The 57478-nt window shown below is 60.0% G+C and carries 49 protein-coding genes (2 of these 49 cut by a window edge); 34 read left to right on the top strand and 15 right to left on the bottom strand.

The features are described from left to right. The 15 genes from pspC to OKC31_RS16915 form a co-directional block, all read left to right on the top strand. Positions 1–256, top strand: partial view of an envelope stress response membrane protein PspC gene (gene pspC / locus OKC31_RS16985; RefSeq protein ID WP_005333670.1) — the 3' portion only. It extends 149 nt beyond the left edge of the window; 256 of the gene's 405 nt are visible here — the last part of the coding sequence; its start codon lies beyond the left edge, outside the window; the stop codon is at positions 254–256. Between the two features lie 101 nt (positions 257–357). Beyond that, the gene (locus OKC31_RS16980; RefSeq protein WP_270657301.1) at positions 358–1764 is read left to right on the top strand and encodes a YcjX family protein; all 1407 of its coding nucleotides are present in this window, start codon (positions 358–360) and stop codon (positions 1762–1764) included. 53 nt (positions 1765–1817) lie between these two features. Beyond that, positions 1818–2849: a YcjF family protein gene (locus tag OKC31_RS16975; protein ID WP_270657299.1), complete on the top strand. Its 1032-nt coding sequence runs from the start codon at positions 1818–1820 to the stop codon at positions 2847–2849. A 190-nt stretch (positions 2850–3039) separates the two neighbouring features. After that, the gene (locus OKC31_RS16970) at positions 3040–3963 is read left to right on the top strand and encodes a LysR family transcriptional regulator (RefSeq protein ID WP_019444923.1); all 924 of its coding nucleotides are present in this window, start codon (positions 3040–3042) and stop codon (positions 3961–3963) included. Between the two features lie 197 nt (positions 3964–4160). Beyond that, positions 4161–5306 (top strand): ABC transporter substrate-binding protein, encoded by a 1146-nt coding sequence (locus OKC31_RS16965; protein ID WP_019444922.1) that lies wholly within the window; start codon positions 4161–4163, stop codon positions 5304–5306. A 90-nt stretch (positions 5307–5396) separates the two neighbouring features. Next, a complete protein-coding gene (locus OKC31_RS16960; RefSeq protein ID WP_005361169.1) occupies positions 5397–6410 on the top strand; it encodes an ABC transporter ATP-binding protein in 1014 nt (337 codons plus the stop codon). Beyond that, positions 6407–7375, top strand: a complete 969-nt coding sequence (locus tag OKC31_RS16955; RefSeq protein ID WP_005346227.1) for an ABC transporter permease — start codon at positions 6407–6409, stop codon at positions 7373–7375. The genes OKC31_RS16960 and OKC31_RS16955 overlap by 4 nt, the downstream gene beginning before the upstream one ends. Before the next feature lie 35 nt (positions 7376–7410). Next, complete coding sequence (locus OKC31_RS16950) at positions 7411–8238, top strand: ABC transporter permease (protein WP_270657298.1); 828 nt, start codon at positions 7411–7413, stop codon at positions 8236–8238. Positions 8239–8267: 29 nt separating this feature from the next. Beyond that, entirely contained in the window at positions 8268–9698 is a 1431-nt protein-coding gene (locus OKC31_RS16945; RefSeq protein ID WP_040069353.1) for a gamma-aminobutyraldehyde dehydrogenase, read from the top strand. Positions 9699–9850: 152 nt separating this feature from the next. Then, the gene (gene phhA / locus OKC31_RS16940; protein WP_236357939.1) at positions 9851–10645 is read left to right on the top strand and encodes a phenylalanine 4-monooxygenase; all 795 of its coding nucleotides are present in this window, start codon (positions 9851–9853) and stop codon (positions 10643–10645) included. Positions 10646–10697: 52 nt separating this feature from the next. Further along, a complete protein-coding gene (locus OKC31_RS16935) occupies positions 10698–11036 on the top strand; it encodes a 4a-hydroxytetrahydrobiopterin dehydratase (RefSeq protein ID WP_042083349.1) in 339 nt (112 codons plus the stop codon). Positions 11037–11184: 148 nt separating this feature from the next. Then, on the top strand, positions 11185–12732 hold the full coding sequence (tyrR, locus tag OKC31_RS16930; RefSeq protein WP_107684923.1) for a transcriptional regulator TyrR: 1548 nt from the start codon (positions 11185–11187) through the stop codon (positions 12730–12732). Positions 12733–12921: 189 nt separating this feature from the next. Further along, complete coding sequence (locus tag OKC31_RS16925) at positions 12922–13479, top strand: YfiR family protein (RefSeq protein ID WP_005333646.1); 558 nt, start codon at positions 12922–12924, stop codon at positions 13477–13479. Beyond that, on the top strand, positions 13476–14705 hold the full coding sequence (locus tag OKC31_RS16920; protein ID WP_270657295.1) for a diguanylate cyclase domain-containing protein: 1230 nt from the start codon (positions 13476–13478) through the stop codon (positions 14703–14705). The genes OKC31_RS16925 and OKC31_RS16920 overlap by 4 nt, the downstream gene beginning before the upstream one ends. Positions 14706–14740: 35 nt before the next feature. Continuing rightward, positions 14741–15229 (top strand): OmpA family protein, encoded by a 489-nt coding sequence (locus tag OKC31_RS16915; protein WP_005333642.1) that lies wholly within the window; start codon positions 14741–14743, stop codon positions 15227–15229. 94 nt (positions 15230–15323) lie between these two features. Here OKC31_RS16915 and OKC31_RS16910 read toward each other — a convergent pair whose 3' ends face one another. Next, a complete protein-coding gene (locus OKC31_RS16910) occupies positions 15324–16061 on the bottom strand; it encodes a TerC family protein (RefSeq protein WP_005333641.1) in 738 nt (245 codons plus the stop codon). A gap of 120 nt (positions 16062–16181) precedes the next feature. Between OKC31_RS16910 and OKC31_RS16905 the strand changes: the two genes are divergently transcribed. The 3 genes from OKC31_RS16905 to OKC31_RS16895 all read left to right on the top strand — a co-directional run bounded on the left by OKC31_RS16905 (position 16182) and on the right by OKC31_RS16895 (position 19438). Next, positions 16182–17297: an ATP-NAD kinase family protein gene (locus OKC31_RS16905; RefSeq protein ID WP_270657294.1), complete on the top strand. Its 1116-nt coding sequence runs from the start codon at positions 16182–16184 to the stop codon at positions 17295–17297. A 99-nt stretch (positions 17298–17396) separates the two neighbouring features. After that, a complete protein-coding gene (locus OKC31_RS16900) occupies positions 17397–17675 on the top strand; it encodes a YfcL family protein (RefSeq protein WP_005333639.1) in 279 nt (92 codons plus the stop codon). Between the two features lie 98 nt (positions 17676–17773). Beyond that, a complete protein-coding gene (locus OKC31_RS16895; RefSeq protein WP_013723648.1) occupies positions 17774–19438 on the top strand; it encodes an AMP-binding protein in 1665 nt (554 codons plus the stop codon). A gap of 112 nt (positions 19439–19550) precedes the next feature. Here OKC31_RS16895 and OKC31_RS16890 read toward each other — a convergent pair whose 3' ends face one another. The 3 genes from OKC31_RS16890 to OKC31_RS16880 all read right to left on the bottom strand — a co-directional run bounded on the left by OKC31_RS16890 (position 19551) and on the right by OKC31_RS16880 (position 22955). Then, the gene (locus OKC31_RS16890) at positions 19551–20714 is read right to left on the bottom strand and encodes a trans-sulfuration enzyme family protein (protein ID WP_270657293.1); all 1164 of its coding nucleotides are present in this window, start codon (positions 20712–20714) and stop codon (positions 19551–19553) included. A gap of 133 nt (positions 20715–20847) precedes the next feature. Then, the gene (locus OKC31_RS16885; RefSeq protein WP_270657292.1) at positions 20848–21891 is read right to left on the bottom strand and encodes an isopenicillin N synthase family dioxygenase; all 1044 of its coding nucleotides are present in this window, start codon (positions 21889–21891) and stop codon (positions 20848–20850) included. Positions 21892–22316: 425 nt separating this feature from the next. Beyond that, positions 22317–22955, bottom strand: coding sequence for an NAD(P)-dependent oxidoreductase (locus OKC31_RS16880; RefSeq protein ID WP_021231373.1), 639 nt, complete (start codon positions 22953–22955; stop codon positions 22317–22319). Positions 22956–23056: 101 nt separating this feature from the next. Between OKC31_RS16880 and OKC31_RS16875 the strand changes: the two genes are divergently transcribed. Beyond that, positions 23057–23947: a LysR family transcriptional regulator gene (locus OKC31_RS16875; protein ID WP_270657290.1), complete on the top strand. Its 891-nt coding sequence runs from the start codon at positions 23057–23059 to the stop codon at positions 23945–23947. Between the two features lie 124 nt (positions 23948–24071). Here OKC31_RS16875 and OKC31_RS16870 read toward each other — a convergent pair whose 3' ends face one another. From OKC31_RS16870 to OKC31_RS16855, 4 genes are read right to left on the bottom strand one after another with little or no spacing between them, the layout of a single operon-like run. Next, positions 24072–24974, bottom strand: a complete 903-nt coding sequence (locus OKC31_RS16870) for a LysR family transcriptional regulator (RefSeq protein ID WP_159163424.1) — start codon at positions 24972–24974, stop codon at positions 24072–24074. Positions 24975–25003: 29 nt separating this feature from the next. Beyond that, positions 25004–26287, bottom strand: a complete 1284-nt coding sequence (locus tag OKC31_RS16865) for an MFS transporter (RefSeq protein WP_270657289.1) — start codon at positions 26285–26287, stop codon at positions 25004–25006. Continuing rightward, positions 26284–27183 (bottom strand): pirin family protein, encoded by a 900-nt coding sequence (locus tag OKC31_RS16860; protein ID WP_270657288.1) that lies wholly within the window; start codon positions 27181–27183, stop codon positions 26284–26286. The genes OKC31_RS16865 and OKC31_RS16860 overlap by 4 nt, the downstream gene beginning before the upstream one ends. A 59-nt stretch (positions 27184–27242) precedes the next feature. Beyond that, positions 27243–27980, bottom strand: coding sequence for an isochorismatase family protein (locus OKC31_RS16855; protein WP_150995813.1), 738 nt, complete (start codon positions 27978–27980; stop codon positions 27243–27245). A gap of 192 nt (positions 27981–28172) precedes the next feature. Here OKC31_RS16855 and OKC31_RS16850 point away from each other — a divergent pair, with 192 nt between their 5' ends. Continuing rightward, positions 28173–29108: a LysR substrate-binding domain-containing protein gene (locus tag OKC31_RS16850; protein WP_270657286.1), complete on the top strand. Its 936-nt coding sequence runs from the start codon at positions 28173–28175 to the stop codon at positions 29106–29108. A 5-nt stretch (positions 29109–29113) separates the two neighbouring features. On the opposite strand, the gene OKC31_RS16845 is transcribed toward OKC31_RS16850, so the two are convergent. After that, positions 29114–30022, bottom strand: coding sequence for a LysR substrate-binding domain-containing protein (locus OKC31_RS16845; protein WP_270657284.1), 909 nt, complete (start codon positions 30020–30022; stop codon positions 29114–29116). Positions 30023–30298: 276 nt separating this feature from the next. Here OKC31_RS16845 and metE point away from each other — a divergent pair, with 276 nt between their 5' ends. Together metE and OKC31_RS16835 are read left to right on the top strand one after the other, a co-directional pair. After that, positions 30299–32563: a 5-methyltetrahydropteroyltriglutamate--homocysteine S-methyltransferase gene (metE, locus tag OKC31_RS16840; protein WP_270657282.1), complete on the top strand. Its 2265-nt coding sequence runs from the start codon at positions 30299–30301 to the stop codon at positions 32561–32563. Between the two features lie 173 nt (positions 32564–32736). Continuing rightward, positions 32737–33486, top strand: a complete 750-nt coding sequence (locus OKC31_RS16835; protein ID WP_270657280.1) for a substrate-binding periplasmic protein — start codon at positions 32737–32739, stop codon at positions 33484–33486. Between the two features lie 36 nt (positions 33487–33522). Here the strand turns inward: OKC31_RS16835 and OKC31_RS16830 are convergent, their stop codons facing one another. Next, a complete protein-coding gene (locus OKC31_RS16830) occupies positions 33523–34386 on the bottom strand; it encodes a LysR family transcriptional regulator (protein ID WP_270657279.1) in 864 nt (287 codons plus the stop codon). Positions 34387–34552: 166 nt separating this feature from the next. Between OKC31_RS16830 and OKC31_RS16825 the strand changes: the two genes are divergently transcribed. The 4 genes from OKC31_RS16825 to pflB all read left to right on the top strand — a co-directional run bounded on the left by OKC31_RS16825 (position 34553) and on the right by pflB (position 41498). Beyond that, positions 34553–35986 (top strand): glycoside hydrolase family 1 protein, encoded by a 1434-nt coding sequence (locus OKC31_RS16825; protein WP_064337774.1) that lies wholly within the window; start codon positions 34553–34555, stop codon positions 35984–35986. A gap of 192 nt (positions 35987–36178) precedes the next feature. After that, positions 36179–37939 carry a 30S ribosomal protein S12 methylthiotransferase accessory factor YcaO gene (gene ycaO / locus OKC31_RS16820; protein ID WP_158113418.1) on the top strand — a complete coding sequence of 587 codons (1761 nt, stop codon included), beginning with the start codon at positions 36179–36181 and terminating at the stop codon, positions 37937–37939. 381 nt (positions 37940–38320) lie between these two features. Then, positions 38321–39169, top strand: a complete 849-nt coding sequence (gene focA / locus OKC31_RS16815) for a formate transporter FocA (protein ID WP_005333620.1) — start codon at positions 38321–38323, stop codon at positions 39167–39169. Between the two features lie 46 nt (positions 39170–39215). Beyond that, the gene (pflB, locus tag OKC31_RS16810; protein WP_005352571.1) at positions 39216–41498 is read left to right on the top strand and encodes a formate C-acetyltransferase; all 2283 of its coding nucleotides are present in this window, start codon (positions 39216–39218) and stop codon (positions 41496–41498) included. 589 nt (positions 41499–42087) lie between these two features. On the opposite strand, the gene OKC31_RS16805 is transcribed toward pflB, so the two are convergent. Both OKC31_RS16805 and OKC31_RS16800 read right to left on the bottom strand, forming a co-directional pair. Then, positions 42088–42522, bottom strand: a complete 435-nt coding sequence (locus OKC31_RS16805; protein ID WP_005361134.1) for a YcgN family cysteine cluster protein — start codon at positions 42520–42522, stop codon at positions 42088–42090. Positions 42523–42934: 412 nt separating this feature from the next. Next, on the bottom strand, positions 42935–43420 hold the full coding sequence (locus OKC31_RS16800) for a cell division inhibitor (RefSeq protein ID WP_005333614.1): 486 nt from the start codon (positions 43418–43420) through the stop codon (positions 42935–42937). Positions 43421–43650: 230 nt separating this feature from the next. On the opposite strand from OKC31_RS16800, the gene OKC31_RS16795 reads away from it, so the two are divergent. Further along, entirely contained in the window at positions 43651–43848 is a 198-nt protein-coding gene (locus OKC31_RS16795) for a DUF4250 domain-containing protein (protein ID WP_127006571.1), read from the top strand. Positions 43849–44223: 375 nt separating this feature from the next. Continuing rightward, positions 44224–46698: a glycogen/starch/alpha-glucan phosphorylase gene (locus OKC31_RS16790; RefSeq protein WP_270657278.1), complete on the top strand. Its 2475-nt coding sequence runs from the start codon at positions 44224–44226 to the stop codon at positions 46696–46698. A gap of 63 nt (positions 46699–46761) precedes the next feature. Here OKC31_RS16790 and OKC31_RS16785 read toward each other — a convergent pair whose 3' ends face one another. After that, on the bottom strand, positions 46762–48144 hold the full coding sequence (locus tag OKC31_RS16785; protein ID WP_005333606.1) for an SLC13 family permease: 1383 nt from the start codon (positions 48142–48144) through the stop codon (positions 46762–46764). Between the two features lie 161 nt (positions 48145–48305). Beyond that, a complete protein-coding gene (trxC, locus tag OKC31_RS16780; protein ID WP_069555989.1) occupies positions 48306–48740 on the bottom strand; it encodes a thioredoxin TrxC in 435 nt (144 codons plus the stop codon). A gap of 187 nt (positions 48741–48927) precedes the next feature. Here trxC and OKC31_RS16775 point away from each other — a divergent pair, with 187 nt between their 5' ends. The 4 genes from OKC31_RS16775 to OKC31_RS16760 all read left to right on the top strand — a co-directional run bounded on the left by OKC31_RS16775 (position 48928) and on the right by OKC31_RS16760 (position 56024). Next, the gene (locus OKC31_RS16775; protein ID WP_270657276.1) at positions 48928–51732 is read left to right on the top strand and encodes a hybrid sensor histidine kinase/response regulator; all 2805 of its coding nucleotides are present in this window, start codon (positions 48928–48930) and stop codon (positions 51730–51732) included. 166 nt (positions 51733–51898) lie between these two features. Next, a complete protein-coding gene (locus OKC31_RS16770; protein ID WP_270657275.1) occupies positions 51899–53635 on the top strand; it encodes an ABC transporter transmembrane domain-containing protein in 1737 nt (578 codons plus the stop codon). Further along, positions 53632–55383 carry an ABC transporter transmembrane domain-containing protein gene (locus tag OKC31_RS16765; protein ID WP_157160664.1) on the top strand — a complete coding sequence of 584 codons (1752 nt, stop codon included), beginning with the start codon at positions 53632–53634 and terminating at the stop codon, positions 55381–55383. The genes OKC31_RS16770 and OKC31_RS16765 overlap by 4 nt, the downstream gene beginning before the upstream one ends. A 167-nt stretch (positions 55384–55550) precedes the next feature. Continuing rightward, positions 55551–56024, top strand: a complete 474-nt coding sequence (locus tag OKC31_RS16760; protein WP_019446113.1) for a DUF4442 domain-containing protein — start codon at positions 55551–55553, stop codon at positions 56022–56024. A 33-nt stretch (positions 56025–56057) separates the two neighbouring features. Here OKC31_RS16760 and ybcJ read toward each other — a convergent pair whose 3' ends face one another. After that, positions 56058–56291 (bottom strand): ribosome-associated protein YbcJ, encoded by a 234-nt coding sequence (ybcJ, locus tag OKC31_RS16755; protein WP_005361116.1) that lies wholly within the window; start codon positions 56289–56291, stop codon positions 56058–56060. A gap of 260 nt (positions 56292–56551) precedes the next feature. Here ybcJ and OKC31_RS16750 point away from each other — a divergent pair, with 260 nt between their 5' ends. Then, positions 56552–57115 (top strand): VC2662 family protein, encoded by a 564-nt coding sequence (locus tag OKC31_RS16750; RefSeq protein ID WP_270657274.1) that lies wholly within the window; start codon positions 56552–56554, stop codon positions 57113–57115. Between the two features lie 84 nt (positions 57116–57199). Continuing rightward, a protein-coding gene (locus tag OKC31_RS16745) for a DUF429 domain-containing protein (RefSeq protein WP_216948736.1) crosses the window boundary here: on the top strand, positions 57200–57478 show its 5' portion. Its footprint extends 498 nt past the window's final position; only the first 279 of its 777 coding nucleotides appear in the window; its start codon is at positions 57200–57202; its stop codon lies beyond the right edge, outside the window.

The following is a 57478-nucleotide window of genomic DNA, read 5'->3' as shown; positions in this document are numbered from 1 at the left end:
TTTCATTACCTTCACCGCCTATATCGCTGCCTGGTTCTTGCTCGACAAAAAGCCGGTCACCCTCTATTCGCAAGAGGATGCCGACTTTGCCGAGGTGCGGATGAAGGCGCGCAGCTGGCAGGCGGGGATCACCCCTCATCAGGCGCTGGGCCGCATCGCGCAGGAACTTGACGCGCTGGAGCCCAGAGTTCAGCGGATCGAGAAGCTGGTGACCTCCAGGGAGTTCACCCTGCAGCGGGAGTTTCGCAAGCTGTAGTTCTTGCTGAAGCCCCCATGTCGATGGCGGCGCCTCCCGTGATGCGCCACCATCGACACCAGCTATCCAGATGCAACCACCAAGGGAGAACGGGTCAAGCCTTGATACTCAATAAACTGGAACAGAAGTTGACTCGCCTGCAACACAAGGCGAACGACGTGGTGAACCGGGTGCGGGATCGCCATATTCGGCTGGCGGTGACCGGCCTCTCTCGCAGCGGCAAAACCGCCTTTATCACGGCGCTGGTCAACCAGCTGGAGCACGCGGCCATCGACGGCCGTTTGCCGTTGTGGGATGCCCTGCGTCAAGGGCGCATCCTCGGCGCCCGCCGGGTGCCGCAGCTCAATGCCCACATCCCCACCTTTGCCTACGAGCGTGGTCTCGACTCCCTGTTTGGCGATCCACCTGCCTGGCCCGAGCCCACCCGCGGCGTGGCCGAGGTGCGCCTCGAAATCCGCTATCGCACCCGTCATCCTCTGCGCAAGCATCTGGGGGAGATCTCCACCCTCTACGTGGATCTGGTGGACTACCCCGGGGAGTGGCTGCTCGACTTGCCGCTCCTTGAGATGAGTTACGAGCAGTGGAGCGAACAGGTGCGCGAGCAGCTTCGTCGCCCAGAGCTGCAGGCACTTGCCGCCAGCTGGCTGACACCCGGGTGGCAGGTCGATCAGCGCTTCGAAGAGCGGCCGGTGGCTGAGCTTGCCGAGCGCTACACCGCCTATCTGCATGCCTGCAAACAGGAGTTGGGATTGCACCTTATTCAACCCGGTCGCTTCGTGTTGCCGGGGGAGTATGCCGGTGCCCCCATGCTGCAATTTGTCCCCTGGGTGTGGGAGATGCCTGACAGCGAGCCCGCTGATGGCACCCTCTACGCCACCCTCAGGCAGCGCTTCGAGCAGTACAAACAGCATCTGGTGCAGGGTTTTTATGAGCAGCACTTTGCCGGCTTTGATCGCCAGATCGTGCTGGTGGATTGCCTGCAGCCTCTCAACGCCGGGGCGGCCAGCTTTGGCGACATGCAGCAGGCCATCGCCCGCATCATGGAGAGCTTTGCCTACGGCAAGAGCAACTGGTGGCGGCGACTCTTCTCGCCCCGTATCGACAAGCTGCTGTTTGTGGCGAGCAAGGCCGATCACGTCACCCCCGAACAGCATGCCCCCATGGTCTCGCTGCTGCAGCATCTGGTGCGCAGCGGCCGTGGTCAGGCCCGTTTTGAGGGGATCACCACCGAGTGTCTGGCGCTCGCCGCCATCAAGGCGACCGAGGTGGGCAAGGGGGTGGCCAATGGCCGCGAGTTCCCCGCCATCCGTGGCACCAGCCTGAACGGTGAGCCGCTGCTGCTATTCCCCGGGGAGGTGCCGCCCCATATTCCGCCTGTGCAGTGGTGGAACAGTCAGGGCTTTGATTTTCAGGCGTTTCGCCCCATGCCCATGAGCGCCCATCAGGCGTTGCCCCATATCCGGCTTGATGCGGCGCTGGAGTTTCTGCTCGGGGATCACCTCGAATAACGGTGTGCGGTCTTGGCACCTGAGCCGAAGGCTGCGCACAGGAGAACAATGCGATGAACGATCAGATAAAAGAGCGGCCACCACTGCAGGGCAAGGTGATCCTTGAGCCTGCCATGACGGTGGCCAGTGACGAGCGACCGCCCGCACCGGCCCAGCGGCTGGAGGAGGCGAGTTTCGAGCGCCTCGACGAGCTGGACGAGTTCACCGAGGTGGAGAGCGCCCTCGTCATCAAACCGCGTCGCCGTCATCGGCTGCTGGCGTGGGGGCTGGGGGCGGTCGGTCTGCTCTCGTTGGGCCAGTATGGCGCCTTTCTTTACGATCAATTCCTCACCACCCCGCTCTGGGGCAGCGCCTGGCTGGCGGCCTCGGCGCTGGTGGCGGCGGGGACAGCCAGCGTGGTGGGGCGCGAGTGGCTGCGGCTGAGCACCCTCAAGCGGCGTCAGGATGTGCGCTCGCGAGCAGAAGATCTGCTTGCTCATCAGGGAGTCGGGCAGGGGCAGGCCTTTTGCGAAGGGTTGGCGGTCAAAAGTGGCGACAAGGGGCGCGAAGGGTATCAAACCTGGCTGGCCCAGCTCGACGAGAGCCACAGCGATCGGGAGGTGCTGACCCTCTATAGCCAGCTGGTGCTCGGCGAGCGCGACAAACTGGCGCAGGCGCGGGTGGCCAAATGGTCGGGGGAGGCCGCGGTGCTGGTGGCGCTAAGCCCGCTCGCCACCGTCGACATGATGCTGATGTTGTGGCGCAACCTGCGGATGATCGAGGATATCGCCGATGTCTATGCCATCGAGCTCGGCTACTGGAGCCGCATACGCCTCATCCGTCAGGTGTTTCGCAACATGCTCTACGCCGGTGCCACCGAGCTGGTGACCGAGGTGGGGATGGACTTGCTGGGCGCCGAGTTCGCCGCCAAGCTCTCTGCCCGCGCGGCGCAAGGGGTGGGGGCCGGGCTGCTCACCGCTCGCCTTGGCCTGCGTACTATAGAGGCGTGCCGCCCGCTGCCCTGGTGTGCGGACGAGAAACCCAAACTCGGCGAGCTGCGCAAGCGGCTGATCGGCCAGCTGGCGGGGTATCTCAACAAATCCTGATAGCCCTGTCTGCACCTTGCTGCGATGACCCATGCCCCTGTCGTGCTCGCCAAGCCGCAGGGGCATGGTTTTAATCGGCAGATCATTGAGTTGGCAGCAGTGCCCGGTTTTGGCGAGACGCCCGTTTACGGTTAAGCTGGCAGTCAATCTTACCAATCGCACCAATAGTACCAATCGGCAAGGATGCCCGATGAACTTTACCTTTCGCCAGATCCGTTATTTTGTGGCCGTGGCCGACAGCTTTTCAGTGAGCCGTGCCGCCGCCGAGCTTCATATCTCTCAGTCGGCGGTTACCAGCGCCATTCGCGAGCTGGAGACCGAGCTCGGCGCACCGCTATTCGAGCGCAATCCGCGCGGCGTCACCCTCACCACCCAGGGCCACCAGTTTTTGCTCCACGCCCGCCGCATTCTCGGCGCCATGACCGAGGCGAGCCACTCCCTCAAAGCAGTAGCCCAGCAGGATCAGGGGCGACTCACCATCGGCGTGACCACCTTGGTGGCGGGTTACTACCTCTCAGAGGCGCTCGGCCGTTTTCGCCGCGCCTTTCCGGCGGTACAGATTGAGGTGAAGGAGGATGAACAGCCTTTTCTGGAGCACCAGATCGTCAACGGCGAGGTGGATGTGGGGATCCTGATGACCAACCGCACCATCCGGCAAGAGGCGTTTGATACCGAATTGCTGACCCGCTCGCCGCTGCGGCTCTGGCTGGCCGCCAACCACCCGCTCTGTGCCGAGTCGACCCTCTCGCTCACCGCGCTGGGGGAGGAGTCGATGATCTCGCTGACCGCCGATCAGCTCGATCAGATCATCGGTGGCGGCCTGCGCCGCTACGGCATCTCCCCCCGTATCGTACTGCGCACCGCGTCGGTGGAGGCGGTGCGCAGTCTGGTGGCGAGCCAGCTCGGGGTCGCCCTGTTGCCCGATTTTGCCTATCGCCCCTGGTCGCTGGAACAGGAGCGGGTCGAGGCGCGCCCCATCAAGGAGCCCATTCCCGCCATCGATATCGGTCTGGTGTGGCGCCGTGGTTCTCGGCTGGATTGGACGGCGCGGGAATTTATCGATATCGCACGGGATCAGAGCCGGTTGCGGGCCCGTCAGGCGCTCCCTCGCTAGCCATCTCTTGCGGGGTAGCCACCAAAAATCAGATTCATCTGCACTCGATATCGATTTAGCTGATACCTGAGCCACCAAAAATTGAAATATTCATCGTATTGCCACTCCCCTAAGCTCATTGCTGGTTAACAGGATGTTAACGCCCATGGTGGCGTTCCTTCACCTGATGCAAGTCAACACAATGCAAGGAGTGCATGATGAAATTGACCCCTCTGATGCTGGCTCTTGTGCCGGCGCTGCTGGCAGGCCAGACCCAGGCTGCCCCGACCGAGCTCGGCAAGGGTGAAGGCCAGCTCAATATCGTGGCCTGGGCTGGCTACGTTGAGCGTGGCGAGACCGACAAGAACTACGACTGGGTGACCGGATTCGAGAAAGAGACCGGCTGCAAGGTGAGCGTCAAGACGGCGGCCACCTCGGACGAGATGGTGGCGTTGATGAACGAGGGGGGCTTCGATCTGGTGACCGCCTCCGGCGATGCCAGTCTGCGTCTGATTGCCGGTGGCAAGGTGCAGGCGCTCAATCTGGCACTCATCCCGAGCTACAGCAAGATTGATCCCCGGCTGCAAAATGCCCCCTGGCACACAGTGGATGGCAAGCACTACGGCGTGCCCTACCAGTGGGGCGGCAATATCCTGATGTACAACACCAAGGTGTTCCCCAAGGCACCGGACTCCTGGAACGTGGTATTCGAGGAGCAGACCCTGGCGGATGGTAAGTCCAACAAGGGGCGGGTGCAGGCCTTTGACGGCCCGATCCACATCGCCGATGCCGCCCTCTATCTAATGACCCATCAGCCCGCGCTGGGCATCAAGGATCCTTACGAGCTGAACGAGGATCAGTACAAGGCCTCCCTCGATCTGCTGCGCAAGCAGCGCCAGCTGGTGGGACGCTACTGGCATGATGCTTTCGTTCAAATCGATGACTTCAAGAACGAAGGGGTGGTCGCGTCAGGCTCCTGGCCGTTCCAGGCCAATGCCCTGATTGCCGACAAGCAACCCATCGCCACCACTGTGCCGAAAGAGGGAGTGACCGGTTGGGCCGATACCAGCATGGTGCACAGCGATGCCAAGAACCTCACCTGCGCTTACAAGTGGCTGGAGCACTCCCTGAGCAACAAGCTGCAGGGGGATCTCGCCGCCTGGTTTGGCTCGGTGCCTGTGGTACCTGCCGCCTGTGAGGGCAATGCCCTGCTGGGCCCGACCGGGTGCAAAACCAACGGTATCGACAACTTCGATCGGGTTCGCTTCTGGCGCACTCCGGTCTCCCAGTGCAAGAGCCAGGGAACTTGCGTGCCCTATTACCGCTGGGTTTCCGACTATATCGCCATTCTGGGTGGTCGCTAAGGCGCTCCGACTCTGCACGACTGCCGAGAGCGGATAATCAAGCGGGCCGGACAGGAGTCCGGCCCATCCCAGTACAGACAAGGATGCCCCATGAACGCCGTACAATTTGACCGGGTCAGCCGCCACTATGGCGAGGTGAAGGCGGTCGACGACATCTCTTTCCAGATCCCCTCCGGGGAATTCTTTACCCTGCTGGGGCCGAGCGGTTCCGGCAAGACCACTTGCCTGCGGATGATCGCGGGCTTCGAGTACCCGAGCGAGGGGGAGATCCGGCTGTTTGGCGAGCCCTGCTCCACCGTGCCGCCCTATGATCGCAACCTCAACACCGTGTTTCAGGACTATGCCCTGTTTCCCAACATGGATGTGCGCGACAACATCGGCTATGGCCTGATGCTCAAGGGGGTCGCCAAGGCGGAGCGTTACCGCAAGGTGGACGAGATGCTGGAGCTGGTGCGACTGCCCGGGGTCGGCAAGCGCCGCCCGAGCCAGCTCTCCGGCGGCCAGCGCCAGCGCATCGCCATCGCCCGGGCGCTTATCAACCAGCCACGCATCCTGCTGCTGGATGAGCCGCTGGGGGCCCTCGATCTCAAACTGCGCGAGCAGATGCAGCTTGAGCTCAAGGCGCTGCAACGCCAGCTGGGCATCACCTTTATCTTCGTCACCCACGATCAGCAGGAGGCGCTCTCCATGAGCGACCGGATCTGCATCTTCAGTCAGGGCAAGATCGAGCAGATCGCTGCGCCCGATACCATCTACGACGCTCCGGCGACGCCGTTTGTGGCCCGCTTCGTTGGCACCGTCAATCTGTTCGAAGGGGAGCAGGCCAGACGGCTGTGCGGTGACGGCAGCCAGATGATGGTGCGCCCGGAGCGGATCCGGCTCGCTGAGGCGGGCACGCCGGGCTGGTCGGGGGAGATCCGCGAGGTGGAGTATCTGGGTCCCTTCGTCCGTTATCGGGTTGATCTCGGGGAGCAGCTCGAGATCATCGTCAACCACCCCAATGAGGGGCAGGCCCGTCTGGCCCGTGGCAGCAGGGTCAGCCTCAGCTGGCCGGAGCAGGCCATCCATCGCCTGAGCGGCGCCCATCAGGGGGCGCAGCCATGAGTGCCCCTCACAGTGCGAGTCTTGCCATGAACCATCAGCCCGAACCTGCCCGTTTCAGGCCGCTGCGGCGCCTCTCGACCCTGCTCTATGGTCGGCCCGGCCTGCTGCTGGCGATCCTGCTGGGGCCGCCGCTGCTGTGGCTCGGCATCATCTATGTCGGCTCCTTGCTGATGCTGCTCTCCAACTCTCTGTTCGGGCTGGACGAGTTCAGCGGTCAGGTGCGCCACGAGCTGGGGCTGCAAAACTTCGTCGCCCTGCTACGGCCGGAGAATCTGGATGTGATCGGCCGCACCGTCGGCATGTCGCTGCTGGTGACCCTGGCCTGCGCCTTGCTCGGTTTTCCGGTTGCCTACTACATGGCACGCTACACCAGTGGCAAGACCCGGGCGCTGTTCTATGTGGGGATCATGCTGCCGCTCTGGTCCAGCTATCTGGTGCGGGTCTACGCCTGGAAGCTGATCTTGGCCAAGGAGGGGGTAGTAAGCTGGCTGGCGGACAGCATGGGGCTGGAGTGGCTGCTCGATGCCATCCTCTCCCTGCCGGTCATCGGGGGGCCGTCGCTCTCTTTTTCGCGGCTCGGCACCTTTATCGTGTTCGTCTATGTCTGGCTGCCCTTCATGATCCTGCCCATTCAGGCGGCGGTGGAGCGTATACCGCGATCCCTCTTGGAGGCGAGCAGCGATCTGGGGGCGACACCCGCCCAGACCTTTCGCAACCTGATCCTGCCGCTGGCGTTGCCCGGTGTGGTGGCGGGCTCCATCTTCACCTTCTCGCTGACCCTCGGTGATTACATCATCCCCGGCATCATTGGCAACTCGACCATGTATATCGGTCAGGTGGTCTACATGCAGCAGGGGACGGCGGGCAACTTGCCCTTTGCCGCCGCCTTCTCGCTGGTGCCGATCCTTATCATCGCCATCTATCTGGCGATTGCGAAACGACTGGGGGCTTTTGATGCGCTTTGACCATCTCGCTCTGAACCGGCAGCAAGGAGGCCGTCATGTCAGCTAGCCCAGTGATCAGTCAGGGACAGCGCCCTTCGGGCCTGCTCAAGTACGCCGCCATCGGCGGGCTCTTGTTCCTGCACTTTCCCATTCTGTTTATCTTCCTCTACGCCTTCACCAGCGAGAGCAAGAGTTACCAGTTTCCGCCCCCCGGACTCACTCTCAAGTGGTTCGAGGTAACCCTCAATCGCCCCGATGTGTGGCGTGCCATCCAGCTGTCACTGGAGGTCGCAGGGCTGGCGACACTGGCGGCCATGATCCTCGGCACCTTGGCAGCAGGGGCCATTGCCCGCAGCCGCTTCTTCGGTCAGGAGGTGGTGTCGCTGTTGCTGGTGCTGCCCATCGCGCTGCCCGGCATTGTCACCGGTATCGCGCTGCGCTCGGCCTACGGCCTGATGGAGATCCCGTTCAGCTTCTGGACCATCGTTATCGGCCACGCCACCTTCTGTGTGGTGGTGGTCTACAACAATGCGCTGGCCCGTTTTCGCCGCACCAACCAGAGCCTCATCGAGGCGTCGATGGATCTCGGGGCAGACGGCTTCCAGACCCTGCGCTACGTGATCCTGCCCAATCTGGCCACGGCGCTGCTGGCGGGGGGCATGCTGGCCTTTGCCCTGAGTTTTGACGAAGTGATCGTCACTACCTTTACGGCGGGCCAGCAGACCACCCTGCCCATCTGGATGTATCAGGAGCTGATCCGCCCCCGAGACAGGCCGGTCACCAACGTGGTGGCCCTCATCATAGTGGCCTTCACCACTATCCCTATTTTGCTTGCCTACTACCTCACTCGCGACACCCATGATGTCGCTGGCAGTGGCAAATGATGACTCAACGCGTGCGCAAGGATGCAACCATGAAACTCTCTACCCAACTCTTGATTGATGGCCAGTTTGTGACCGGCGAGGGGCAGGCCGAACCCATTCTCAACCCGGCCAACGGCGAACAGATCGCCGCCGTGCCCGAAGCCTCGTTCGAACAGGTGAACCGGGCGGTGAACGGTGCCCAGCGCGCCTTCGCCCAGTGGAGCCGCACCACCCCGGCAAGCCGCAGCAACCTGCTGCTGCGTCTGGCGGATCTCGTCGAACGCCACGCCGAGGAGTTTGCGGCGCTCGAATCCCTCAACTGCGGCAAACCCTATCTGGCAGTGCTCAACGACGAGCTGCCCGCGGTGGTGGACTGCTTCCGCTTCTTTGCCGGGGCGGCCCGCTGCCTGCAAGGGCCGCTGGCGGGGGAGTATCTCGAGGGGCACACCAGCATGATCCGCCGCGATCCCATCGGGGTGGTGGGCAGTATCGCCCCCTGGAACTATCCGCTGATGATGGCGGCCTGGAAGATGGCGCCGGTGCTGGCGGCAGGCAATACGGTGGTGCTCAAACCCTCCGAGCAGACCCCGCTCACCGCCTTGCGCCTTGCCGAGCTGGCCAGCGAGATCTTCCCCCGTGGTGTCATCAACGTCATCTGCGGGCGAGGTGAGAGCGTGGGGGCGCCGCTGGTGGAGCACCCGCTGGTGCGGATGGTGTCGCTCACCGGCGATATCGCCACCGGCCAGAAGATCCTGCAGAGTGCCGCCCGCACCATGAAGCGCACCCACCTTGAGCTAGGAGGCAAGGCGCCGGTCATCATCTTCGACGATGCGGATCTGGAGGCGGTGGTGGCAGGCATTCGCACCTTCGGTTTCTACAACGCAGGCCAGGACTGCACCGCCGCCTGCCGTATCTATGCCCAGGGCAAGATCTACGACAAGTTCGTCGCCGCCATGACCGATGCGGTGGCCTCCATCAAGGTGGGAAGCCAGTACGAGGAGGGGGTGGAGATGGGGCCGCTCATCTCGGACAGACAGCGCAACCGGGTCGCCAGCTTTGTCGAGCGGGCCCAGAGCAGCGGTCATGTGGAGGTGACGGCGGGGGGCAAGATCCGCCCAGGCAACGGCTTCTTCTTCGAGCCGACCCTGATTGTCGGGGCCCGGCAGGAGGATGAGATCGTGCGCCGCGAGGTGTTTGGCCCCGTGGTGTCGGTGACCCGTTTCAACGACGCCGAGCAGGTGGTGCAGTGGGCCAACGACTCGGACTATGGCCTCGCCTCGTCGGTCTGGACCAAGGATCTGAGCCTCGCCAGCAAGGTGGCCAGCCACTTGCAATATGGCTGCACCTGGATCAACACCCACTTCATGCTCACCTCCGAGATGCCCCACGGCGGCATGAAGATGTCGGGCTACGGCAAGGATCTCTCCCTCTATGCGCTGGAGGATTACACTGTGCCGCGCCATATCATGGTCAAGCTGTAGTGGGGATTGGTTAGCGGGTTGTCACAATTTATTTACAACTGTTTCAGGCAGCCGACTCATGGGTCGGCTGCTTTTTTTGTTGCCATTTCGTTACATTGAAGCCGTGATGAAACGGCAAGGCGCCTGATGTGGCGCCAGAGGATGGAACCGCTATGGCAACCTTCTACACCGCCCACCAGCCGGATGCTGACGGGGTGATCCACTACAGCAACGAAGAGCATGGCACCTGGCAGATCCTGATCGAACGTCAGTTCGCCGCTCTTGCTGGCAAGGGGTGTAACGAGTATCTGGCCGGTCTCGACAGGCTGGGGCTGCCCCGTGATCGCATCCCCCAGCTGGCCGAGATCAACGCCGTCTTGCAGCCTGCGACCGGCTGGTCGGTGGCGGCAGTACCTGCACTTATCTCGTTCGATCGCTTCTTCGCCCTGCTGGCCAATCGCCAGTTTCCGGTAGCGACCTTTATCCGGCGCAGGGACGAGCTCGACTACCTGCAAGAGCCGGATATCTTTCACGAGATCTTCGGCCACTGCGCCATGTTGACTAATCCGGCCTTTGCCCACTTCACCCACCTCTACGGTCAGTTGGGGCAGCAGGCGAGCAAGGAGCAGCGAGTTTTTCTGGCGCGGCTCTACTGGTTCACCGTGGAGTTTGGCCTCTTGGCGACGCCGGACGGGCTGCGTATCTACGGTGGCGGCATTCTCTCCTCCATTGGCGAGACCGCCTATGCCCTTTCCGGCAAGCCGCTGCTGCAACCCTTCGATCTACTGACTGTGCTGCGCACCCCCTATCGCATCGACATCATGCAGCCCACCTATTTTGTGCTGCCGAGTCTCGATCATCTCTACCAGCTGACCGGGGATGAGATCATGGCTGCTCTGGCCGAGGCCAGTCGGCTTGGCCTCTATCCGCCGCGCTTTGAGGTTCCCGCTGGCAAACAGGCGAGCTGACCAAAAGCAAACAACCCTATTTCATTTTCATTAATTCAAGCAGGAGTAACCCATGTCCGAACTGGCCAGCCAGCAGTGTGAAGCGTGTCGCGCCGATGCCCCCAAGGTGAGCGATGAGGAGCTGCGCGAGTTGATGCAGCTTATTCCCGACTGGCAGCCGCTGGTGGAGGAGGGGGCGCTGCAACTGCGGCGGGAATTTAGGTTTCGCAACTTCAAGGAGGCGCTGGCCTTTACCAACCGCCTGGGGGAGCTGGCGGAAGCGGAGTTCCATCATCCGGCCATCCTGACCGAGTGGGGCAAGGTGACCGTCAGCTGGTGGACCCACAAGATCGGCGGATTACACCGCAACGACTTCATCATGGCTGCGCGCACCGATCAGTTGCTCCGGTAATCGCCCCCCACACCAGCGTCATCGGTTGACCCGGGCCTGCCTGCGAAAGCGGGGCGGGCCCGCATTTTTATGGGCTGGCGCTCGCACTGGGGGGATCGAGACTGTATTATCCGCTCATTCATAGAGTTAGCTAGGAAGTGTGTCCCGAATGCGTCTTGAAGTCAGCTGTGAAGACCGCCTGGGCCTGACCCGGGAACTGCTCGACCGCCTGGTGGAGCACAATATCGATCTGCGCGGCATCGAAATCGATACCTCAGGCATCATCTATCTCAACTTTCCCGAGCTGGAGTTCAGTGATTTTCAGCATTTGATGCCGGAGATCCGCCGCATTCCCGGCGTCTACGACGTCAAGACCATCCCCTACATGCCTTCCGAGCGAGAGCACCACGAGATCGAGGCGCTGCTCAAGGCGCTGCCGGATCTGGTTTTCTCCCTCGACAGCAAGGGCAAGGTGACCCAGGCCAACCAGTCGGCCCTCACCACCCTCGGTTTGCCGGTGGAGGAGGTGCGCGGCGTGGCGCTCGGTTCGCTGGTCAAGGGGTTCTCCTTCACCCGCTGGCTGGAGGCGAGCGAGATCAAGCCGCAGACCTGCAAGCTCAGTTTCAATGGCGAAGAGTATCTGGCGGATCTGATGCCGCTGTTCGTGGCAGAAGCCCGCGGCAAGCAGGCGCTGGCCGGGGCCGTGGTGGTGCTCAAATCTGCCCGTCGGGTCGGCCTGCACTTCAGCGCGCTTCATGCGGTGGAAGTGGGGGGCTTCGAGCATCTGCAGGCCGAGAGCCCCAAGATGAAAGAGGTGCTGTCGCAAGCGCGCAAACTGGCGATGCAGGATGCGCCGCTGCTGATCGTCGGCGAGACCGGCACCGGCAAGGAGCTGCTGGCCCGCGCCTGTCACGGGGCCAGCCTGCGCTCCAGCCACCCCTTTATGGCCCTCAACTGCGCCGCCATGCCCGATAACGTGGCCGAGAGCGAGCTGTTTGGTTATGCCCCCGGCGCCTTTGGCAACAACACCGAGGGCAAGCGCGGCGTGCTGGAGCTGGCGAGCGGCGGCACCCTGATGCTGGACGAGATCGGCGACATGTCTCCCCATCTGCAGACCAAGTTTTTGCGGGTGTTGCAGGATGGGGTATTCCGCCGGGTCGGTGACGAGCAGGAGGTGAAGGTCAACGTGCGTTTCATCTGCACCACCCAGAAGCAGTTGCTGGATCTGGTGCACGAAGGAAGCTTCCGCGAGGATCTCTACTATCGCCTCAACGTGCTGAGTCTGGCGCTGCCCCCCCTGCGCGAGCGCAAGGCAGACATCATGGTGCTGGCCCAGCAGTTTGTCTCCCGCTTTGCCAGCGAGTTGCAGCGACCCCGTCCGCGCTTTACCCGCAACATGGCCGACTACCTGACCGCCTACCGCTGGCCGGGCAACGTGCGTCAGCTGCGCAACTGTCTCTACCGTGCCATGACCCTGCTGGAAGGGGATGAGCTGGGGCCCGAGCAGATCGATCTGCCGGTGGCGGCCGATACCATGCCGCTGATCGACGAGTGGTTTGAGGGGAATCTCGACGATGCGGTGAAGCGCTTCGAGAGCCAGCTGCTGGCCCGGCTCTATCCCGCCTTCCCATCGACGCGCCAGCTGGCCAAACGCCTGGGCGTGTCGCATACCGCCATCGCCAACAAGCTGCGGGAATACGGCATCAGCAAGAAGTGATTTCCGCCTTGCTGCCTGCCACCAGAGAGCCCGTTACCAGACGGGCTCTCCGTTTTCTTTACACGAACTCGGTAGATGATGGCGGGGTGAGACTTGTCAGGCCAGTGTCAGCCAACTTACTATCTGGGTTCATGTACCCGAACCGCAATGCCATAGCAGCGGTATTGTCAAGGCGACTACCTCCCGATCATGCTGTTACTCTTTTCCCCCCGTTTAACTGCCCGTCTGGCGCTCCTGTTGGTTGCGTTTGGCTTGCTGTTGCCCCGCGCGCTGGCGGAAACGGCCGCAGAGAGCCGGGCGACGGCGGTCAGGGAGCTGGTGCTCGATATCATGAGTTACACCCGCTGGCCCACCGAGCCTGCGGTGCTGCGCATGTGCGTGGCGGCGCCGACCGAATATGCCGGCGCCCTCTTTACCATCGATCGTCAGGCCAATGGCCGTACCGTGCAGGTCCATCGTTACGAGGCGAGCGATCCGGCCATCAGCGATCACTGCGATGTACTCTATCTGGGGGTGCTCGACGAGCCGACCCGGATTGCGCTGTTTGCCCGCCTGCAGGGGCACCCAGTGCTCAGCATCAGCGAATACAACCACGACTGTTCCACCAGCTCGGTGTTCTGCCTGCAGACCTCGCCGGACAGCGTGCGAGTGCGGTTTAAAGTGAACCTCGATGCCCTGGCCCTGAGCGGCGTGCGGGTGCATCCCGCCGTGCTCAAGCTGGCCCATGCCGACAAGGGGGTTCCATGAGACGACAGGTGAGCGCGGCTCCCCGCCGTCTGACCCTGCGTCAGAGCCTGGGGCGAACCCATCTGGTGGCCGCCATCACAGCCGTCAGCGTGGCGGGACTCTTTTTTACACTGGTGGCCCTGCTGGTAGTGCGTTTTTACGCCGACCACAATCTGGAGCTGGTAGCCCGCGCCATCAGCTACAGCGCCGAGGCGGCGGTGGTGTTCCATGATGAGGAGGCGGCGAGCGAGGCGCTCAGTGGTATCGTTGCCAAGGAAGAGGTGGCCGAAGCCACTATCGTACTGACCAATGGTCAGCAGCTCGCCAGTTGGGAGCGCCCCAGAAGCAACCCGCTGGTGACGCTCGAAGACTATCTGGCCCAACTGCTGATGCCGGGGCCTGTCAAACTCCCCATGCTGCGGGGTGGTGAGCCGATCGCCACCATCGAGCTGCGCGGCCACGGTGAATATCTGTTGCTGTTTTTGCTCTCGGCGCTGCTGGTGATGGTTGTTTGCCTGATGCTGAGCGCCATGGTGGCTCTCTATGTGGCTGACCGGATGCAGGTCTCCATCACCGCACCGCTGCGCAAACTGGCACTTGTCGCCCACTCGGTACGTCGACAACGCACCCTGGGGATGCGGGCGCCACCGGCCGATATCGTCGAGATTAACGAGCTGGGGGATGACTTCAACTCCCTGCTGGACGAGCTGCAAGCCTGGCAGGCCCAGCAGGCCCGCGAAAATGCCAGCCTGCTCCATCAGGCGACTCACGATGCCCTCACCGGACTGCCCAATCGCGCCCTGTTTGAAGCGCGGCTCGCGCAGGCCATCTCCCTCGGCGAGCAAGAGGGGTTTGCGCTGCTCTATCTCGACTGTGATCGTTTCAAGCAAATTAATGACACGCTGGGGCACAACGCCGGTGACGATGTGCTGATCGCGCTCTCAAGACGGGTGCAACATCAGCTGCGTCCGGATGATCTGGTGTTTCGCCTCGGTGGTGACGAGTTTGCGGTGCTGGTTGGCCCACTCCAGCGACAGCATGAGGTGGAAGAGGTGATTGGCCGCATCCAGCAGGCGATGAGCGAACCGGTGGCGCTGCGTGACGGTCGTCAGCTGGTGGCCGAGGTGAGTGTCGGCTTTGCCGTCTATCAGGCGGGCATGAGTGCCAGCGTGCTGTGTGATCAGGCTGATGCAGCCATGTATCTGGCGAAACGGGCGCGCCGCAGCGAACAGCAAACCATCGCCTGACTGGCAAGAATAACAACATAAACAAGGAGCAAACCATGAAGATCACCCACCTGTTGAAAGTGACCCTGCTGGGGTTGATGTTGTCGCTGCTGGCCGGTTGCCAGAGCGCGCCCAAGGGGTTGACCCCGGAGCAGATCGCCGTGCTCAAGGAGCAGGGCTTTTATCTGACCGATGAGGGGTGGACGCTGGATCTGGCCAACCGGGTGCTGTTTGCCAACAACGTGGGGGCGCTCAATCCCCAGACTCGCCAATCCGTTGAAAAACTGGGTAAAACACTGCTTGGCGTAGGGTTGGACAAGGCGCGGGTGGATGGCCACACCGATAATACCGGCGAGAGCAGCTACAACCAGCAGCTCTCCCTGAAGCGGGCCCAGTCGGTGGCCGATGTGCTGGTCTCGGTCGGCATGAAGCCAGCCAATCTGGAGATCCATGGCCGTGGCGAGACCATGCCGCTGGCGGATAACAAGACCAGAGAGGGCCGGGCCGCCAACCGCCGGGTTGCCATCGTCATCAGCGATCAATAACCCTTTCATCGTTTCGTTACCCATAAAAAAGAGCGCCCGATCGGCGCTCTTTTTGATCGCGACAGCTGGGGTCGCGAGGGCATGTGGGGCAGGGTTACTGCGCGCTATTTTGCCCGTTATTGTCGTGATGGCTGCGCAGGCGGATGTTGATCATCTCCACCACCAGCGAGAAGGCCATGGCGAAGTAGATGTAGCCCTTCGGAATATGCAGATCCATCCCCTCGGCCATCAGGGCGAAACCCACCAGGGTGAGGAAGGAGAGGGCCAGCATCTTGATGGTGGGGTGGCTGTCGACGAAATCACCGATGGATTTGGCGGCAAACATCATGATGAAGACGGCAATCATGATGGCCAGCACCATCACCGGCACGTGATCGGCCATGCCGACCGCGGTGATCACCGAGTCGAGGCTGAACACGATATCGAGGATGGCGATCTGGATCAGGGTGCTGATAAAGCCCGAGGCCGCTTTGCTGACGCTCTCCGGCTCGGCCGCCCCTTCCAGGGTGACGTGGATCTCGTGGGCACTCTTGCCGATGAGGAACAGGCCCCCCAGCAGCAGGATCAGGTCGCGGCCGGAGATGGCTTCACCCAGCACGGTGAAGAGCGGATCGGTGAGGCGCATCACCCAGGCCAGCGAGAGCAGCAGCAGGATCCGGGTACCCATGGCGAGCCCCAGACCCAGAATGCGCGCTTTTTGACGCTGCGCCTCCGGCAGGCGACCTACCAGGATGGAGATAAAGATGATGTTGTCGATGCCCAGCACGATCTCGAGCAGGGTAAGGGTGGCGAGTGCGACCCAGGCAGAGGGATCAAGAACCCATTCCAGCATGATTGAACCTTGGTTGAAAATTGGTTGGAAAATTGAAGCAGCGCATTCTAGCAGGGGCGCCACTGCTTGTCCCAGAGGGGGGAAAAGATAAAAATGGTGGCCATCGCAAGGGAGGCAGGCATGTTTCGATTAGGGTTCATCATTAATCCGGTCGCCGGGATTGGCGGCGCAGTGGGGCTCAAGGGCAGTGACGGTGTAGTGGCCGAGGCGCTGGCCCGTGGCGCTGTGCCCAAGGCGCAGGAGCGGGCGCGGCAAGCCTTGTTGCCACTGTGCGAGCTCAGCGTCCCGTTTGAACTGCTGACGGTGGCGGGAGAGATGGGGGAGGCGGTGGCCCGCGAGCTGGGGTTGCCCTGTCGGGTCATCTATCAACCGGTCGGGGAGAGCACCTCGGCCGATGATACCCGCCACGCCGCCGGGCTGATGCGCGAAGCCGGGGTCGATCTGCTGCTGTTTGCCGGTGGCGATGGCACGGCGCGGGATATCTGCGCCGCGGTGGGGGAGTCTTGCCATGTGCTCGGCATTCCGGCGGGGTGCAAGATCCACTCCGGCGTCTACGGGGTGACGCCCGCTGCCAGCGGGCGGGTGGTAGCGCGGATGATCGCAGGGGAACTGCTCAGCCTGATCGATGCCGAGGTGCGCGACATCGACGAGGAGGCGTTTCGCGCGGGCAAGGTGCGGGCCCGCCACTACGGCCAGCTGAAGGTGCCCGGCGATCTGCGTTACGTACAAGCGGTCAAGCAGGGGGGCAAGGAGTCCGAAGAGCTGGTGCTGGCGGATCTCGCCGCCGGTGTGGTGGAGCAGATGGAGCCCGATACCCTCTATCTGATGGGCTCCGGCAGCACGGTAGCAGCCTGTATGGCAGAGCTCGGTCTGGAAAATACTTTGCTCGGTGTGGATCTGGTGGAAAATGGCCGACTTATCGGGCAGGATCTCAGCGCCGCCGAGATCCTGACCCGGATCCGCGGCCGTCGCTGCCGACTGATCATTACCCTGATAGGCGGACAGGGACATCTGTTCGGGCGCGGAAATCAGCAATTGAGTCCTGAGGTGATTCGGTGTGTCGGGCTGGAGAATATCCAGGTGCTGGCAACCAAAGCCAAGCTTGCCGCCCTTGCGGGCAGGCCGCTGCTGGTGGACACCGATGATCCGCAATTAAACCGGGCGTTGCGTGGTTATCTGCGAATAACCACGGGATACAAGGATCAGGTCATCTACCCGGTGGCCAACCCGGAATAGGACGCCAAGGACGCTGCTGGCCTGGCGCCAGAGAGCTGCAATCAACCGGATTGCGGTTCCATACCCCCGAATTTTTTGCCGCAAATGAGGCTGCGTTACATGACGATTCACGATTTTGAGCACAAGTTGTTGGGACTGATCGACAGCATGGTTGCCACCGCGACCGACGATGAGCTGTTTGCGGGGGGTTACCTGCGAGGTCATATCTCATTGGCCGTTGCCCGGGCCGAGCTGGAAGGCAAGACCCTGGTGCGGGACGTCAAGAGCTATGTGCTGCGCAGCCTCAACGAGGCGATCTTGCAAGGTGAGCTTTCTGAAGAGGATGAAAAACTGGTGCAGGCGATGTGGAGTCGTTTGCAACAAGACGCAGAAGCTTGATCGGATACACAATTCAAACTGAAGTTTGAGTTTATTCTTCCCCTGAAGTTAGTGAAAGGTTAATAATAAGTTTCGCCTTTTGTTTCAGGGATTAAACTATGGCCTCCTCCTCACGCATTGCCAATAAACTGCCGCTCGAGATGCTCTATCACTGGGAGCGGCAGTGTCCTGATCGAACCTACCTGCGTCAAACCATCAACCGCGAATATGTCGATTTCACCTGGGGTGAAGTGGCCGATGAAGCGCGGCGGATGGTGACGGCCTTGCGTCACCTTGGTCTGGTGGCGGGTGACAAGGTGGCGCTGCTCTCCAAGAACTGCGCCCAGTGGTTTATCGCCGATCTGGCGATGCAGATGGGGCAGTATGTGAGCGTGCCCATCTACCCGACTGCCAACGTCGACACCATCGAATATGTGCTGCGCCATAGCGAGGCCAAGGCGATCTTCGTCGGCAAGCTGGATGACTGGAAGAGTCAGGAGGCGGGCGTACCCGCCGATCTGCTGCGCATCGCCTTCCCCTATGACACCATGCCGGCCAGCCACCAGTGGGACGATCTGCTGGAGGCGCACGAGCCGATCCCTGACAGCCCGGTGCAGGCCCCTGACTCCCTGCTGAGTCTGGTCTACACCTCTGGCAGCACCGGCAAGCCGAAAGGGGCGATGCTGAGCGTCGAGCGTTACGCCTGGTCGTGCGAGAAGCTGGTGGAGACGGTGAGCCTGAGCCAGGCCGATCGGGGCTTCTCCTACCTGCCGCTGGCCCACATTACCGAGCGGGTCTACATCTACGGCGGCAGTCTCTATGGCGGCGCTACCATCGCCTTTCCCGAATCTCTCGACACCTTTATCGAAGATGTCAAACGCTGCCGTCCCACCGTCTTTATCTCGGTGCCACGGCTGTGGGCCATGTTCCGCATCAAGATCCACGAGAAGCTGCCCCAGAACAAACTGGAGTTGCTGCTCAAGATCCCGCTTATCTCCGGCCTTATCAAACGCAAGCTGCAAAAGGGGTTGGGACTGGATCAGGCCCGGGTACTCGGCTGCGGCTCCGCGCCGGTCTCCCCTGCGCTGCTTGAGTGGTATCTGAGCATCGGTCTCAAGGTGACTGAAGCCTGGGGCATGACCGAGAACCATGCCTACTCCACCATCAACTACCCGTTCCGCGCCGACAAGATCGGCACCGTCGGCAAGGCGGGGATTGGGGTGACCATCAAGATCTCCGACGAGGGGGAGATCCTCTGCCGCTGCGAAGGGATGATGCTGGGTTACTACAAGGATCCAGAGCACAGCGCCGAGGCCATCGATGCCGAGGGGTGGCTCCACACCGGCGACATGGGCAAGCTGGACAAGGAGGGTTATCTCACCATCACCGGCCGGATGAAGGATGTGTTCAAGACCGCCAAGGGCAAGTATGTGGCGCCGGTGCCCATCGAGGGGCTGCTGGGTCAGGAGCCCATTATCGAACAGCTCTGCGTGATTGGTTATGGCATGCCCCAGCCCATTGCGCTGGTGCAGCTGGCCGAGAGCGCCATGAAGGGCAATCGGGAGGAGGTCAACGCCAGACTGGAAGCGGCGCGGGTACGGGTCAACGATCAGCTGGAATCTCATGCCAAAATTCGCGGCATTCTGGTAGTGAAGACTCCCTGGAATATCGAAAACGGCGTGCTGACCCCCACCATGAAGATCAAGCGTCACCTGCTGGAGCAAAAGTACGCCCAGGTCGGGGATCGCTGGCCCTCATCGCAAGTGGTGGTGTGGGAGGAGTAAATCCCGTCTTTCCATAGCGCAACAAACAACAACGGCCCTTGATGGGCCGTTGTTGTGTTTGGGGCATCTCACTCGCCGCCATTTGGCGGGCAAGTGAGATGCGTGCTCCCGGTTAGATCTGCGCCAGCGCGGCGGCCAGATCGGCGATCAGATCGTCCGCATCTTCCACCCCGATGCTGAAGCGGATGAGGTCGTCGTTGACCCCGGCGGCGAGGCGGCTCGCCTCGTCCATGGCGGCGTGGGTGGTACTGGCCGGATGGCAGGCCAGACTCTCGAGGTCCCCCAGACTCACCGCCTGCACGAATAGCTGCAGGTTGTCGAGCAGGGTGGCACAGCGCTCAAACCCGCCTTCAAGTTCAATACTCACCATGCCGCCAAAGCCGCTGGCGAAGGCGCCGAGGGCATCGTGGCCCGGATGATTGGCAAGCCCCGGGTAGATCACCTTCTTCACCGCCGGATGTGCCGCCAGAAACTCGGCCACTTTCTGCGCATTGTGCAGGTGGGCATCCATCCGCAGCGGCAGGGTCTTGACCCCACGCTGCAGCAGGTATGCCTCCTGCGGGCCGATGGGGGAGCCGATATGCTTGAGGGCCACGGTGCGGATCGATTTCATCAGGGCGTGAGAGCCCGCCACCACCCCGGCGATGATGTCGCCGTGGCCACCCAGATATTTGGTGCCGCTGTGCATCACTACATCGACCCCGAGCTCCAGCGGACGCAGCAGGTAGGGGGTGAGGAAGGTGTTGTCACACACTGTGATGGCGCCCACCTTGCGGGCCGCTTCCACCACCAGCCGCGGATCCACCACCTTGAGGGTGGGGTTGGTCAGGGTTTCGAACAGTACCACCTTGGTGGCGGGGCGGATGTTGGCCAGCAGATCCTGGTCACTCTCGTAGGCGGTGACCTTGATACCGGCGCGGCTGAAGGTTTGTTTGAGGAAGGCATCGGTGCCGCCGTAGAGCGGGCCGATATAGGCCACCTCATCGCCGCTGTCGGCAAGCGCATACATGATGGCGCTCACCGCCGCCATGCCGCTCGCCACCACCAGCGCTTCGTCAGCCCCTTCCAGCGCCGCCAGTTTCTGCTCCAGCTCGGCGGTGGTGGGGTTGCCAAAGCGGCTATAGATAAAGCCGGGGGCCTGACCTGCAAAGCGCTCCTTGCCCGCCTGGGCGTTGAAGTAGCTGAAGGTGCTGCTCTGGTAGAGCGGGGTGGTGAGGGCGCCGGTCTGTGGGTCGATCCGCTGGCCACTGTGTACGCTCATGGTCTTGAATTTCATCGTGTTGCTCCGTGATGGCCAGGCTCTGGCCATGACTTGTTTTGTTGTTCGTTGCTTGTTGTTTTTGTCAGCGCGGGTATGTGCATGCGGCTTGTGGCTTATGCATATACCCGCCTGCGAATCTTTGCGCTGCTCAGGCCGGTATCGCTTCGCTCTCTGTGCGCTGGAAGCGAGCGGGCTCCAACGGCCCATAGTGACGCGCCGCCACGTCCGGGTGGGAGCGCAGCCGCCCTTTCAGCACGTTCTCCCCAACCTGATAGAAGAGCGGGTTGGTCGGGTCACTCTCCGGCCCTTGCGCCTGCGCTGCCAGCGCGGGGGAGAGGCTGAGCAGTGGCACGGTGGCATCGAGCCGCGCCGCCATAAAGAAGGCGCAGGAGAGGCGCGAGACGCCGGGCGGCGGGCTTACCACCCGATGCAGGGTCGCCTTGAGATAGCCGTTGGAGGCTAGCTCCAGCAGCTCGCCGATATTGACCACCAGCGCTCCCGGCAGGGGCGGTGCGGAGATCCAGCCGTCGGCCGTCTCGACCTCAAGCCCCGAGTGATTGTCCTGCATCACCAGCGTCAGGTAGCCGGGATCCTTGTGGGCGCCGACCCCCTGACTGCTGCCACCCGCCTCTTGCCCTGGGTAGTGAATCAGCTTCATGTGTTGGTAGGGGGCGCCGCGAATACTGTCGTCAAACACGTTGGCCGGTTGCTCCAGCACCTCGGCAAAAGCGGCCAGCAGGGTGAGGGTGATATCGCTCAGCCGCTCCTGCCACGCCAGCAGATGGCCTTTCATCTCGGGCAGGGCGGTCGGCCACTGGTTGGGGCCGATCAGCCGCTGCCAGGGTTCACGGATCTGCGCCGCAGGCAGGGCTTGCGCTTCGTTCATGATATCGAACTGCTCTCGCAGATCCGGCCGCTGACGGGTCTGCTCGGCACCGACCCGGTTGTAGCCGCGAAAGTGGGGGCTGTTGACCATCTGCACCGCAAGTTTCTCCTGCTCCGGCAGAGCAAAGAAGCGCTCTGCCAGCGTCAGGGTTTCCCGCTGCTCGGCGTCACTCAGGCCATGTCCTGTCAGATAGAAAAAGCCGACGTCGCGGGCGGCTGCGGCCAGCCTGGCCAGCATAGGGCGACGTACCTCGGGCGCCCCGTTGAGGGCAGCCAGATCGATGATCGGCAGTGGTGAATGTTCCATGTACACCTCCTCACTCTTTCGTTATCTCTGGCGCCATCTCTTGCACTGCATCCGCTGTTGGCAGACCTGATAAGCGGCAAACGGGATGGCGCGACAGTGTGGCGCCATCTGGGATAAAGGGGATGCTACTGTTCGGTGTTATAAGACGGAAACAACAAATTATTCTTAGTTATACACAAAATTCGAAATGGAATTCGGCGCCTGATGGGCTGAAGGTCTTTTGCGCAGCCATTGCGGGGTAAAGGGGCAACGATGAGGGGGAGAGTGATAACCAGAGGCAAGCTGCCAGCGGCAAAAATGACCAAAACAGAAAATGGCCAAAACAGAAGGGAGGCGGATGCCTCCCTTCTGGTTGAGCGGTTTTTCACCTGACCGAAAGCACAGGCGAGTGACCGCGTATTCTGGCCTTAACCGCCTGCTGGCTCTCAGTAACCCAGGGTAAAGCGCTGGCGCTGGTGAGCCGGTTTTTCCACTTCGTTCAGCACGCCATCGGCCAGATCACCGGCGGTGATCCCGGCAGGCTGTTCGCCGCTAAAGAGCACCTGATCGCCACCAATCCGATAGCCGCCGCGCTTCTCGCCTGGTTCGAGGAACACCGGGGGAGAGACAAAGCGCCAGTCGAGGGTGGTTTCACGACGCAGGGCGGTGAGACCGTCGCGGGCGGCCAGCGCCCCCTGTTTCCATTCGGCCGGAAACTCAGGGGTATCCACCAGTTGCACGCCGGGGGCAACCTCCAGACTGCCGGCACCACCCACGACCAGCAGCCAGCTGTTGGCCGCTTTGGCTGCTGCGACGATCGCGTTGGCGCCCTTGAGGTACTGGTCGTAGATATCCGGTGTGGTCCAGCCCGGGTTGTAGGCGCTGATCACCCGATCGTGCCCCTTGAGCACCTCGGCCAATGCCTGCGGGTTTTGGGCATCCACCGCCACGGCGGTGACCTGCGGATGGGCGGCCACCTTGCTGACATCGCGGACGATGGCGGTGACGTGATGGCCGCGGCTGATGGCCTCGTTCAGGATGGCTGAACCGACAAAACCACTGGCACCGATCAGGGCAATCTTCATGGGGAACTCTCCTTCACTGTTGGAATGGGGCTATCCTACGCCGCCATTTATGATTTAATAATCACCTCAAAAATGCATTCACTTATAAGCTGGATTTAATAATGGAACAGCTCAGACGTTACGCCATCTTCGCCGCCGTGGTGGAAGCGGGCAGCATGACAGGGGCGGCCAAATCCCTTGGCATGACCCCCTCCGCCGTCAGTCAGCATATCAGTCAGCTGGAGAGCCTGCTCGGACTGCCCCTGCTCCATCGCTCCACCCGTCGTCTCAGTCTGACCGAGGCGGGAGAGGTGGTGTGGCAAGGGTGTCGGGCGTTGCAGCAGACTCTGAGCGAGACCGAGCTGCGCCTCTCGGAGGTGCGCGACGCCCTGCTCGGGGAAGTGCGGATCACCGCCCCGGTGGGGATGGCGGGCCAGCCGCTGGCGCTGGCCCTCTCGCCGCTGTTGCAGGCCCACCCCGGCCTCACCATTCACATCATCGCCGACGACGAGAAGCGGGATCTGATTGCCGAGCGGATCGACGTGGCGCTGCGGGTCGGCACCTTGCCTGACTCGACCCTGGTGGCCCGCAAACTGGGGCAGACCCGGATGCTGCTCTGCGCCGCTCCCACCTATCTGGCGCGCAAGGGGACGCCGCGCATGCCCGCCGATCTGGCCACCCACGACTGGCTCTGCGGCGACATGCTGGGCAACGGTTTGCTGCTGCAGGATGAAAAGGGTGGCGAACACAGGGTGAGGTTCAAGGCCAAGGTGCTCTGCAATAACGTGTTGCCCTTGCGCCAGTTTGCGCTGGCGGGGCAGGGGATCTCGCTGCAACCGGAGGGAGAAATTGGCGAGGATCTGGCGCAGGGGCGTCTGCTCGAACTGCTGCCCGGTTTTCGGGTGGCACCGATGGAGATCCACGCCATCACGCCGCAGCGGGAGATCCCGGAGAAGGTGCGACGGGTGGTGGAGGCGCTGCGCAGCTACTTCGGCACGACGATGTCGTCATGAGCTGCGCCTTAATTGTTGAGAAAAGGCCCCCGATTATCCTGAAGGGGAATTATCCATAAGGCGGTTTGTCGAGAAGAGCGATAGCCCGGATGAGTAGATGGGCATGCTTGACTGTTAAGCATACTTAAAACGAACTGACGGCCCGCACCTGATCTTTGAGCCAATTAAGCCCGGTATCCTGACCGGAGCTCTTGTGCCAACTCATGTAGACGGGGCAATCCTCCGAGAGCCAGGGGAGGGGATAGCTGGCCAGATCCAGCGCTTGCCCCAGCTTCTCCATATGCCACTGGCTGGCGACGCAGAGCCAGTCGGTACGACTCACCAGATGAAGGGCGGTGAGCAGGGAGTCGCTCTCGTAGGCAATCTGGCGCGGCGGCAGCGGCGCCTTGGTCAGGGTGTTGAGCAGCAAGCTGTCGAGCCGCCTGGTTTGCAATACCACGTGCTTTTCGTTGAAGAAGGTGGCCATGTCGGGGGCCTGGCGGATCCTGGGGTGATCCTTGCGGCAGGCGATGCGCAGGGACTGGGACATGATCTGCTCGTTTTCGATCCCCTGCTCCGCCATCGGCTTGGTGGCCAGCACCAGATCCACGCTGTGCAGATAGAGGCTGTTCTGGCGCAGGGCTTCGTCCTGCACCTGGGTGTTCCACTCCAGCTGACAGTTGGGGGCTTGGGTCTGCAGCAGGTTGTTGAGCTCCGGCAGGAAGAAGATATCGATATCGGGCACCCCCGCGATGCGAAAAGTGCGCCGACTGGTCTGGGGATCAAAGAGATCGGAGCGCTGCAGGCTGCGCTCCATGTCGTGCAGCGGCACCATGATCTCGTGGTGCAGACTGAGCGCTCGCGCCGTGGGGGTGATGCCGCGTCCCTGGCGGACAAACAGCGGCTCGCCCACCAGGCTGGTCAGGCGGCTGATGGCCTGGCTGATGGCCGAGGGGGTCATCTCCATCATCTCGGCGGCCGTGGTGACACCACCATAGCGGATCACCGCATCGAGGACGCGAAAGAGATTGAGATCGACTTGAGACATGGTGGCTACCGTTAAGCATGATTAAACAGTTAACATACTGAACAGCCTCTTGTCTGGCCAGCATTCCCTGCGATAACTGTGATGTTTCCCTCTCTATTCGTCATCTTCCATCTTGCCGAGAATGCGATCGAGCCTGTTTTACAGCCATGCTTAAGCCCGGCAGGTGGCCCGCGGCATAAAGTAGCGCGACCAGCAGCAAGCCGCCCAGAAAGAGCCAGCGAGCGCTCCCCCATTGGCCGTTGTCCGTCATCAGGGCCGCCAAATCCCTGCACGATGGCCAGTTGTACCGGCCCCTGACTCACTCCCTGTGCTGACGAGAGGATAGCCGGCGGCGCCATACCACCCGACAGGGAGAGGACGAGGCACAATCCATAGGCCCACCACGGCGACAGGCCGGGCCAGAAGGCGAACATGCCGCACAGCGCCATCAGGCTCAGTGCCCAGCTGATGAGCCGATCTCGCGCCACGCTCCGGCGCAGCAGCCATGCCCCCATCAGGTTGCCGGGAATGTTGGCGACCACCGCCAGTGCCGAGAGCAGGGCGATCTGGCTTTGGCCAGTCCCGGGAGTGCCTTGCAACATGGTTGGCAGCCAGACAAAGAGCGCCCATAGCATCAGGCTGTAGAGCGTGAACGCCAACCCGTAGCGCCAGAGTGCCTTCTGCCGGAGCACCGTGAGTTGGCGCAGCGGGTGGCCCGAGTTGATCGAGTTTTGGGGTGCCCCGACCCGCAGTTTATCTGCCGAACGACTGGCCAGCAGAAGCAGCAGGGCCGAGAGTTGCAGAGCCATCAGGATCAGCCAGGCCAGGCGCCAGCCACCTTGCGCCGTGAGCCAGGGGGTGAGCAGCATGCCGGCCGCCGCACCAAGGGGCAGATTGACCGCCCACAGACTCAGGGCCAGCCGTTTATCCTCCTCCCGGGTCACCGCCACGATAAAGGCGGGCATGGCCACCGAGATCAGCAAAAAGCCAATCCCCTCGACAATGCGCGACAGCAGCATCATGGCCAGCCCAGTGGCGGGCAGTGCCAACGCTCCGCCTGTGACGATAACCAAAAGCCCGACAACCCCGGTTTGCCGCCCACTCCAGCGGGTCAGCAACAGGCCGAGAAAGAGGCTGCAGAGGATCGCCAGCGTATTGAAAGCCGAGGCGAGATAGCTGGCTTCAACCAGTGTCAGCCCCAGCTCGCTGCGCAGTATGCCGAGCACGGCGGGCATTTTGCCAAGGCAGAGGGCGCCGCTGGCACCGGCGAAAATGGCGAGGAAGACCAGAGGCCAACAGGTTCTTTGTGGCTGGTGGCCAGCGAGCGTGTTCATGGCTGAGATTGGCCGTTGTGCAGCCACTCATCGCTGAGCTGGCCAAATTCGCCGCGTTGATAGGCATGCAGCCGATCTGCAATGGCGTCGTGGCTGTTCATGACGAAGGGACCATGTTTGACCAGGGGTTCATTGAGCGCCTGGCCTGAGAGCACCACGAAGTGGCATGGCTCGGTGGCCTCAAGCTGCAGAGCCACCGCCTCGCCGCCGTCGGCAGGGAGGCTTATCCCCATCCCGTGACTTGCCGGGATGAGGTGCCGCTCTCCCTCAGCCTGCAGGGTCAGCGATCCGGTCAGGGGATAGATCATCGCATTCCAGCCAGCCGCCAGCAGATGGGTGAAGCGGCTACCTGGCTCGCTATTGCCATCGAGCAGGGTAAAGGGTTGGGGTAGTTCTACCGAGTGTGGTGCCGTTATCCCGTTGCTGTGGCCTGCGACCACCCGTACTCGCACCCCTTCGCCATTAAACTCGGGGATGGTGGCTGCGGCTGCGTGGACGGCAAAAGGCGACATCATCTTTTGACGGGCAGACAGGTTGACGAAGATCTGCAGGGCGTGGACATAGGGCGATGCTCCCTCCGGCTGCTCGGTATGTACGGCCCCGCGCCCGGCCGCCAGCCAGTGGAGCGCGCCCTGTTCGATGGGGCCCTGATTGCCGAGGGAGTCGTAGTTGACGTGGGGGCTCGTCGAATCCTCGAACAGATAGGTGACGGCAGAGATCCCGGCGTGGGGATGGGGCTCGAAGGTGGGGGCGGTCATCTGGAAGTGATCCACCATCACCACGGGGTCTATCAGACCGTTGAAAAAGTGTTCGCCAAAATGGCTGGCTGCAAAGCCGCTGCCAATGCGCAGCGGTTGGCCCTTGACGGGGGTGGAGAGAGTCAGGCGTCTGGTCATCGATATAACCTCTTGAAGACAAAAGAAGCCTTCGGTCATCTGACCGAAGGCGAGGCGAGTTACGACTTCTTGGCACCCTCTTGCATCTGCCACACCAGGGTGGCGAAAGGCATGTCGAGGGCGCTGTAGACATCGTGCGCCTTGGGGTCGACGTTGCTGCGCAGCATCTCGACCGCGGCAGAGGCGTAGTCGGTGACCGGGATACCGGCCCCCAGCAAGCGTTGCAGCCCAGTGGTGCGCTTGGCTTCGTTAAAGGTGCCGGAGGCATCGAGCACCACCCGGGCATCATAGCCGGCAGCCTTGGCAGAGAGGGCCGGGAAGCTGGCGCAGATCTCGAGGGATACCCCGGCGATGATCAGCTGTTTGCGGCCGGTCTTCTCAATGGCGGTGCGCACGGCAGGATCGTCCCAGGCGTTGATGACGGTGCGGTTGATCACCTTCACATCCGGCAGGGCACTGGTCAGTTCAGGCATGGTGGGGCCCCACATGCCATCGGGCATGGTCGCGGTCACGATCACCGGCACGCCGAGGGCGCGGGCGGCGTTGGCCAGCGCCACCACGTTGTGCTTGAGCTCGCCCACCGTGGTGTCGCGCACGCCGCTCAGCAAGCCGACCTGATGGTCGACCAGCAGCAGTACCGCATTGTCTCGGGAGAGCATCTCCAGATAGCGGTTGGGTGATACGGTCGGATGGCTGGCAGCCTCGGCGGCCATGGCAGGTGTCGCTGTGGTGGCCAGCGTGGTGGTCAGGGTCGCCAGACCGAGCAGGGTGGCAGAGCAGATTTGTCGCAGTTTCATGGTGAACTCCTTGTGATATTGGAACAGTCAAACGGCCCTTGCTGGTGGGGCGAATTGCCCGCGCAGTAACCGTCTGATGGGGACAGGGCCATTATGATGGCTGCAAGAATGGCGACAATCTGGTGAAATAGGTTCTTATCGTTCCATTTATGGAACGATGTGAATGCACCTCACCCTGATCAAGGCTGCCCGATGACACCACTGGAACTTGATTTGAATGATCTCTATCTCTTCACCCATGTGGTGCAGCGACAGGGATTCACTGCCGCTGCGCGGGCGCTTGGCGTGCCCAAGTCGCGGATCTCGCGCCGGATCCGGCTGCTGGAGGAGCGGCTGGATACCCGTCTGCTGCAACGTACCTCACGCCAGCTCAGCCTGACCGATGCCGGTGAGGTGCTCTATCGCCACTGTCAGGCGATGCTGGCCGAGGCGCAGGCGGGAGAGGCGGCTGTGCGGCAACGGCAGCAGGAGCCGAGCGGTCTGGTGCGGATCAGCGTGCCCATTACCATCGCCGATGCGCTGCTCGCCCGCTTGTTGCCCGCTTTCATGGCCCAATACCCCAAGGTGAGGCTCGCCGTGCAAGCCAGCAATCGGCAGGTGGATCTGCTGGAGGAGGGGCTGGATGTGGTGATCCGCGGGGTGGCCTTCGAGCAGCCCCCCTCCAGTCTGGTGCAGGTACCGCTTTGTACGGTGCAGTGGGGCGTGCTGGCGACCCCGGCGTGGCTCTCCCGCCACGGTGCACTGATGCATCCGCGCCAGCTGGAGGGAGAAGATGTCCTGCTTTTCAGCTCGCTGGAGCGTCAGGCTGACCTGCTGCGGCTGCGGCACGACAGTGGGGAGAGTGAGGAGGTGGCGGTCAATGTGCTGTTGCGCAGCGACAATGTGCAAACCCTCAAACAGGCGGCGCTGGCGGGGCTAGGGATGGTGGGCTTGCCACTTTACGCCTGCGTGAATGAGCTGGCGGATGGGCGGCTGCAACAACTGTTGCCCGAGTGGCGTCCCAAAGATGGCAAGCTGGTGATGCTCTATCCCGCGCGGCGCGGTCTGTCACCGGCGGTCAGAGCCCTCATCGACTTTATCAAGGCGCAGTTGCCTGCACTGCTGGCAGAGGTCGGTCAGCCACGCTGAGGGGGCTATCCCTCCATCTTGGTGCGAATGCGCTCGAACAGGCTCTGCAGGCAGGCTTGATCCCGATCGGCGGCCCGCACCGCGCCGTACATATGGCGACGGATACCGCTGCCGAGGGGGCGGGCGCAGAGCATCCCCTGTCTGACAAACTCGTCGCTGGCCCAGCGTGGCAAGGCGGCGACGCCGAGGCCGGCGGCGGCCATCTGCAGCATCACCGAGGTGTTGTCCACCGGCTTGCAGCGGGCGGGCTCCACCCCGGCGGGTTGCAAAAAGCGGCTGAAGATATCCATGCGGCTGCGCTCCACCGGATAGACCAGCAGCACCTCCGGCCCCAGATCGCCCGGCTCGATGCGGCTCCGGTGGCAGAGGGGATGATCCGGCGCCATCACCAGAGTCAGATCGAAGGCAAACAGCGGCTCGAAGTGGAGATCGCCGCGGGCCTGCACATCGGAGGTAAGCAGCAGATCGAGCTGGCCGCCTAGCAGGGCATTGATGGCATCAAAGCCCGGCACTGACTCCACCTCCAGATCCACCCCGGGCCACTGGCGGCGAAATTCCGGCAACAGCGGCAGCAGCCACTGGATGCAGCTGTGGCAATCAAGCGCCAGATGCAGCCTGCCCGCATCGCCGCTCTGCAGGGCCTGCAACTGCTTCTCGGTCTGGGCCAGAGCGGGCAACACCTGACGGGCGAGGGCGAGCAGCTGGCTGCCGGCTGCGGTCAGCACCAGCGGGCGGCTTTTGCGCAGGTAGAGTTCCAGATTGAGGCGGGTCTCCAGCTCCTTGAGCTGGTGGGAGAGGGCGGACTGAGTGAGGTTGAGGGTCAGCGCCGCACCGGCCAGCGAGCCCTGCTCGGCCAGCGCGGTCAATGTTTTCAAGTGTTTGATCTCTATCCCTGCATTGCTTGGCACTGCCATAAGATGGCTCCTTGTGAGATTGCGTATGGCGCTGAGGTTACGGTCGGCGGTGGCCTGCTGTGCTTCTTGACTCCGGCACCTCTTGCACCTGTAAACATCGGCCTCTGTATCCTCGCGGTGAACCTGACTGGCGGTCAGTTGAGGATTATTTGAGAGCCACTTGAAGAGGATTCAATAGCCAGCGTCACCTTATCTTGTCATTTTGGATGTGTAAACATCTGGATGGCTAAATCATCCAGTTTCCCATCAGATGAATGAGCATAAGGAAATGAACCTATGACACGAGCACACACCCTGGGCTTCCCCCGTATCGGCGCCAAGCGCGAGCTGAAATTTGCCCTCGAATCCTACTGGCGTGGCGAGACCACTCAGGCCGAACTCGTTGCCGTGGGCAAGACGCTGCGTGAGCGCCACTGGCAGGCCCAGCACGGCGCCGGGGTCAATCTGCTGCCGGTGGGCGACTTTGCCTGGTACGATCAGGTGCTTGGCACCAGTCTGCTGGTGGATGCGGTGCCTGCCCGTCACCGCCATGGCGAGACCGATCTCGACACCCTGTTCCGGGTCGCCCGTGGCCGTGCGCCGACCGGCCCGGCGGCGGCCGCCGCCGAGATGACCAAATGGTTCAACACCAACTATCACTATCTGGTGCCGGAATTCAGCCGTGACCAGCGCTTCAAGCTGGGCTGGAGCCAGCTGTTTGACGAGGTGGAAGAGGCCAAGGCTCTGGGGCTGCCGGTCAAGGCGGTGCTGCTGGGACCGGTCTCTTATCTGTGGCTCGGCAAGGAGAAAGAGAGCGGCTTCTCCCGCCTTGAACTGCTCGATCGCCTGCTCATCGTCTATCAGGAGATCCTGGCCAAACTGGCCGCCCAAGGGGTGGAGTGGGTACAGATCGATGAACCTGCGCTGACGCTGGACCTGCCGGACGAGTGGCGGCTGGCCTACCTCAACGCCTACGAGCGCCTGAGCGGCCCCTGCAAGCTGCTGCTCACCACCTATTTCGGTTCGGTGGCCCATCAGCGCGACATCATCACCAGCCTCAAGGTAGATGGCCTGCATCTGGATCTGGTGGCCGCCCCCGAACAGCTGGAGACCCTGGTGCCGCATCTGCCCGCCCAGTGGGTCATCTCCGCCGGGGTGATCAACGGCCGCAACGTCTGGCGTGCCAATCTGGCCAAGCTGGCGCCGACTCTGAAGGCACTGAAAGCCAAACTCGGCGAGCGGCTCTGGGTGGCCTCATCCTGCTCATTGCTGCATAGCCCGGTGGATTTGACCCTGGAGCAGGAGCTGGATCCCCAGACCCGCAGCTGGTTCGCCTTCGCCTTGCAAAAATGTTTCGAGCTGGGACTGCTCAGAGAGTATCTGGATGGGGGCGAGCTCGACAAAATCACCGCCTACAGCCAGCCCATCGTGGATCGGGAGTCCGACAGCCGGGTGCACAAAAAAGCGGTGCAGTCACGGCTCGCCAGCCTCACCAACAGCGATTTTGATCGCCACAGCCCCTATCCGGTCAGGGCCGAGCTGCAGCGCTCGGATCTCAAGCTGCCGCTGCTGCCCACCACCACCATCGGCTCCTTCCCGCAGACCTCGCAGATCCGGGTGTTGCGGCAGGATTGGCGCGCTGGTCGCATCGATGACAGCGCCTACGAGGCGGGCATAAAGGCCGAGATCCGCGATGCCATCGCGCGTCAGGAGGCCATCGGGCTGGACGTGCTGGTACATGGCGAGGCCGAGCGCAATGACATGGTGGAGTATTTCGGTGAGCTGCTGGATGGCTTTGCCATCACCCGCTTCGGCTGGGTACAGAGCTATGGCTCCCGCTGCGTCAAGCCGCCGGTGATCACCCGCGACATCGACCGCCCGACCCCCATGACTCTGGCGTGGACAAAGTTTGCCCAGAGCCTGACCGACAAGCCGGTGAAGGGGATGCTGACCGGCCCTGTGACCATCCTCTGCTGGTCCTTCCCGCGGGAAGATGTGAGCCGCGAGCAGTCCGCACTGCAAATCGGGCTGGCCATTCGCGACGAAGTTGCTGACTTGGAGGTCGCTGGCATCAAGATCATCCAGATCGATGAACCGGCGATCCGCGAAGGTTTGCCCCTGCGCAAGCAAGATCATCAGGCTTATCTCGATTGGGCAGTGCGCGCCTTCCGTCTGAGTGCAAGCCCGGTGGCGGACAGCACCCAGATCCACACCCACATGTGCTACAGCGATTTCAACCTCATCATCGAGGCGGTGGCGGCGCTGGATGCGGATGTGATCACCATCGAGACCAGCCGCAGCCAGATGCAGCTGCTCGAAGCGTTCGAGCGCTTCAACTACCCCAACGAGATTGGCCCGGGTGTTTACGACATCCACTCGCCAAATGTGCCGAGCCAGAGCTGGATTGAGGGGTTGCTGCGCAAGGCGGCCAAGCAGATCCCGGCCGAGCGGCTCTGGGTCAACCCGGATTGCGGCCTCAAGACCCGCGGCTGGGAAGAGACAGAGGCTGCCCTCAAGGTGATGGTCGATGCCACCAGGGCGCTGCGGGCCGAGCTGGCGTAACCGGCAAGCCGTGACCGCCATCGATAAGGTGGCGTGCTGAAAAACGAACGAGAGAGGGGAAGCCACTGCTTCCCCTCTCTTTTTGCTGGCCACTTGTTTCACCGGCTTCTGATCCTTGCCACAGCCGCTTTGCACTAGGCTCAGAGTTGGCAGAAGTGGATGGAGTCGCGGCCATGAGAGTCAGTCTGGGGAGCGCAATCCTGTGGGGATTGCTGATGTGGCAGAGTGCATGGGCGGCGCCAGCGGCTGAGTTGAAGCTGGTCTACTTTGACGACTTTGCCCCATATTCGTGGCGTGACGAACAGGGCAAGATGCGCGGGCTGATGATCGACGTGATGGATCGGGTGGCGGCGCAGATGGGGCTGCGGGTGCGTCATGAAGGTTATCCGTGGCAACGGGCGCAAAAACTGGTGCGGATGGCGCAGGCCGATGGTTTTGTCACTATCGCTACCCGGGAGCGGCGCAGCTATACCCTGGTTGTGGAAGAGCCGGTCACCACCACTGTGCTAACCATTTTTACCCAGCGTGCCCATCCCCGCATGGCGGAATTTCAGCGTGCCAGCCGCTTGAGCGACTTCAAATCACTTACCTTTCTCGACTATTTCGGTAACGGCTGGGGCAAGGAGAATCTGGCGGGCTTCACCGTTCATCACACCATCAATGTTGATAATGTCTTCAAGATGCTGGCGGCGGGGCGGGGGGATCTGATGGTGACCGACCCATTGGTGGCACGTTTCAAACTCAACCAGCTGGGATTGTCCGGGCAGGTGGTCGAGGTGCCGCTGCAGCTTGTCTCTACCCCGTTCAATCTCTGCATCGGCAAGCACTCCCGCTTCAATACCCGGATAACCGAGTTCAACCGTGCCCTGCAACAGCTGCGACAAAGCGGCGAGTTGGCGCGTATCGTCGAACGCTATCGTTGATGCGTTGCCGCCATCTGCTGTTTGCCATCGGCGTGTCTATCTTGGCGTCATATCGGCGATGGTTGCCCAGAAGGCATCGATCAAGGGCCCCTTGCTGTGGGGCGGACGGATAAGGCCAATGGTCCAGCAGGCTTCCCCGTCTCTCAAGGGGAGGGTGAGCACATCCGGGTGCTCTATGGTGGTGGAGGAGGGCACCAGGGTCCAGGCGATCTCTGCCGCCGCGGTGGCGACGCCAGCGGCGAAGTCGTTGACGTACTGGATATCGCGAAAACGCAGCCCGCTCTGGGCCAGATAGTTCATCAGGTGATCGTAAAACGACGGCGCCTTGTCCCGACGCAGGATCGCCAGCGGCTTGTCCACCAGATCCGCCAACTCCCTCACATCGCGGTAGCTGGCGGGCAGCACGGCGACAAAGTGGGCTTCGACCACTGGCAGGGCGTACCACCCCTTGGGGGCGGGCAGGCGGCAAAAACCGAGGTCCAGCTTGCCCTCGCTGAGAGCCAGTAGCTGGTGGTGAGTGGAGAGATCGTTGAGCTCGATGGTCACCTGCGGCCGCTCGGCGCGAAAGCGGGCGATGGCGGCGGGCACCAGGATCTTGGTGGCCACGCCAAAGCCGATGCGCAGGGTGCCGACATTGCCCGCCAGCACGTCGCGGGCGGTGCGCGACAGCTGCTCACTCTGGATGACCACAGCGCGGGCATCTTCATACAGCGCCCTGCCCAGTCCGGTGAGGCGAGTGGTACTGGCGTTGCGCTCGAACAGCTCACCGCCCAGCTCCTCCTCCAGTCGCCTTATCTGTTTGCTCAGGGCCGACTGGGTAACGTGCTGACGTACCGCCGCCTGGCCGAAGTGCAGCACCTCCCCCAGAGTGACGAAGGCTTTCAGATCCCGTAGCTCCATCAGGGCTCCTTTCATTCCTGTTGGGAATGTTGAGTGGTCATATATGTCATTGGACGGAATTTTAGAAGTGTTGGATGCTTATGCCAATTCATTTCGGGTGCCCAGACAGGGGGCGCCGAGTTATCAGAGATGGCTGACACCATCAGCGCAGAAGGAGCAACACCAGATGCATCACCACAAGTTCAACGACTTCCCGAGCGATTTTCTGTGGGGCGCCGCCTCCGCCGCCTATCAGGTGGAGGGGGGCTGGAATGCCGATGGCAAGGGGCCCTCGGTGTGGGATCTCTTCACCAAGCTGCCGGGCAAGACCTTTGAGGGGAGCAACGGCGATGTGGCGGTGGATCACTACCACCGCATGGAAGAGGACGTGGCGCTGATGGCCGAGATGGGGCTCAAGGCTTACCGCTTCTCGGTGAGCTGGCCGCGCATCTATCCCACTGGTCGGGGGGAGGTGAACGAGGCGGGTCTGGCCTTCTACGAGAAGCTGATCGACACCCTCTTGGCCCACCAGATCGAGCCGGTACTGACCCTTTATCACTGGGATCTGCCGCAGGCGCTGCAGGATGAGTACGGCGGCTGGGAAGACCGACGCATTATCGAGGATTTCGAGCGCTACTGCGTGACCCTCTATCAGCGTTTTGCCGGCAAGGTGAAGTACTGGGTCTCTCTCAACGAGCAGAACTACAACCTGACCAACGCCTATCAGCTCGGCACCCATCCGCCCGCTGTGCAGGATCGCAAGCGCTTCTTTGCCGCCAACCACATCGCGTTTCTGGCCAATGCCCGAGTGATCAAGGCGTTTCGCCAGCATGTGCCAAATGGCCTCATCGGCCCGAGCTTTGCCTACTCTCCTGCCTATCCGGCGTCGTGCGATCCGAAAGATATGCTGGCCTATGAGAACGCCGAGGAGTTCAACAACCTCTGGTGGCTGGATGCCTACTGCTTTGGCCGCTATCCGCAGGCGGCGCTCGCTTACTTGCGAGAAAACGGCGAGGCGCCGGAGATCCTGCCGGGTGATATGGAGCTGCTGCGAGAGGGGACGCCCGACTACATCGGCGTCAACTACTACTACACCCTGACCTACACTGATAACCCCTTGGGCGGTCAGACCCTGCAGCGGATCAACACCACCGGCAAGAAAGGCACTACGCCGTCCAGCGGCATCCCCGGCCTCTACAAGACAGCGCCCAATCCGCACCTTGAGACCAGTAACTGGGACTGGGCCATCGACCCGACCGGGATGCGCATCGCGCTGCGTCGCCTCTCTTCCCGTTATGGTCTGCCGCTGATGATCACCGAGAACGGCCTTGGCGAGTTCGACAAGCTGGAGGCGGGCGACAAGGTGAACGATGCGTACCGCATCGATTACCTGCGCAGCCACGTCAAGGCGTGCCAGGAGGCGATGCAGGATGGGGTGGAATTGCTCGGCTACTGCGCCTGGTCGTTCACCGACATCCTGAGCTGGCTCAACGGCTACCAGAAGCGTTACGGCTTCGTCTATGTGGAGCGTGACGAGCAGGGGGGCTCCCTTCGCCGGATCAAGAAAGCGAGCTTCCACTGGTACAGCCAGGTGATTGCGAGCCAGGGCAAGCAGCTCTGACGGTTTATCGCGTCGCGTAACCAGCGGCCCGGGCAATCTCCGGGCCCGCGCTGTTTGTGGCGGGGGAGAGGGGACAAGCCGGTTTCTCAACGTGCGACTCATCCCTGTTTGCTGATTTTTGTCCTGCCAAAGCCGCCGACCCCTGCTATTATCTGCGGCCGAACATGAGCCAATAAAAATCAGGATATCGTGATGACTGACCACACTTTTATTCCCGGCAAGGACGCGGCGCTGGAAGACTCCATCGAACGCTTCCAGACCAAGCTGCAAGCCTTGGGCTTTGATATTGAAGAGGCCTCCTGGCTCAACCCCGTGCCGAACGTATGGTCGGTGCATATTCGCGACAAAGAGTGCGCCCTCTGCTTTACCAACGGCAAGGGTGCCAGCAAGAAGGCCGCCCTCGCGTCTGCCCTTGGCGAATATTTCGAGCGTCTCTCCACCAACTACTTCTTCGCCGACTTCTATCTGGGCGAGCAGGTCGCCAAGGGCGATTTCGTTCACTACCCGAACGAGAAGTGGTTCCCCATCGAGGGTGACCAGTTCCCGGCCGGTCTGCTCGACAGCTTCACCCGCAAGTTCTACAACCCGGACGGTGAAGTGACCGCCGACATGCTGGTGGATCTGCAGTCAAACAACGAGGAGCGCGGTATCGTCGCCCTGCCGTTCGAGCGTCAGTCCGATCACGAGACCGTCTACATCCCGATGAACATCATCGGCAACCTCTATGTCTCCAACGGCATGAGCGCTGGCAACACCAAGACCGAAGCGCGCACCCAGGCGCTCTCCGAGGTGTTCGAGCGCCACGTGAAAAACAAGATCATCGCCGAGGCCATCAGCTTGCCGCTGATCCCGGACGAGGTGATTGCCCGTTATCCGGGGATTGCCGCCTCCATCGCCGCCCTCGAAGCGGAAGGCTTCCCCATTTACAGCTTCGATGCTTCCCTCGGTGGCCGCTATCCGGTCATCTGTGTGGTGCTGCTCAACCCGAGCAACGGTACCTGCTTTGCCTCCTTCGGCGCCCACCCGCGCTTCGAAGTGGCCTTCGAGCGGACCGTCACCGAGTTGCTGCAGGGCCGCGGTCTCAAGGATCTCGACGTGTTTGTGCCGCCGTCATTCGACAACGAGCAGGTAGCGGATCACCACAACCTCGAGACCCACTTCATCGACTCTTCTGGCCTCATCAGCTGGGATCTGTTCAAGCAGGATGCGGACTTCGAGTTTGCCGACTGGGACTTCCGCGGTACCTCGCAGGAGGAGTTCGATCACCTGATCGGCATCTTCCATGAGCTGGAGCAGCCGGTCTATATCGCCGACTACGAGCATCTGGGTGTCTACGCCTGCCGCATTCTGGTGCCCGGCATGTCCGACATCTATCCGGCCGAAGATCTGCTGCTGGCCAACAACAACATGGGCGCCAACCTGCGAGAAGTGATCCTGGCACTGCCATCACTGGATTGGGATGCCGAGCAGTACATGGCGTTGTTTGATCAACTGGATGAAGAGGGGCACGACGAGCGTACCCGTGTACGCGAGCTGCTGGGCATCGCCGCTGCCAAGGGGACCGCGCTGCACACCCTGCGCGTTGGCGAGCTGAAAGCCATGCTGGCGCTGGCCGCCGGTGAGCTGGAGACCGCACTGGATCTCATCGACTGGACCATGGAGTTCAACCAGTCGGTGTTTACTGCCGAGCGTGCCAGCTACTACCGCGCCCTGCGTGCCTGCGTCGAGTTGTTCCTCGACGAGGAGCGGGATCCGGAGCAGTATCGCGCCGTCTTCACTCGCATGTATGGTGAAGAGACGCTGGCACAGGCATGGGCCAACGCCACTGGCGAAGCACGCTTCCACGGGCTGGAGGCGGCCGATCTGTCGCTCTCCCAGTTCCCGCTGCACCAGAAGCTGCTGGCGGCCTACGAGAAGCTGCAGAAGGCCAAGCGAGCCCATCACTGGGCGTGATCGTTGCTGTAAAGGAAGGGGCCGTGTGGCCCCTTCTGTTTATCGTGCGGCAAGGCACGGGATTGTTATTCAAAGATGAAATAAAAAACAAAAAATACCCCTAAGGGGATTGATGGCAGGGCAGGGGATGTGCTGTCGATCTGCAAAGATATCTTGCCAATGCCACATTTCCATGCTCTAGAATAAATTCTTTAAAATCATTGCATTAAAAATGTGATATTTCTGTTTCAGCTGATACCTGGTGTAAAGTGGCGTAGCCATCGCACTAAAATATTTGTAGTAAAATTACATTCGCACTCTGATAAACTTGATCAATGTCAATTTTGGCTATTAGGCCCTTTGTTATGATTTCAACAGGCAAAACATTCAGGTAGAAAATAATTGAAAGCTGAATCTCCATTCGATTGTCTCAAGCCCGAAGCCATCGCTGCACTGGCTGAAGACATCACCTATGCCAAGGCTACCAAGCCGGCATACAAGGTCATTCCACTGGCCATCACCGCAGGCGCTTTCATCGCCATCGCATTTATCTTCTACATCACAGTGACGACCGGAACCGGCTCCATGCCTTGGGGTATGGCCAAGCTGGTTGGCGGTCTCTGCTTCTCTCTCGGACTTATTCTCTGTGTGCTGCTCGGTGCCGAGCTGTTCACCTCCACCACCCTGACACTGGTGGCCAAGGCTGCCAATCGCATCAGCTGGGCTCAGCTGCTCAAGAATTGGGGTCTGGTCTACTTCGGTAACCTGATTGGCGGTCTGCTGATGGTGGCGCTGATCATCGTTTCTGCCGAGTACACGGCCGCAGACGGTCAGTGGGGTCTCAATGCCCTCAAAGTGGCCCAACACAAGATTCACCACACCTTCTTTGAAGCGGTGGCGCTGGGTATCCTCTGTAACCTGATGGTATGTCTTGCTGCCTGGATGGCTTTTGGAGCCCGCAGCGCGACTGACAAGGTAGTGGTTATGCTGCTGCCGGTTGCTATGTTCGTTGCCTCAGGTTTCGAGCACAGCATCGCAAACATGTTTATGATTCCGGTTGGTATCGCTATCCACAGCGTGGCTAGTCCGGAGTTTTGGCAGGCCATCGGCCAGGATCCGGCAACCTTTGCTGACCTGACCGTATCCAACTTCGTCCTACACAACCTCATCCCCGTGACCATCGGCAATATCATCGGTGGTGGCGTGATGGTTGGTCTGACTTACTGGTTTATCTTCCGTCGTCATCATTAAGGATGATTGCGGGATACTACATCAATACCGTGTGAGGTAATGAAAAATGGCAGAACTTAACGAACAGTTCCAAAAAGCATGGGAAGGCTTCGCGGCCGGTGAATGGCAGACCTCTGTCAACACCCGTGACTTCATCCAGAAGAACTACACCCCGTATGAAGGTGACGAGTCCTTCCTGGCTGGCGCGACCGAAGCGACCACCAAGCTGTGGGACAAGGTCATGGAAGGGATCAAAATCGAGAACCGCACTCATGCGCCGGTTGATTTTGATACTGACCTGCCCTCCACCATTACCGCACACGATGCCGGTTATATCGATCAGAGCCTGGAGCAGATCGTTGGTCTGCAGACTGACAAGCCGCTGAAGCGCGCCATCATCGCCAACGGCGGTATCAAGATGGTTAAAACTTCTTGCGAAGTGTACGGTCGTCAACTGGACCCGATGGTCGAGAAGATCTTCACCGAATACCGCAAGACTCACAACCAGGGCGTGTTTGACGTTTACACCAAAGACATCCTGAACTGCCGTAAGTCTGGTGTTATCACCGGTCTGCCGGATGCCTACGGCCGTGGCCGTATCATCGGTGACTACCGTCGTGTTGCTCTGTACGGTGTTGACTTCCTGATGGCCGATAAACTGGCCCAGTTCAAGTCCCTGCAAGCTGACCTGGAAAACGGCGTCAACCTGGAAGCCACCATCCGTCTGCGCGAAGAGATCTCCGAGCAGCACCGTGCCCTGGCACAGATGAAGGTGATGGCTGCCAAGTACGGTTGCGATATCTCCGTACCGGCCAAGAACGCCAAAGAAGCCGTACAATGGACCTACTTCGCCTACCTGGCGGCAGTCAAGTCCCAGAACGGTGCAGCCATGTCCTTCGGTCGTACCTCCAGCTTCCTGGATATCTACATCGAGCGTGACCTGCAAAAAGGCCTGATCACCGAGCAAGAAGCCCAGGAGCTGATGGACCACATGGTCATGAAGCTGCGTATGGTTCGCTTCCTGCGTACTCCGGAATACGATTCACTGTTCTCCGGCGACCCGATGTGGGCGACCGAGACCTTGGCTGGTATGGGCGTTGATGGCCGTACTCTGGTCACCAAGAACAGCTTCCGTATGCTGAACACCCTGTACACCATGGGCCCGTCCCCTGAGCCGAACCTGACCATCCTGTGGTCCGAGAAGCTGCCGGTCGGTTTCAAAAAGTACTGTGCCAAGGTATCCATCGAGACCTCTTCCGTTCAGTACGAGAACGACGATCTGATGCGTCCGGATTTCAACAACGATGACTACGCCATCGCTTGCTGTGTATCCCCGATGATCGTTGGTAAGCAGATGCAGTTCTTCGGTGCTCGTGCCAACCTGGCCAAAACCATGCTGTATGCAATCAACGGTGGTATGGACGAGAAGCTCAAGATCCAGGTCGGTCCGAAAACCGAGATGGTCAAGTCCGAGTACCTCGACTACAACGACGTAATGGATCGTCTGGACCACTTCATGGATTGGCTGGCCAAGCAATACGTTGCTGCGCTGAACATCATCCACTACATGCACGACAAGTACAGCTACGAAGCCTCTCTGATGGCGCTGCACGACCGTGACGTATATCGCACCATGGCGTGTGGTATCGCTGGTCTGTCCGTAGCCGCTGACTCCCTGTCTGCCATCAAGTACGCCAAGGTCAAGCCGATTCGTGACGAAGATGGCGTTGCCATCGACTTCGAAATCGAAGGCGAATACCCGCAGTTCGGTAACAACGACGCTCGCGTCGATGATATCGCCTGTGACCTGGTTGAGCGCTTCATGAAGAAGATTCAGAAGCTGAACACCTACCGTGGTGCTGTTGCTACCCAGTCTGTTCTGACCATCACCTCCAACGTGGTATATGGCAAGAAGACCGGTAACACCCCGGATGGCCGTCGTGCTGGTGCTCCGTTCGGCCCGGGTGCAAACCCGATGCACGGTCGTGACCAGAAAGGTGCTGTTGCTTCCCTGACTTCCGTAGCCAAGCTGCCGTTCGCTTACGCTAAAGATGGTATCTCCTATACCTTCTCCATCGTTCCGAACGCACTGGGTAAAGATATGGAAGCCCAGAAAGCCAACTTGGCTGGCCTGATGGACGGTTACTTCCACCACGAATCCAACGTAGAGGGTGGTCAGCACCTGAACGTTAACGTGATGAACCGTGAAATGCTGCTGGACGCCATGGAAAACCCGGAGAAATATCCGCAGTTGACCATCCGCGTATCCGGTTATGCCGTTCGCTTCAACTCTTTGACCAAAGAGCAACAGCAAGACGTCATCACCCGTACCTTCACTGCTTCTCTGTAATCGAGAGATAGTGAGCAAAAACCGGCGCCAAGGCGCCGGTTTTTTTATGCGTGCGATTCAGGGGGAGTAATCATCCCCTGTGAATCGCCCCCAGTTCCATCGCAACCACAACAGTTGTTACTGGGGATTTGAAGAGGATCAAGGGGAGGGGCTCACCAGGATTGACCTAGGCACCGTCTGTAATGCGATTATGCTTTATTCGCGCTCTAAGGGGATAGGCGGTTGCTCTGCCTGCCATTGCATCAGTGTTGCTATGGCTCGTGGAACAGCTGATCAGGTTTAAGGGGTGAACAGAGGCGCCATCGCGGGTATCAAGCAATACCCATAAGCCTGTGACTATGGAATCATTCTCTGCCTCTGCCTCTGCCTCTGCCTCTGCCTCTGCCTCTGCCTCTGCCTCTGCCTCTGCCTCTGCCTCTGCCTCTGCCCTGCCTCTGCCTCTGCCTCTATCTCTCTCAATGCGCAGCTGGGAGGGGGTCTGGTTTAGCCAGCCAGATATGTGTGAAGCTACAAACCCTGCTTGCAGAAACAATAAGGGCTGCACATTGTGCAGCCCTTATTGTTTCTGGAGAATAGCGGGTTGAGCGTGTCAGCTGGCCCAGGTGATGATGTGATCGATCCATTCACCCGCCTGATCCTCGTGAATGACTTTGCCACGGACGGATTGACCAGCCTGATGCATCGCGGAACGACTGCCGGTCAGCAGAGGATGCCACTCCGGAAGAGCGTCACCTTCAGACAGCAGGCGATATGCGCAGGTTGAGGGGAGCCAGTCATATTCGGTGATCTTGTCATGGGTGATCTGCAGACAGTCAGGCTCTTTTTTGAAACGATTGGCGTAATCAGAGCACTGACATGTCTTGGTGTTAAGCAAATTGCAGGCGACATTGGTGAAAACCAGTTCGTCGGTATCTTCATCGATCAGCTTGTTGAGGCAGCATTTTCCGCAACCATCGCAGAGGGATTCCCATTCGGATTCAGTCATCTGCTGCAGACTCTTGGTCTGCCAAAAGGGGGCTTGCATCATACCGCTCACTTATTACACCTGATAAAACGCGTGGTTATACCCCTTGTTACCCGGTATTTCAAGGAGAGGGTGACTCCGGTGGGCAAATTGTCGTGATCAGCTCAAATGAATGCAATGACTTTCAGCCTCATCATATTGCTCAAACGGGTTCGCTGGTGGGCAGGAAGTCCCGCAGGTTTGAATACTTGGGCTGCATGATAGTTCAGTTCAGGTTTTATTTTCTGCTTCTTTATCCGTTACATCTTTTGATGTTTGTCTGCTTGCAGCAAGCAGGGTCAAATGATCTCCGATGCCTACCGTCAGGCTGTTGCACGCTTGTCTTTCAAATAAAGCCGCTGGTCACATATTGTTTGCGCCCTTCTGTCACTGCGACCCGCGGGAGAGCCTACGTAGGCGTTCGTTTTTTGTCTTAATGATTGAGATAGATATCTTGCTCTGCATAGGCCAGCAGAGGTGTGCCGAGGTTAGTCCGTTTCGCGCCAAAGAAGCGGGTGAGTACGCCAGATTGCTGTCCCAGTCGCTGTAGCTTGACGTGATCCAGCTCGATCTGCTCGGGTAGCCAGGTAAATACGGCGGCGCAGTGACCATTGCCCAGACTGCGTTCCAGGGTTTGCTGCCAGTTCTTGATTTTGGGGCTATGTACCACCAGCACTCTCTTGGGATCGATACCTCGCTCTTCCAGACGGCTGACTGTGGGGCGTCCCGGCGGGGCGATCAACAAGATCCAGCCGGTATGAGCCTCCCCAAGCTTTGTCAGCTCGCTCAGAAACTGATCATCAGACTGGATAGTCACACCATAATGAGCCAACTCCGCTTTGCAGGCGGTTCTGGTTGGCCAGGGCTTGCTCATGACACGATTCATCGCAAAGGGCAGTGAGTGCAGGGGCTGGTTCATATATGGGGTTCCTGTATGAATATCCAAGCTGCATGCGCATACAGTAGTTCTATCCTGTGGCAGTGACAAGGTGTTTTTGCTGAAAAATGTGATGGTGTTGGCATGTGTCGTTAGTAAAGTTATGTTTTTAAACACTATTTAATATAAAGCTAGTTGGGTGTTTTTCGTACTATGGACAAAGCTTGCGTAACCGCCCATGGTTATACAGGTCATTTACAGGAGGTGCCGCCATGGATATCAGTACCTTGCAACGTCTTGATGCCAACATCTTGCTGGGCATCATCAATGAGAAGCTAAGGCTTGAGTGCGACGGGTTGGAGGAGCTGCTGGCCTATTACAATATGAGTGAAGAGCAGTTGGCAGGACGTCTGGATCAGATTGGGTACCATTACGATCCATTGAGTAATCAGTTCAAGGCACATCTTTAAGGGTGCAATGATTGCTTCATATTTATACGGTAATTTTTCAGGCACATTGAAACCGGTTTCAATGTGCCGTCTTGCTGCCTATTTTCAGGGATTTTCAAGGCTTGGCAATCTCTGAAAACCTATTCATGCCAGAATATTTTTATTGTTTCATTAAGTTTATGATAATAAAGGGAATGTTTGTTTTTGTGCGATCAATTTAAGGAAAGGGTTTTCAAGCTTTTCAGGCTGTTTTTATCGGTTAAAGTGTGACTTGCGTTAACTTTTAATTCTGCCGCTTTAGTTAGTATTCTCACGCCGGTACATATTTTGAGATAACAACAGCGCCGGTCCCGCAAGCGGGATAACAATTTTATTTGTAACGAAGGAATATGGTTTATGGCTACCAAGAATAAGACAGACCAGGATCTCCAACTGGATAAAGATCAGCTCAAGGCGAGTATCGTGCGTCACCTGCGTTCTACCTTGGGAACAAGCGAACAGAAAGCCTCTCCCGAAGCGTGGTGGAAAGCCACTGCTGCGGCTGTCAATGAACAGGTGTACGAGCGCCTGACCCGCACTCAGCAGACTCATTTCAAGAAAGATACTCGTGCGATTCACTATCTCTCTGCTGAATTCCTGATGGGACGATTGACTTCCAACAACCTGCACAACCTCTCCCTCTACAAGACTTGCGAAGAGGCGCTGGGCGAACTCGGTCTGGAACTGACCGACCTGTGCGAACAAGAGCCGGACATGGCACTTGGCAACGGCGGCCTGGGTCGTCTGGCTGCCTGCTTTATCGACTCGCTGGCCACTCTGAACTATCCGGCGGTTGGTTACGGTATCCACTACGAACACGGTCTGTTCCGTCAGGAAATCCAGGATGGCCGCCAGATCGAGCGTCCGGACTCCTGGCGTGAATATGGCAACCCCTGGGAGATCTGCCGCCCCGAGTCGGTGCAAGAAGTGCCGCTCTATGGCTACGTCGAGACCGTGTTTGGTGACAATGGCGGCCTGAAGAAGGTATGGCACGCCGGTCGCAAGATTAAAGGGGTGCCTTGGGATATTCCGGTGGTCGGTTTTGGCGGTCACACCGTCAACATCCTGCGTTTGTGGGAATCCCGCGCCTCCGAGTTTTTCGACTGGGACGTGTTCAACGCCGGTGGTTACATTGACTCCCAGGCTGAGAAAGCCCAGGCCGAGACCATCTCCAAGGTGCTGTATCCGAACGATGAGACCGATGCAGGTAAAGAGCTGCGTCTGATCCAGCAGTACTTCTTCTGTGCTTGCTCCATCAAGGACATCATGCGCCGCTACAAGCGGGTCCATGGCAGTGACTTCAGCAACTTTGCCGCGCAAATTGCCATTCAGCTCAACGATACTCACCCGACTGTCGCCATCCCGGAACTGATGCGGGTGCTGGTTGACGAGGAAGATCTGAACTGGGATGCCGCTTGGGCTATCTGCTATCAGGTATTCTCTTACACCAACCACACTCTGCTGCCGGAAGCGCTGGAGAAGTGGTCGGTCAGCCTGTTCGAGAAAGTACTGCCTCGCCATCTGGAGGTGATTTACGAGATCAACGCCCGCTTCCTGAACGAGTTGGTGGAGCCCAAGTGGCCGGGCAACGATGCTATCAAAGCCAAGCTCTCCATCATCGAAGAGGGAGATGTGCGCAAGGTTCGCATGGGCAACCTGTGCGTGATCGGTTCGTCCAAAGTGAACGGTGTGGCCGAGATCCACTCCAAGCTGGTGAAGGAAGATCTCTTCCCCGAGTATGCCGAGCTGTGGCCGGAAAAAATGTGCAACGTGACCAACGGGGTGACCCCGCGTCGCTGGCTGCTGGCGTGCAACCCGGAACTGGCTGGCCTCTACAACGAAGTAGTGGGCAAGGAGTGGCCGCTGCAACTGGACAAACTGCGTGGCGTGGTGAAGTTTGCCGACGACAAGGCGTTCCAGCAGCAGTTCATGACCATCAAGCGTCACAACAAAGAGAAGCTGGTCAAGGTCATCAAAGACGAAACCGGTATCGATGTCAGTGCCGAGGCGATCTTTGACGTTCAGATCAAGCGTCTGCACGAGTACAAGCGCCAGCAGCTGAACCTCATTCACATCATGGCACTCTATCGTCGTCTGCTGGCCAACCCGGACTATGACATGCACCCACGCGTGTTTATCTTCGGCTCCAAAGCGGCGCCCGGTTACAAGCTGGCCAAAGACATCATCTATGCCATCAACAAGCTGGCGGATCGGGTCAATAACGATGCTCGTATCCAGGGCAAGCTGAAAGTGGTGTTCATGCCGAACTACCGCGTGAGTCTGGCCGAGAAGCTGATCCCGGCGGCAGATGTCTCCGAGCAGATCTCCACTGCTGGTTACGAAGCATCAGGTACCGGCAACATGAAGATGGCGCTCAACGGTGCGATCACCATAGGGACGCTGGACGGCGCCAACATCGAGATCGCTGAAGAGGCGGGTGCCGAAAACTGCGCCATCTTCGGTCTGAACGTGGACGAGGTGAAGTCGCTCAAGGCGCGCGGTTACAACCCGTATGACTTCTACTATGCCAACTCCGAGCTCAAAGCCGTGCTGGACTGGTTTGATACCGACTACTTCACGCCTGGTCGTCCGGGTGAGCTGGCCTCCATCAAGCGCTCCTTGCTGGAAGGGGGAGACCCTTACCTGACCCTGGCGGACTTCCAGTCCTACTCGGATGCACACAAGCTGATCGATACCTGGTATCGGGATCCGGCACTGTGGGCGAAGAAGGCCATCATCAACTCGGCCACCATGGGCAAGTTCAACTCCGACCGCTCTATTCAGGACTACGTGGATCGGATCTGGGATCTGAAGGCCTGCAACATCGGCTAATCGGATTCATAAATGAGAAAACCCCCGCAATGCGGGGGTTTTTGTTTATTGGGGGGAGCTGGATCAGAGGATATCGCCAACGAAGTAGGCCAGCAGGGCGAGCAGCACGGTAAAGACCACGTTCAGAGCCATACCGGCTTTCATCATCTCCCTCTGGCGGATGTGGCCACTGGCGAAGACGATGGCATTTGGCGGCGTGGCGACTGGCAGCATAAAGGCACAGGAGGCACCGATAGCGATTAACACAGACATCACCACAGGTGATACACCCAGCGCCTCGGCGACACCGGCAAACAGGGGAACCAACAGTGCGGCGGTGGCGGTGTTGGAGACCAGTTCGGTCAGGAATACCACGAAGGCGGCCAGCATAAGCAACACGACAAAAATGTTGGCGTTGGAGAGCACGGCCGACAGATGGCTGGCCAGGAAGGCACTGGTACCGGTGGCCTTGAGAATGGCGCTCAGGGTCAGACCGCCGCCAAACAGCATCAGCACGCCCCAGTCGGTGTTCTGGTTGACGTCATCCCAGCTGGCGACACGGCTGACCACGATGGCTACGATGGCGCCCATGGCAATCAGGGTGTCGAGTTGCGGAATACCGCCAAAGGCGTTGGAGATGGGTTGTGAGCCGATCCAGAGCACAACGGTGGTCAGGAAGATTGCCAGCGTCACTTTACGCTCGCGGGTCCAGTTGATGGTGACATCCTGGATCTCGACGCGGTGGCTGAGACGCGGGCGGGTTACCAGATAGAGCAGGGCAATGCCGCAGGGCATCAGGATCAGCACTACTGGAACGCCGAATTTCATCCAGTCAGTGAAGCCAATCCCCATCTGGGCGGCGGCGATGGCGTTGGGCGGACTACCCACCAGGGTACCGATGCCGCCGATACTGGCGCTGTAGGCGATCCCCAGCAATACGAAGACGAAGGTGGCGCGCTCTTTTTTGCTATCGAGGCGTGCCAGCATACCGATCGCCAGTGGCAGCATCATGGCGGTGGTAGCGGTGTTGCTGATCCACATCGACATGGCGGCTGTGATGGTAAAGAGCAGGATGACGCCCCAACCTAGATGACCATTGGCCAGGTGCATCACCTTGCCTGCCATCAGGGTATCCAGTCCCTGTTTTGAGAGGGCTGCCGCGAGGGCGAAACCGCCAAAAAAGAGGAACAGGATCGGGTTGGCAAAATCGGTGAGGGATTTGCTCATGTCAAACACCCCGAGCACGGTAGCCAGCAGGGGTACCAGCAGCGCGGTGATGGTGACGTGCAGTGCTTCGGTCAGCCAGAGGATGGCGATAAAGACCAGAATGCCCAGCCCCTTGTTGACCATGGGGTCAAACGGGAGCCAGGCGAGCATGGCACAAAGTAGCAAAACATCCAGGATGACGATCCCTGATTTGATGTCCAGCCAGCGAGATGGAGCAGAGGGTACAGCTGATGTGTGCATAATGTTCTCTCGGTTAATTTATGGTTGTTTTTGTGTTGCCGAGATTACATCCATTCACTTGTTTGAAACAGACTCACATGTTGAAAATCAGCCTCTACTCACATACTCATTGATAAAAATGAGGAAATGAACACATAAATAAAACATGTGCGAAATATAAATCAAACATCCATGAACTGTTCCAGCCATTGCTTGAACATGTTCTTGGGCAAGGAGCCATTTATCTGGTTCACCAGTTTGCCCTGTTTGAAGACCATCAGGGTGGGGATGCTGCGAATGGCGTAACGGGCGGCAATGGTGCTCTGTTGCTCGGTATCGACTTTGACAAAGCGCATCCGTGGTTCGAGTTCATGGGCAACCTCATGAAATACCGGAGCAAACTGCTGGCATGGGCCGCACCAGCTGGCCCAGAAATCGACCACGACCGGGATATCTGAGTTGATCAGGGTATCGAAGTTATCCGCCTTCCCGAGGCAAGGGGTCTGGCTGAACAGGAGGGCTTTGCAGCGCCCGCATTTGGCAGATGTATCGATATGGGTAACGGGCAGGCGGTTCCTGGTAAAGCAATGGCTACAATAAGTAGTGATAAATGACATAATTGGTTCCTTCTAAATCAGCTCTGGCCGGGGATATGATGAGAAGCCAGAATGAAGCAATCGCGAAACAATAGCGAAATATCAGAGCAATAACGGTAACACAGTGCCCAGCGGGAGTGGATAATTCCCCCAGGGTTCATTGCCTAACCGGATAATTCAGCGACCACCAGATGAGAGTCGAGACGGGATGAATAAAGGATCACGGAAAAACCGTGCTGTGCCAGGGCTGATCGTTGCCTTGCTGCTCGCCTTTTCGGGCTACTGCTGGCAGTCGCTCAGTCAGCAGCAACAGGCCCACGACCTGAATGACGCGGCCGAGGTGGTGCTGAACCGGATCAACGCCGATACCGTCTATCTGCTTGGGCGGGAGCAGGCCAATGACAGCAATGTCCAGCAGCGCCTGAACCAGTTATCCATCACCCTTGACGGTTTTGTACGGGAAGTCAGAAGCGATCCCGAGCTGGTGCAAGACGACCTTTCCCAGGCTCTGCTTGATGACATGGACAACTATCTGATGGCGCTGGCCAGGCTTCATGCCATTGAGATGGCTATCGAGTACCTCAATGCGCCCCTGCAGGCCCAGATTAAAAAGGTGCGGGGGATAAGCCCGTCAGACAGTGCTCTCCATCGCGACCTGGAGGAGCTGGCGCAACTGAGCAACTATCTGCAGCGCAGTTGGGACAAACGTGAACAGACTACGCTGGACCAGCTGCAACAGCAGTTGCAATCCCGTTATGGCAACTTGCCGGAGATCGCTACCCTGATCCGCCTGAGCAAGGAGATGAGCCAGCAGGTGATTGCTTATCACACCTTGCGTTACCAGCTCATCGACATGCATGTGATCGAGAGTCTGGTGCGCTGGAAACTCGACAAGCTGGAGCGCGCCTCCTCTTTGATGAACCGCTTCTATCTGATGGTGCTGTGCGGGGCTTTGATCTGCTTTGCGCTAGTGGCCTTCACCCTGTGGCGCCGCAACCAGAAGCTGAGCGAACTGTCGCGCCAGACCGGCTTGCTGGCCCAGGCCAAAAGCGATTTTCTGGCCAACATGAGCCACGAGATCCGCACCCCCATGAATGCCATCATAGGTTTTAGCTCGCTGGCACTGCAGACCGAACTGGATCAACAACAGCGGGACTATCTAGGCAAGATCAAATCCTCATCCGATACCCTGCTGCTGCTGATCAACGACATCCTAGATTTGACCAAGGTGGAGTCAGGCAAGCTGACGTTGGAGGAGATCGACTTCGATCTCAGCGAGCAGCTCGATTCGCTGGCGGGCATGTTTGCCGATCTGGCGGAGCGCAAGCACGTGGAGGTGGTTATTCGCAAGTCACCGGAGGTACCGGTCTTCTTGCGTGGAGATCCCCTGCGATTGGGGCAAGTGCTGGTCAATCTGGTGAACAACGCCATCAAGTTTACCGAACGCGGTGAAGTCGAAGTCTGCATCGAGCTGGCCAATCCTCACCCAATGCGGATCCGCTTCAGTGTGCGCGATACCGGCATCGGCATTGCCGAAGAGAAGCAGACCCAACTGTTTCAGGCTTTTACCCAGCTGGAGGCGGGCAATACCCGCAAATATGGCGGCTCGGGTCTTGGGCTCAACATCTCCCAGCGTCTGGTGGAGCTGATGGGGGGGAGGATCACCGTAGAGAGCAAGCCTGGCGTCGGCTCTCTGTTCAAGTTCGATATTCCGATGGCGCAGGCGGTCTACGGCGTCGCTGGACGGAAAGTCTTCTTCGAAAACCAGCCGCTGGTGATGGTGATGGATGACAACGAACTGGTGCTGGATCTGGCCCGGGACATTCTGACTCGCGCGGGAGTGCGGGTGCTGCCGGTTAACTCCCTTTCCCGTGCCCGTCAGCTGCTCCGTGAAGAGGGACCGAATCTGCGGTTGGCGATCCTCGACTGGCGCATGGGTCAGGAGGATGGGCTCGATCTGGCGCTGGAGATGTATCAGCACAGCCAGTGGCGGCGGATCCCCATCCTGATGATCAGTGCTTGGGCCAGAGAGGGGCTGCACGCCAGGATGGACAGCATGGGGCTGACCCATTTTCTGCCCAAACCGATGACCGAAAATGCCCTGCTGGCCAAGGTGGACGAACTGCTCAACGGCAGCTCTTACGAGCTCAACCTGCGCAAGGCCGAGGCACAGGGGGATCAGCAACACTTCAAATCCCTGTTGCAGGGTACCCGAGTGCTGTTGGCGGAAGACAACCGGGTCAATCAGCAGCTCATCATCGAGTATCTGCGGCGCGTCGATGCGGTAGTGTGTGTGGTCAGCAATGGTCGGGAGGCGGTGGAGCGGGTCGCCGAGCAGCCTTTTGACGTGATCCTGATGGATTTGCAGATGCCGGTGCTGGACGGACTCGATGCCACCCGCCAGATCCGCAAGATGGTCGACAAACACGATGTGCCCATCATTGCCCTCACCGCCAGCGCAATGCCCGGTGACAAGGAGCGTTGTCTGGGGGTGGGGATGAATGGTTATGTCACCAAGCCGGTGAGCAAGCTGGATCTCTACAACAACCTGCTGCAGTGGGTAAAGCCGCAAGGGGTGGAGCAGGCGGGGATCATGGAGGTGAAACCGCCGGATTTGATCGGGATCCTCGATCTGCAGGATGCCCTCAAGCGACTGGAGCAGGACAAGGAGGCGTTGCAGATCCTGTTCAAGCTGTTCATGTCGGAACACAAGGACGACCTGTGGGAGATCCGCTCCGCCCTGCGCCGTCAGCAACCCGAGGTGGCCAGCAAGCTGCTGCACACCCTCAAGGGGGTGTCGGCCAATATCTCGGCGGCCCGTCTGCAATTGGTGGCTGGCGAGCTGGAGTGGCGCTTGCGGCAAAACGAGGTGCTAAGCGAGACGGATCTGGAGCAGTTGCAACAGGTCTTTAGCCAGACCCGGGAAGAGGTGTCACACTTCCTGTTGACCGGTGAGCAGCATGAAAATTCGTATAATCCCTATTCATCAGGGGATGATCGCATGTCACAGTGAATTAAATAGTAATTATTCTCAACCATCCCGGTTCGGGATATGATGAGCTTTCGTTCGAATCGCCTCCAGCCGGAGGCGATTGTTTTCATTCTTCTATTTCTGCGTGGCTTCTCTGATGGCCGCTCCTTGGAGCGGTCACGGGCAGAGAGCGCTAAAGGTTGGTGGTGTGAGCGTATTTCTACGATTGAGCTGGTTTTTCAAGGAGCAGTGGCCCCGTTATCTGGCTGCCATCTCCCTGCTGCTGATGGTGGCCCTGTTGACCGTTATTCCGCCCAAAGTTGTGGGCTGGGTGGTGGATGGCATCACCAAGGGCGGTCTCGACAATGGCACCCTGATGCGCTATCTGGCGGGGCTGTTTGGTCTGGGTGTGCTGATTTATCTGCTGCGCTACGTCTGGCGGGTGATGCTGTTCGGTGCCTCTTACCGTCTGGCCTATGTGTTGCGCAATCGCCTGTTCAGTCATTTCACCCGGATGAGCCCCGATTTTTATCAGCGCCACCGTACTGGCGATTTGATGGCCCATGCCACCAATGACATTCAGGCTGTGGAGATGACCGCTGGCGAAGGGGTGCTGACTCTGGTGGACTCCATCATGGTCGGGGTATTGGTGCTCTCCATCATGTGCAGCCAGTACTCCTGGCAGTTGACGCTGGTCTCCTTGCTGCCGCTGCCGGTGATGGCCTATTTCATGAACCGCTTCGGCACCCAGATCTACACCCAGTTCAAGGCGGCGCAAGGGGCCTTCTCCAGGCTCAACAACAAGACCCAGGAGGCCCTTTCCGGTGTGCGGGTGTTGAAATCTTATGCGGTTGAATCGCTGGAAGATGAAGGCTTTGCCGAGCTGACCAAACAGGCGGGGGAGCGCAATATGGCGGTGGCCCGCATCGATGCCAAATTCGATCCGGTCATCTATCTCTGTATCGGTTGTTCCTACTTCCTCGCGGTGGCGGGGGGCAGTGTGCTGGTGCTGCAGGGTGAGTTGACCCTGGGTGAGCTCACCAGCTTCACCATGTACCTCGGCCAGCTGATCTGGCCGATGTTTGCCATCGCCTGGCTGTTCAACATCATCGAGCGGGGCAGCGCCGCCTACTCCCGTATCGAAAGCCTGCTGGGGGAGCGCAGCGATATCGAAGAGCCCGCCCAGCCGGCCGCGTTTACCTCTGCCTTTCCTTTGCAGATCAAAGGGGTGAGCTATCAACTTGAGCAGCGCACCCTGCTTGCGGATATCGACGTTACCCTCAAGCAAGGGGGGATGCTCGGGGTGGTGGGGCGCACCGGGGCAGGCAAGAGCTCCCTGCTTAAGCTGTTGATGCGCCTTGCCAATCCGACTCACGGTTCGATTGTCATGGGTGGCGTTCCGATTGACCAGCTGCCGCTCGCCACACTGCGCAGCCAGTTTGCCTATGTGCCGCAGGAGCCATTCCTGTTTTCCACCACTATCGCCGCCAATATCGCCCTCGGCAAACCCGATGCGAGCCGCGAGGAGGTCGAACGGGTGGCGCGCATTGCCTGTGTCCACGATGATATTGTGCGTTTCCCCAAAGGCTATGAGACCGAGGTGGGGGAGAAAGGGGTGACCCTCTCCGGCGGTCAGAAACAGCGGCTGGCCATTGCCCGCGCCCTGCTGCTGGATGCGCCCATTCTGGTGCTCGATGATGCGCTCTCGGCGGTGGATGCCCACACCGAGCAGCAAATTCTGCACGCTCTCAAAGCCCATCGTCGCACCCTGATCTTGGTCAGCCATCGCATGACGGCGGTGGAGCAGGCCGACGAGATCCTGGTGCTGGAGCAGGGGGCCGTTAGCGAACGGGGTCATCACGGTGCCCTGATGGCACACAATGGCTGGTATGCAGATATGGTGCGTTATCAGCGTCTCGAAGAAGCGGTGGAGGAGAGCCTGTGAATCCGACCATTAAACGACTGCTCGCTTACTGCGCCCAGTATCCTCGCTGGCTTATTCAGGCGGGGATCTGTTTGCTGCTTGCCACCGGCGCCGAAGTGGCCGGGCCGCTGCTGATCAAGCTCTTTATCGATGACTATCTGGCGCCTCGCAATATCGTGCTGCCCACCATAGCCCTGATTGCTGCGGGCTATCTGGGCTTGCAGGTGCTGTCGGCGGCGGGTTTCTATTTGCAATCCCTGCGCTTCAATCGCATTGCTCAGGCGGTGGTGCAAACCCTGCGCGAGCAGGTATTTGCTACCGCCATCCGTTTGCCGGCCCGCTACTTTGACAAGCATCGCTCCGGCTCGCTGATTTCCCGCATCACCAACGACACCGAGGCGATCATGAACCTCTATGTGCAGGTGATCGGCTTGCTGGTGCAAAAGGTGGTGCTGTTGTGCGGCATCCTCATCTCGATGGCGCTGCTGGATCTGCGGCTGATGCTGGTCTGCTCCCTGCTGCTGCCCGCCGTGGGCGGGGTGATGTGGCTCTACCAGAAACTGAGTGTGCCGGTGGTGCGAGCGACTCGCAGCCTGCTCTCCGACATCAACAGCCGCCTCAACGAGTCGCTGCAGGGGATGCCGGTGATCCAGGCGATGGTGCAGGAGCGCCACTTTGCCAACGCCTTTGCCGAGGTGAACCAGCAACACTGGTCGGCACGGATCAAGAGCCTCAAGATCAACGGCATTTTGCTGCGTCCGCTCATCGATCTCTTCTACATGATGGTGCTGATCGGCCTGTTGGCGCTGTTTGCCCATGAGGGGGGGAGCCACGCGGGTGCTATTCAGGTAGGGGTGCTCTACGCCTTTATCAGCTATCTGGGGCGGATGATCGAGCCGCTCATCGAGATGACCAACCAGCTCAACCAGCTGCAGCAGGCGATGGTGGCGGGGGAGCGGGTCTTTGCCCTGCTCGATGAAACCCGCGAGAGCACCGAGGGCGAGCTGCGCCCGCTGGAAGGGCGGGTCAGTTTCGAGCGGGTGAGCTTCTCCTACGATGGTGAGCAGCAGGTGCTGCGGGAGGTCAGTTTTGCCGCAAAACCGGGCCAGATGCTGGCGCTGGTGGGCCATACCGGCAGCGGCAAGTCCACCATTATCAGCCTGCTGATGGGCTTCTATCCGCTGGATCAGGGGCAGATCCGCTTCGATGATCATGCACTGGATACCCTGTCGCTGGCGGCGGTGCGCCGCAGCATCGGGCTGGTGCAGCAGGATCCTTTTATCTTCGTCGGCACCCTGGCGGAGAACCTGCGTCTCGGCCGCGCCGGCATAGATGACGCGCGGCTCTGGCAGGCGCTGAGCGAGGTGCAGCTGGCCGACTTTGTGCGCAGCTTGCCACAGGGGATCAACACCCTGATGGAGGAGGGTGGCAAGAACCTCTCCGCCGGTCAGCGGCAACTGCTCTCCTTTGCCCGTGCACTGGTGGGAGATCCGCGTATCCTCATTCTGGATGAAGCGACGGCCAGCGTGGACTCCCAGACCGAGTTGGCGCTGTCGCAGGCGATCTCTGCTGCCCGTCGTGGCCGCACCACCATCGCCATCGCCCACCGCCTCTCGACCATCGTCGATGCGGACGAGATCCTGCTGCTCTCCCGCGGTCAGGTGAGCGAGCGTGGTACCCATGGTGAGTTGATGGCCCTCGGCGGTCACTATGCCCAGCTGTTCGAGATGCAGAGTCAGGGGGCTTGGCTCGAAGAGAAGCGCGCCTGATCGGCACATTTGCTGTAACAGCGACATAAGCGAAAAGAGGGAACCGGTGCGGTTCCCTCTGTTTTTTTGGGTTGGGCAAAAGGTCGTAAGCGTGATCCCTGTGCTTGTCGAATGGCGCAGATGCAGGCAACATGTTGTTTACATTAACTCATCGGATCAGTTCGCATATGGATTTGCAACGCTTCAAAGCCAATCTGGCACTTCGGCTGTTTGCCTGGCGCTATATTCCCGTCATCGGATTTTGTGCCCCGATCATCGAAGAGATGAACGCCAAGGCGCTGCGCATTCGCATTCCTCTTGGCTGGCGTACCCGCAACCACCTGGGCAGCATGTATTTTGGCGCGCTGGCGACCGGCGCCGATCTGGTAGGCGGTCTGCTGGTGATGGAGAAGGGGCGGCAGCGGCGCAAGAAGGTGCACTTTGCCTTCAAGGATGTGCAGGGAGAGTTTTTGAAACGACCGGAGGGGGATGTGCAGTTCGACTGCGCAGCGGGGGAGGAGATTGACGCCATGATCGACGAATCGTTGGCAAGCGGTCAGCGCATCAATCGCCCCATCCAGGTGGTGGCCACCTGTCCGTCATTGAACGGGGATGAGGCGATGGCGCGTTTTGTGCTGACCCTGTCGATCAAGGCCAGCTAGCCGGTTGCCGGAGAGTGGCTCCCCGAGACGGGGTTAGCCAATCTCCGGGCTGACGCCCTCTTTCACCACGACCTTCATGCCGTTGAAGTTGACCACCTGTTCGGCCACGATCTTGCAGCGCTTGCGGGTCTCCACCTGACCGTCCACCTCGACCAGCCCTTCGGCAACGAGGGCTTTGGCGGCGCCGCCACAATCGGCCCACCCCTGATGTTTGATAAGGTCACACAAGGCAACGAAGGGGTGACCTTCGAGCAGAAACGTCTCCATGGGAAATCCTCTAGATGGATGAATGCCGGATACAGCAGGGCGACTATTTTAGGCAGTTCGCTCAGGCAAAGAAAGGAAGAGGGGCCACTCGCTGCGAAAAAGTGGCCGATTGTCCTTAAGGTGGCGCTTTCGCAAGACCTGATGGAGAGGTGAGAGGGCCACCCGTGACGTATCGTGACGCACCTCGTCCCTGCTGGTGTGCCCACATTCTCCCCTGACTGTTAGGATCGGGCCACTCTCAATGGCCCAAGGAACTTTCCATGACACTCTCCCGCCTGCTGCTGGCATGCAGCGCCCTTACTCTGTGCGGTGTCGCGCAGGCCAGTACTCCGGTGCAGGTCTCGCTGCCCGGGGTCAATTTGCCCGCGTCCCATCAGGTGGAAGGGGTGCGCGCCTCGCTGCTCTACGGTCGGACCGGTCAGGTGAAGGGTATTGATCTGCCGATCTTAGCCCTCTCTGATGTGGATCAGTTCAGCGGCCTGCAGCTCGGGGTATTCCTGGGTGCTGGTCGGGTGCGTCACCAGTTTGGCGGGGTCGCCATCAATGCCATCAACTGGCACGAAGGGCAGGATACCGGCGTCAATCTGGGGCTGGTCAACCTGACCAATAACGTACAGGGGCTCAACTGGGGGGCGGTCAATATCGCCAAGGGCAATGCGCTGGCCAACGTCGGCTTCGTCAACTATGCCGAGCGTACCACCTTCCAGATTGGCTTTATCAATGCGACCAAGCACCTCGACGGCTTGCAGATCGGGCTGGCCAACTATGCCGCCAACGGCGTGTTCCCCATTCTGCCGCTGGTGAACTTCCAGAAATCATTCTGACCAAGGCAGTTCGCTTTGCGTTAAGGGCCTCTGCTGATTACCCTGTGCCTCTTGCAACTTGTGATAGGCGAACAGAGGTAATTGATGACGGCAGGGCAAATGAGTGCAATCGGGATCGGCTGGGATGTGCGTGGCTGGCAGGGCAGTGCCCAGGCGGTGGCTGTGGTGGGCTGGCAGGCCGAATCCAACCGCCTGCACTGGCTCGGGGTGTCGCCGCTGTTTCGCCTGAGCTCGCGGGTGGCGCCGGATCTGGCCGCCCTGTTGCGTCCGGCCCTGCAAAACGAGCTGACCCTGATGCAGGTAGAAGCCTGCCCGCAACTGGCGCTCGGTATCGATGCGCCGCTCGCCTTTCCCCGCGCCTTG

Source organism: Aeromonas sp. Y293-4 (assembly GCF_027705905.1).
GTDB lineage: Bacteria > Pseudomonadota > Gammaproteobacteria > Enterobacterales > Aeromonadaceae > Aeromonas > Aeromonas veronii.
Note: the sequence above shows the minus strand (reverse complement) of the source record. Positions and strands in the feature narration are given on the sequence as shown.

What these genes read in the sequence shown, in the direction of transcription:
- OKC31_RS16760 (WP_019446113.1), top strand. Translation starts at nt 55,551, where the DNA reads ATGGATTTGCAACGCTTCAAAGCCAATCTGGCACTTCGGCTGTTTGCC.
- OKC31_RS16830 (WP_270657279.1), bottom strand. Translation starts at nt 34,386, where the DNA reads ATGGAGCTACGGGATCTGAAAGCCTTCGTCACTCTGGGGGAGGTGCTG.
- OKC31_RS16910 (WP_005333641.1), bottom strand. Translation starts at nt 16,061, where the DNA reads ATGCTGGAATGGGTTCTTGATCCCTCTGCCTGGGTCGCACTCGCCACC.
- OKC31_RS16975 (WP_270657299.1), top strand. Translation starts at nt 1,818, where the DNA reads ATGAACGATCAGATAAAAGAGCGGCCACCACTGCAGGGCAAGGTGATC.
- tyrR (WP_107684923.1), top strand. Translation starts at nt 11,185, where the DNA reads ATGCGTCTTGAAGTCAGCTGTGAAGACCGCCTGGGCCTGACCCGGGAA.
- OKC31_RS16805 (WP_005361134.1), bottom strand. Translation starts at nt 42,522, where the DNA reads ATGCAAGCCCCCTTTTGGCAGACCAAGAGTCTGCAGCAGATGACTGAA.
- OKC31_RS16865 (WP_270657289.1), bottom strand. Translation starts at nt 26,287, where the DNA reads ATGAACACGCTCGCTGGCCACCAGCCACAAAGAACCTGTTGGCCTCTG.
- OKC31_RS16860 (WP_270657288.1), bottom strand. Translation starts at nt 27,183, where the DNA reads ATGACCAGACGCCTGACTCTCTCCACCCCCGTCAAGGGCCAACCGCTG.
- OKC31_RS16790 (WP_270657278.1), top strand. Translation starts at nt 44,224, where the DNA reads ATGGCTACCAAGAATAAGACAGACCAGGATCTCCAACTGGATAAAGAT.
- OKC31_RS16835 (WP_270657280.1), top strand. Translation starts at nt 32,737, where the DNA reads ATGAGAGTCAGTCTGGGGAGCGCAATCCTGTGGGGATTGCTGATGTGG.
- OKC31_RS16965 (WP_019444922.1), top strand. Translation starts at nt 4,161, where the DNA reads ATGAAATTGACCCCTCTGATGCTGGCTCTTGTGCCGGCGCTGCTGGCA.
- OKC31_RS16905 (WP_270657294.1), top strand. Translation starts at nt 16,182, where the DNA reads ATGTTTCGATTAGGGTTCATCATTAATCCGGTCGCCGGGATTGGCGGC.
- OKC31_RS16950 (WP_270657298.1), top strand. Translation starts at nt 7,411, where the DNA reads ATGTCAGCTAGCCCAGTGATCAGTCAGGGACAGCGCCCTTCGGGCCTG.
- OKC31_RS16970 (WP_019444923.1), top strand. Translation starts at nt 3,040, where the DNA reads ATGAACTTTACCTTTCGCCAGATCCGTTATTTTGTGGCCGTGGCCGAC.
- OKC31_RS16895 (WP_013723648.1), top strand. Translation starts at nt 17,774, where the DNA reads ATGGCCTCCTCCTCACGCATTGCCAATAAACTGCCGCTCGAGATGCTC.
- OKC31_RS16855 (WP_150995813.1), bottom strand. Translation starts at nt 27,980, where the DNA reads ATGAAACTGCGACAAATCTGCTCTGCCACCCTGCTCGGTCTGGCGACC.
- metE (WP_270657282.1), top strand. Translation starts at nt 30,299, where the DNA reads ATGACACGAGCACACACCCTGGGCTTCCCCCGTATCGGCGCCAAGCGC.
- OKC31_RS16785 (WP_005333606.1), bottom strand. Translation starts at nt 48,144, where the DNA reads ATGCACACATCAGCTGTACCCTCTGCTCCATCTCGCTGGCTGGACATC.
- OKC31_RS16920 (WP_270657295.1), top strand. Translation starts at nt 13,476, where the DNA reads ATGAGACGACAGGTGAGCGCGGCTCCCCGCCGTCTGACCCTGCGTCAG.
- OKC31_RS16850 (WP_270657286.1), top strand. Translation starts at nt 28,173, where the DNA reads ATGACACCACTGGAACTTGATTTGAATGATCTCTATCTCTTCACCCAT.
- OKC31_RS16880 (WP_021231373.1), bottom strand. Translation starts at nt 22,955, where the DNA reads ATGAAGATTGCCCTGATCGGTGCCAGTGGTTTTGTCGGTTCAGCCATC.
- OKC31_RS16750 (WP_270657274.1), top strand. Translation starts at nt 56,552, where the DNA reads ATGACACTCTCCCGCCTGCTGCTGGCATGCAGCGCCCTTACTCTGTGC.
- OKC31_RS16825 (WP_064337774.1), top strand. Translation starts at nt 34,553, where the DNA reads ATGCATCACCACAAGTTCAACGACTTCCCGAGCGATTTTCTGTGGGGC.
- OKC31_RS16845 (WP_270657284.1), bottom strand. Translation starts at nt 30,022, where the DNA reads ATGGCAGTGCCAAGCAATGCAGGGATAGAGATCAAACACTTGAAAACA.
- OKC31_RS16935 (WP_042083349.1), top strand. Translation starts at nt 10,698, where the DNA reads ATGTCCGAACTGGCCAGCCAGCAGTGTGAAGCGTGTCGCGCCGATGCC.
- ycaO (WP_158113418.1), top strand. Translation starts at nt 36,179, where the DNA reads ATGACTGACCACACTTTTATTCCCGGCAAGGACGCGGCGCTGGAAGAC.
- trxC (WP_069555989.1), bottom strand. Translation starts at nt 48,740, where the DNA reads ATGTCATTTATCACTACTTATTGTAGCCATTGCTTTACCAGGAACCGC.
- OKC31_RS16795 (WP_127006571.1), top strand. Translation starts at nt 43,651, where the DNA reads ATGGATATCAGTACCTTGCAACGTCTTGATGCCAACATCTTGCTGGGC.
- OKC31_RS16870 (WP_159163424.1), bottom strand. Translation starts at nt 24,974, where the DNA reads ATGTCTCAAGTCGATCTCAATCTCTTTCGCGTCCTCGATGCGGTGATC.
- OKC31_RS16915 (WP_005333642.1), top strand. Translation starts at nt 14,741, where the DNA reads ATGAAGATCACCCACCTGTTGAAAGTGACCCTGCTGGGGTTGATGTTG.
- OKC31_RS16885 (WP_270657292.1), bottom strand. Translation starts at nt 21,891, where the DNA reads ATGGAACATTCACCACTGCCGATCATCGATCTGGCTGCCCTCAACGGG.
- OKC31_RS16955 (WP_005346227.1), top strand. Translation starts at nt 6,407, where the DNA reads ATGAGTGCCCCTCACAGTGCGAGTCTTGCCATGAACCATCAGCCCGAA.
- OKC31_RS16875 (WP_270657290.1), top strand. Translation starts at nt 23,057, where the DNA reads ATGGAACAGCTCAGACGTTACGCCATCTTCGCCGCCGTGGTGGAAGCG.
- OKC31_RS16945 (WP_040069353.1), top strand. Translation starts at nt 8,268, where the DNA reads ATGAAACTCTCTACCCAACTCTTGATTGATGGCCAGTTTGTGACCGGC.
- ybcJ (WP_005361116.1), bottom strand. Translation starts at nt 56,291, where the DNA reads ATGGAGACGTTTCTGCTCGAAGGTCACCCCTTCGTTGCCTTGTGTGAC.
- OKC31_RS16800 (WP_005333614.1), bottom strand. Translation starts at nt 43,420, where the DNA reads ATGAACCAGCCCCTGCACTCACTGCCCTTTGCGATGAATCGTGTCATG.
- OKC31_RS16960 (WP_005361169.1), top strand. Translation starts at nt 5,397, where the DNA reads ATGAACGCCGTACAATTTGACCGGGTCAGCCGCCACTATGGCGAGGTG.
- OKC31_RS16775 (WP_270657276.1), top strand. Translation starts at nt 48,928, where the DNA reads ATGAATAAAGGATCACGGAAAAACCGTGCTGTGCCAGGGCTGATCGTT.
- phhA (WP_236357939.1), top strand. Translation starts at nt 9,851, where the DNA reads ATGGCAACCTTCTACACCGCCCACCAGCCGGATGCTGACGGGGTGATC.
- pflB (WP_005352571.1), top strand. Translation starts at nt 39,216, where the DNA reads ATGGCAGAACTTAACGAACAGTTCCAAAAAGCATGGGAAGGCTTCGCG.
- OKC31_RS16925 (WP_005333646.1), top strand. Translation starts at nt 12,922, where the DNA reads ATGCTGTTACTCTTTTCCCCCCGTTTAACTGCCCGTCTGGCGCTCCTG.
- OKC31_RS16890 (WP_270657293.1), bottom strand. Translation starts at nt 20,714, where the DNA reads ATGAAATTCAAGACCATGAGCGTACACAGTGGCCAGCGGATCGACCCA.
- OKC31_RS16900 (WP_005333639.1), top strand. Translation starts at nt 17,397, where the DNA reads ATGACGATTCACGATTTTGAGCACAAGTTGTTGGGACTGATCGACAGC.